Origin of the sequence: Flavobacterium melibiosi (assembly GCF_048158545.1) — a bacterium.
GTDB lineage: Bacteria > Bacteroidota > Bacteroidia > Flavobacteriales > Flavobacteriaceae > Flavobacterium > Flavobacterium melibiosi.
Genome location: NZ_JBLNKU010000017.1, coordinates 57672 through 111705 on the forward strand (window position 1 = coordinate 57672; position 54034 = coordinate 111705).

Genomic DNA, 54034 nt, shown 5'->3' on the forward strand with positions numbered 1-54034 from the left:
TGCTGGATGTAGACGGTGTTTTTACAGATGGAGGTGTCTATTATAATGAAGCGGGAGAAATGGCCAAAAAATTTGATATGCGGGATGGTATGGGATTAGAAATTTTAAGAGAAAATAATGTTGAAGTGATAACATTGACTTCTGAAAATTCTAAACTGGTAGCACAACGGATGCTAAAACTTCAAATTAAAGATGCTTTTTTTGGCGTTAAAGATAAATATTCTTTTTTAAAGCAATTTCTTGCCACTAAAAATAGTAGTTTTGGAGCCGTTGCTTATGTTGGGGATGATGTGAATGATTTGACAAATATGCTTAGTTCAGCTTGGTCTTTTGCTCCGGCAAATGCAACAGCAATAGTGAAATTAAACGCTGATTTTGTTCTTGGCAGTACCTCTGGAGCAGGAGCTATTAGAGAAGTTTGTGAAACGATAGTAAAGTATAATAAAAGATATGACTGAGTTTAAAAAACCTTATGTAATTGCTGAGATTGGCTGCAATCACAAAGGAGATATAGAAATTGCAAAAGAATTGATAAAGATTGCCAAGATATTTTGTAATGTTGATGCGGTTAAGTTTCAAAAAAGGAACAATACCGAATTATTGACCGAAGCGCAATACAATGCACCACATCCTAATGCCAGTAATTCGTATGGAGATACTTATGGTGCGCACAGGGAATTTTTAGAATTTGATGTAAACCAACATGCCGTACTTAAACAGTATTGTGAATCAATAGGGATTACCTATTCCACCTCAGTTTGGGACACGACTTCCGCCAAAGAAATAGCTTCGCTTCATCCGGAATTTATTAAAATACCGTCAGCCTGTAATAATAATTATGAAATGTTAGGCTGGTTGTGCGACCATTACCAAGGAGAAATTCATATTTCGACTGGGATGACCACTAAAGACGAAGCGGATACTTTAGTTCATTATTTTGTTGAAAAAGGCAGGAATAAAGACTTAGTGTTATACAATTGTACTTCAGGCTATCCGGTACCCTTTGAGGATGTATGTTTATTAGACATTAATTTGCTGAAGCAAAAATATGGTGACACCGTAAAACATATTGGTTTTTCCGGACATCATTTAGGAATAGCGGTAGATGTAGCCGCTTACACGTTGGGAGCTAACATTATTGAAAGACATTACACGATTGATCGCACTTGGAAAGGTACCGATCATGCTGCTTCCTTAGAACCTATGGGATTGCGAAAATTATCACGAGACTTAAACGCTGTTCATAGTGCTTTATCCTTTAAATCAATGGATATTTTGCCTATTGAACAAGTGCAAAGGGATAAGTTAAAGAATAAAAAAGTATAGATTTTTTTAGTCAACAAAGCGTAGCGAGATTACATCTGTATTTTGGCTAAAAGCTTTGTAGGAATAATAAAAAGGGGTGTAGGTTATGGTCATTTCGACGCAGGAGAAATCACACTTGTTGCTCTTGATTTTGTTGCTCTCGTTATGTGATTTCTCCTGCGTCGAAATGACAAAAAAAATAACTTTTGTGTTGTCATTTTTTCTCTTTCTTAATCACATTTTTTTCTTTTTTATTGTTATTACTCCTTTGTCGGAAGGACAATAAATAACTGTTGTTATTTTTATCGTTTTTGCATTATGGCTGTTACTCTCGTTATGTGATTCCTCCTATGTCGGAATGACAAAAAGGAGTGTCGGAATGACAAAAGAGAGTGCAGGCTGTGTCATTTTGACGCAGGAGAAATCACATTTGTTGCTCTTTTTTTCTCTTGTTGTGTAATTTGTTTTTTGTCGGAATGACAATAAATAACTGTTATTGTTTTTATCGTTTTTGTATTATGGCTGTTACTCTCGTTATATGATTCCTCCTATGTCGGAATGACAAAAAGTTAAATTAAATTTGTTTATTAGCTTTTACAAAATACTAAACAGTAAAACGTATGTATGAATTAAATGAGGGGTATCATACGTATTATGTTTATATTATTACGAACAAATACAGGTCTACTTACTATATAGGTATGACAAACAACTTAAAAATAAGATTAGAACAACATCATCAAAATATACTTACAGGGAATAAAACATTTGCTTCAAAATACAGTTTGGAATTTTTAATTTATTATGAAAAATTTACTTGAGTGCAACAAGCTATTGCTAGAGAAAAGGAGTTAAAAGGATGGAGAAGAGATAAAAAAACAAATTTAATTCGTTCGTTTAATTCAAATTTTGAGTTTTTGAATCATCGTTTTATGAAGTTGGAAGTGATTCCTCCTATGTCGGAATGACAAAAAGGAATGTGGGCTGTGTCATTTCGACGCAGGAGAAATCACATTTGTTGCTCTTTTTTTTCTCTTGTTGTGTAATTTGTTTTTTGTCGGAATGATAAGAAATAACTATTATTGTTTTTATCGTTTTTGCATTTTGGCTGTTACTCTCGTTATGTGATTCCTCCTATGTCGGAATGACAAAAGGGAGTGTCGGAATGATAAAAGAGAGTGCAGGCTGTGTCATTTCGACGCAGGAGAAATCACATTTGTTGCTGTTTTTTACTCTTGTTGTGTAATTTCTATTTTGTCTGAATGACAATAAATAACTATTGTTTGTTACTCTCGTTGTGTGATTTACTTCGTCTGTTCGCTAAAGCTCGAGTCTCCTTTGTCGGAATGACAAAAGAATAAGTCTTGTGTGATTTCTTCTTTATGCCATTTAAAACATAAGTAATCAGAGAATTAAATTTTCCCAAAAACAATCGCTATAATTTAGTTTAAACCTCTTTTTTTTCTCAATTTTGCTTTTGGAATAGAATAGGAATTCATTAAAAAATACTATCAGGCAGTCTCCTTTTAAAAATCTTCAAGAATGCGAAAATAGTTTGACCATTAATTTATGAGTAAAAAAATATTTGTTTTTTTTCCAGATGGCGTAGGTTTACGCAATTTTGCGTTTACACAATTTAAAGCCTTGGGAGAGCAAAAAGGACACCAAATTGTATATTGGAATAATACTGTTTTTTCTCTAAAAGAAGAGCTGGGTTATGATGAGGTTACAATTGAAAATCATAGTATCCATCCCTTAACCCCAATTTATTCCCGTATTCGAAAACACATCGAACTTAATGTTTCTCAAAATAAGTTTAATGATAAAGTGTACGCTACCTATAAATTTCCGTTTAGTTACAATGGGCTAAAGAATACCTTAATAACGTTTTATACCAAGTTGTTAATAGGGCTTAATTCTTCGGAAAAAGGGATTGTTCGCATCCGCAAACGAATTAATAGTTTAGAACGTTCTACTGAAAAATACCAGTATTGTAAGGCACAGTTACAAGAGCATCAACCGGATTTGGTGTTTTGTACCACACAACGGGCCACGCAATCTATAAGTGCTTTATTGGCAGCTAAAGATTTAGGAATTCCTACAGTGGCTTTTGTATATTCCTGGGACAATGTGCCTAAAGCTATGCAAGTGGTGGAAACGGATTACTATTTTGTTTGGAGTGATTTAATGAAATCAGAAGTTTTAAAATACTACTCTTTTGTAAAAGAATCCCAAGTTATCGTGACGGGGACGCCACAGTTTGAACCGCATTATGATAGCCGATTGTTGCAACAAAGAGACGTGTTTTTTGCCGAACATAATTTAGATACCGCTAAAAAATACATTTGCTATTCCGGTGATGATGAAACGACTTCACCTTTAGATCACTATTATTTAGAAGATTTGGCTCATGTGGTACGCAGTTTAAATACCAAAGGCAAAAACTTGGGGATTATTTACAGGAAATGCCCTGTTGATACTACTACCAGATATGATGCGGTTCTTGAAGCGAATACGGATATTATTACCGTTCTGGATCCTATCTGGAAACCCATGGGGAAACAATGGAATGAAATTTTGCCTACCAAAGAAGATTTTGCCCTATTGTACAATGTTTGTGCCCATTCAGAATTGGTAACCAATGTGTGTTCCTCAACAGTTTTTGATTTTGTGGCACACGATAAACCCTGTATTTATTTCAATTACGAGCAACCACAATTAAAAAAAGGGATTCGCGATATAGGACAGAATTACAAATACGTTCATTTTAGGAGTATGCCCAGTCAAGAGGCTGCTGTATTTTGTAGCGATAAAAAAGAGTTGGAACATTTGGTCAATGAAATCTTAGACGGAAAATTATCAAATGTTCCTGATGGGAAAAAATGGTATGAAATTGTGGCTGGTGCCAATCCAACACAGGCCTCAGCGAGTATTTGGTCTGCCATTGAAAATTGTATAAAAAAATAATATGTTTTTTAATTCTCTAACCTTTGCTGTTTTTTTACCCATAGTTTTTTTGCTCTATTGGTTTGTTTTTAATAAAACTAAAAGCACTCAAAATGCAGTACTCATTATCGCCAGTTATTATTTTTATTCCTGCTGGGATTGGCGTTTTTTATTCTTGTTAGTGTTCTCCACCTTTCTGGATTATTATACGGGCATTCGTATTGAAAAGGCTAAGACCGAATTCGGTCGAAAGTTTTGGTTTTGGCTGAGTATTGCGGTCAATTTGGGCTTTCTAGGCATATTCAAATATTACAATTTTTTTGCTGCTTCTTTTTCGGAATTGTTGAATGGGGTGGGATTACAAACAACACCTTTATTACTAAACGTTATTTTACCCGTGGGGATTTCGTTCTACACCTTTCACGGATTATCGTATGTAATCGATATTTATTTAAAAAGAATCAAAGCCGAATATAACTTCGTTGATTATTCCTTGTTTGTCAGTTATTTTCCATTGTTGGTCGCTGGTCCCATAGAGAGAGCCACGCACTTATTGCCACAAGTAAAAGTGAAACGCCACTTTGACTATGAAAAAGCCAAAGAAGGGGTATATCAATTCGTTTGGGGCTTGGTCAAAAAAGTGGTTATAGCAGATACCTGCGCTACGTATGCCAATGCCATTTTTGATAATTATGAATCTATGAATTCGCTATCATTGTTATTGGGAGCAGTTTATTTTGCCTTTCAGATATATGGAGACTTTTCCGGTTATTCAGATATGGCGCTGGGGATGTCTAAGTTGTTTGGAATCGATTTGCTGCGTAATTTTAATTATCCCTATTTCTCTCGTGATATCGCTGAGTTTTGGCGTCGATGGCACATTTCTTTATCGTCTTGGTTTCGGGATTATTTATACATTCCTTTGGGAGGCAGCAGTGGTGGTATGGCTATGAAAATTCGCAATACCTTTGTCATTTTTTTGGTTAGTGGTTTTTGGCATGGCGCTAATTGGACCTTTATTGCTTGGGGTTTTATTAACGCGTTGTATTTTTTACCGTTGTTGCTTTTAAAAAAGAATCGTTCCAATATGGAAACGGTGTCGTTGCAATGGGATTGGACATCGCTGAGAGTTTTTGGAAGCATGATCAGTACTTTTGGTTTGACCTGTCTGGCCTGGGTGTTTTTCAGGGCAAAATCGATAGGAGAAGCATTTGATTATATTGGACGTATTTTTTCCAATCAGAGCTTTCAATTGCAATACCTAGAAAACGAGCGATATAATCACGAGATCATTATTTTAGTCGTTGCTTTTATTTTGGTCGAATGGAATAGTCGAACACAAATTGAGCCGATTTCAGGAAGATTCAGTAGTTTGAAATTAGCGTTATGCATTGCTGCGATTGTGGCGCTGGGAACGTACTCCGATTACAAAGAATTTATTTATTTTCAGTTTTGATGAGAAATTTTCGTTTACCCCGACCCTAAAGGGAGCCGAAAATTTAGAGCGATCTTGAAATAGTATAACGTTCTCTTTCTTTTTTCCACCCTTTAGGGCGGGGAAAGAAAAAAGAAAATAGGGGGTTTAGTGTAAATTTTCGTTTTACCCCGACCCTAAAGGGAGCCGAAAATAGGGGGTTTAGTGTAAATTTTCGTTTTACCCCGACCCTAAAGGGAGCCGAAAATAGGGGGTTTAGTGTAAATTTTCGTTTACCCCTGCCCTAAAGGGAGCCGAAAATTTTAAAAAAAGTAATATTGTTTTTGAATTAAAACTATTTTATAAGTTTATGGATAAGAATCCGTTTCAACCAGATGATATGTGGAAAGGTGCATCTCCGCAGATTTTTTCAAATGCAAAAAAATTAAGAGAAAATCAAACAGCAGCTGAAGAAAAGCTGTGGTTAGCAGTAAAAAATAATCAGATAGAGGGATATAAATTTAGGAGACAACATCCTCTTAGTATTTATATTGCTGATTTTTATTGTCATGCCCTAAAGTTAGTAATTGAGGTTGATGGAGGATATCACCTGGACGAAGAGCAACGGCTTTTAGATGAAAAAAGAACAAGTAATATCGAATTTCAAGGATTAAAAGTGATTCGATTCACCAATGAGGAAATACTATTGCAATTGCCGGAAGTTATTGATAAAATCAAGGCGTTTATTAAGATAATGTCGTAAATTTTCATTTTCCCCGACCCCTAAAGGGAGCTGAAAATTTAGAACATTCTGGAATACGATGAGGGTGTTTTTTTTTCCTCCCTTTAGAGCTGGGGCAAGAAAAAGAAAATAGGGGGTGTTAAATTTTCGTTTTACCCCGACCCTAAAGGGAGCTGAAAATTTAGAATATTCTTTTGGTTGGGGTATAAATAATAATTAGAATGAATTCATAAATATAAAAGAGAAAAAATCAACAATGAAGCAGTTTTTAATTTTTACAATCAAAATACTTTTGATACTCTTTTTGCTGTTGGTGGTGTTGGATGTAGTGTATACTCGAGTATATTTACAATCCTCCAATAGAGGAAAAATAGACTATGTTTACAACTCAGGCGCTCAACAGTATGATGTGATCATATTGGGTTCTTCCAGAGCCAATAATCATTTTGTAGCTCCGATGTTTGAGGAAAAAGGATTGAAAGCTTTTAATTTTGGAATGAGTGGTTCTCATTTGTTCGAGGCTTCTTTAATGCTGAAATTAATGGTAGAGCGAAAATATAGTATAAAAAATCTAATTTTAGAGACGGATTTGAATTTATCCAATGAGCATCGATCCGAAGGGATTTCGTCAAAATTTATGCCGTATATCCATCATTCTAAAACTATAGCGGCGCATTTTTCTGAAGAGCAGGATTTTAATTCATTGTATTTTATTCCTTTTTATCGTTATATAGCCTTTGATTCACAAATAGGGTTTCGCGAGATGTTTTTTAATGCTATTCATAAAAAAACAGTTCATCTAGATAATCGGGGATACTATCCGTTAGGCAACAAAAAGGGGAATATGAAAAATGACATACGTGCTTTGATGCCACTTCAAAACAAGTATTATGAAGAAATAAAGGGAATATGCAAAGCCAATAATATCAATCTAATAGCTGTGATGACGCCGATGTGTACGAATACAAAAGGATTGAATTATTTTGAAAAAGTAAATCAAATTTATCCTGAAATTCACAATTATGAAAATGCGGTTGAAGGAGATCGATATTTCTCCTCCTGTGGGCATCTGAATGATACAGGAGCGAGGAAGTTTACCGCTGTAATAATGAGTCATTTTTTTAAAAAATAAATATGAAAATTGCATTTCTGACACCTGAATATCCACACCCCAAAACCGGAAGTTCCGGAGGTATTGGTACGAGCATCAAAAACCTAGCGATGGGATTATTGACAGAAGGCTGTTCCGTTCGTGTTTTGGTATATGGTCAAAAAGAAGAGGGTTTTTTTGATGATGATGGTATTTGTATCCAACAAATACGGAATGTGAAACTCAAAGGATTGTCGTGGTATCTTACCCGAAAAAAACTTCAGAAAATAATTGATGGTTTATATGAAAACAAAAAAATTGATTTGGTAGAAGCACCAGATTGGACGGGTATTACTTCTTTTATATCTCCAAAAAAATGCCCTATCGTGATTCGATTGAACGGTTCGGACACTTATTTTTGTCATTTGGATCAGCGTCCCGTAAAGCGGAATAATAAATTCCATGAAAAAAGAGCGCTGCAAAAAGCGGATGGTTTGCTTTCAGTAAGTCAGTTTACGGCTGATAGGACCAATCAACTTTTTGGATTAGGAAAAAAGTTCACAATAATTCCTAATTGCATTGATACTGATTTATTTGGGAAGAACGTTTATCCTGATAATTTAAGTTTTTCTGGCTCTCTATCCTCTGGAGAGGTCCCGGCAGCATTCGGGAGGAGAGAGGATACCATTTTATATTTTGGCAGTTTAATCCGGAAGAAAGGATTACTGGAATTGCCATACATTTTTAATGCGGTGATCAATAAATACCCTACCGCAAATCTTGTTCTGGTGGGAAGAGATGTTCCGGACATTATTTCAGGAAGTCCTTCAACTTGGCAGATGATGGAGGGACTGTTTACGGAACAGGCAAGAAAGAAAGTCCAATATTTGGGAAGTGTACCCTATCAGAATATAAAAAAGCAAATCAATGAAGCCACAGTTTGTGTCTTTCCATCCTTTGCGGAGGCCTTGCCTGTTTCCTGGATTGAAGCGATGGCGCTGCAAAAACCTATTGTAGCTTCCAATATCGGTTGGGCCACTGAAGTGGTGGATGACGGTATCAATGGGTTTTTGGTGCATCCCACCGATCATCCGGAATACGCCAATAAAATTATTGAGCTACTGGAAAATGTCAATTTGCAAAAAGAATTTGGTGTCGCAGCGAGAAAAAAGGTGACTGAAAAATTTAGTATGGCAATCGTTGCACAACAAAGTATGTTGTTTTACAAAACCTTAATATAATAAGTTTTGATTATTGTATACCATATAAATGATAAGATTACAGCCGTAGTGACTTCAGATAATCAAAAAATAGAATTTGATTATCAAGGAACTATTGCGGGTGGTTTACAGGAGCTCGCACAACAATTTCCAGACAGAAAAATACTTTGGTGTCATTCAGCGGTTAAAGAACAGTTGAATTTAGCGGCTATAAAAACGCTGTTTCACCATGATAAAATGATGCTCTCTTTTAATCCAAACACCAATGATTATTTTGGAAATAAAATAGGCTATGTGGAAGCGTCATTATTCATTAATGTCAACAAAAAAGTGTCGTATCCAACTTGGCAAATGAGCAGTGTTGTAGGGATTGTGCATGCATCTGTTTTGAATGCGATCAAGGATAAAACAGGTAGTGATGCTAATTTTGATTATTATTTAAATTCTCTGGCAAAATTGTGTATGCCTTTGGGTTTACTCTGCTATTCTGAACCTCTACTTTTAAAACAAGGAGAGTCCATAGCAAGTCCAAAAGCCAGTGTGTATTTGCTTTTTCGGTTTGTGAAGCAGCATTATAAAACCCAGTGGGTGTTTTTATTGTTATTAAATTTGGTTCTATTTGAAAGGAAATTTCCTGTACTGTCTTTTATCTATTGTTTTTTTTACAAAAATAGGAGTACTAGAAATATAAGTCTCGATGACATAAAAGCGGAATCTTCACTAAAAGTTATTGATAAAAGAACTTTAGATGTCATTATTCCGACCATTGGAAGGAAAGAACAGTTGTATGATGTGTTATTGGATTTAAAAACACAAACGTATTTGCCAAAAAATGTCATAATAATAGAGCAAAATCCTGCAGTAAATAGTGTTTCTGAGCTGGATTTTTTAACTTCGGAAAGTTGGCCATTTCCTATAAAGCATACTTTTACCCATCAGGCAGGTGCCTGTAATGCCAGAAATATAGGTTTAAATCAAATAACAAGCGAGTGGGTATTCTTGGCAGATGATGATATTAGAATTGGAGAAGACTTTATCGAAAAGGCACTTGAACATGTTGCAATATTAGGTGTAAAAGCAGTTTCGATTAGTTGTTTGCAAAAGGGAGAGAAGCTGACGTTTAATACTGTTTTTCAATGGGGAAGTTTCGGTTCGGGATGCAGTTTTGTTGCGACAGAAGCTTTAAATAATTGTAATTTTAATATGGGTTATGAATTTGGATTTGGAGAAGACAGTGATTTTGGGATGCAATTGCGAAATCAAGGGCATGATGTATTGTACTTACCCGAACCTGAAATTTTGCATTTGAAAGTACCTATAGGGGGTTTTAGGACAAAGCCCATATTAGAATGGCATAAAGAGGAGGTACAGCCAAAACCTTCTCCAACAGTCATGTTGTATCAAATCTTGCATAATACACAAGAACAACTTTTTGGCTATAAAACAACATTATTTATAAAATATTATAAATATCAAAAGGTTAAAAATCCATTTAGCTATTTTAAAATGTTTCAAAAACAATGGAATCAAAGTGTATTTTGGGCAAATGAATTAAAAAAGACATCATGAAATTTTCTCTAATTATATGCACCTATATGCGGCCGGAACCTTTGATTCAATTGTTGCAATCGGTTCGGAAGCAAACCGTATACCCTGATGCAATTTTAATTGTAGATGGTTCCACAAATGATGAAACGGGAATTGTTTTAAAACAAAATCAATTTGAAGGACTAAATTATTTTTTGGTGCCATCGGAACACCGTGGACTGACCAAACAGCGGAATTATGGTATTCAAAGAGTTGGAAACGATATGGATATTGTTTGTTTTCTCGACGACGATGTCATTTTGGAAACGGATTATTTTCAACAACTCCTTAAAACCTATCAAATTTACCCGAATGCTTTAGGAGTCGGGGGGTATATTATAAACGATACCAAATATGAATTTGTAGGGAATCAATACCAAGCCCCAATTAATGAATTTTATTTTGATGGCTGGAAGCGAAAAGACGGCAGCCGATTTATACTCAGAAAGAAATTAGGATTGGATAGTGATTGTCCTCCCGGTTTTTCGCCTTTATTTTCTCACGGAAGGAGTGTTGGTTTTTTGCCCCCCAATGGGAAAATTTATGAAGTTGAACAATTAATGGGCGGGGTCTCCTCTTTTAGAAAAAAAATATTTGATACGCTGCAATTCTCCACTTATTTTGAAGGCTATGGCTTATATGAAGATGCTGATTTTTCAATACGGGTCGCTGAAACAGGTAAATTATATATAAATACAACGGCGAAATTAAATCATTATCATGATGCCTCCGGAAGGCCTAACCAGTATGAATACGGTAAAATGGTGGTGCGTAATGGCTGGTATGTGTGGCGAACTAAGAATCCCAAACCCCAGTTTGATGCCCAATTAAAATGGCATTCCATCACGATACTTTTGACTATTATACGATACAGTAATACTTTCACGACTACTAAAAAAAAGGAATCCTTTACGGAAGCATTAGGTAGGACAGTAGGATGGTGGAGTTTATTATTGAATAAACCAAAGAATATATAAAAATATATTTTTGTATATTCGGATAATTGTGAATTTATAAAAAGGATGTTGATTTTGAAATGAAAGACTATATTTAAAGATGGATAAATACATAAAATGTAAAATTTGTGAAGGAGAAGTGAAATTAATAAACAAGAAATGCAATTTGATACAATGTAGAAATTGTGAATTTATTTTTTGTTCAACAATTTATTCACAAGCAGAATTTGTAACTGTTTATGACGAATTATATAATAAGGAGAATGCTGTTTACAGTAATCACTCTATTGTAGAGTATGAAATGCTTTTAAACAATAAAAGAATTAATGTTGGGTTTCACCGATCCAGACTCTTAAAAAAACATGTTTTAAATAGAAAATGTAAATCTGTCCTAGAAATAGGAAGTGGAATAGGTTTAATAGGTTGCTATATTCGTAAAAAAAATGATAGTATTAAATATACAGGTGTAGAAATTGATAAAGAATCATTTGATAAATCGCAATTTTTAAAACTAAATACAATACATGCTGATTTTACAGCGATAGATAAAATAGAAGAATCTTTTGATGTTATTATGTTATGGGAAGTAATAGAGCACTTACAGGATTTAAAATTATTTTTGGAGTTGGCTTATGAAAAAATAAATAATAATGGAAAAATTATTCTTTCTACTCCAAATTACAATAAGATTTATAATTATCCAAAAAGGAAAGAAAATTCTATATTTCAAGATAAACCGCCCATTCATTTGAATTTTTTTACAAAAGAAAATATCACCGCTATTTTTGAAATTAATAAGTTTGTAAAATGTAAGGCTACAGTAAAGAAATTTCCATATCTTGAAATTAAAAGTAAAAATTTTTATATTAATTTTTTTAAATCTTTTTTTTATCATTATCATGGTTCAACTATTTATTTTGAAGCAACAAAAGCATAAAATAGATATAAATCAAATTCATGAAAACAATTCTTATAGCACATAATTACAGCGAAGTCTCGTTTTCAGCAATGAGTTATCATTTGGCGCATCATTTGGCTACCTTAGGACATCAAGTTATTTTTGTGTCCCATCAACCCTATTTTTTTGAGGATCAAGTTGTAAAGAAAAAAAATGGTAAAATTAGTATTTGTTCCTGGCCTACAACGGAAAGACCGACTTTAATAAGAGATTTTACTTGGTATGTTTCCATCTATTTTAAGTATAAGCCGGATGTTGTTATTGGTCATTTTGTAGGAAGCAATATTTCAGTTAGTGTTTCAAAATTATTGTCTTTCGGGAAAATAAAAACATTTGAATATTATCACACCTTGACCAATCAGCTTTTGGCTGACGGAAAAAAGACTTCGATACAACAAAAGATGCTTTTTTTTAGAAAAAAAATATTTTACAATTTATTTTGTGATGTGATTATATGTCCATCAGCATTAGCAAAAAAAAATCTAGAAGATTTTTATTTAATTGATAAGGGATTGGTAATGCTCAATCCAATTAAAGATAGATTTAAAAATAAAATTGCTATTGATGAACATACAATCACTATTTCTTACCTTGGTCGATTAGATCCTTCAAAAGGTGTGACTGATTTAATTGTCGCTTTTTCAGCTTATAGAAATAAAGTCCGGAGTTCAAAAATTATTTTAAATATTGCCGGAACTGGAAGTCAAGAATTAGAAATAAAAGAAATGATAAAGGATAATTTGGCAATACGTTACCTTGGTGGATTGCCATATGATACTATTGATGACTATTTGAATAAGAGTCATTTTGTGATAATTCCATCAAAATTTGATAACCTCCCAACTGTTGGTTTAGAATCGATGATGAATCAGACTCCTTTGTTAATTTCTAATACAATTGGTTTGGCGACTTATTTAACTGATGGAAAGGAATGTTTTAAATTTGAGCCAAATATTGACTCAATGGTATCATTATTTGATAAAATTGAAAATAATTTCAATCTTTATGAACAAATGAGTTTTGATGCGAGAGCTACTTTTTTAGATAAGTTTGGTATAGACACCTATTGTAATGCCATTTCTAATTTGATACTATGAAATTTGCAATCATAACCCATGTACCTCATATCATTGAGCGTAATAACTACTTTGCTTATGCTCCCTATGTTAGCGAAATGAATATTTGGGCAAAGTATATGGAGGAATTGATTCTGGTGGCTCCAATAGTAACGTCTGAGAAAACTCCTGTAGATAAAGCTTATGAACATCAAAATATTAAATTTATAACTATTGAGAGCTTTGATATTCTGAGTTCAAAAGGTATTTTTAGTGCCGTTTTAAAAATACCAATAATAAGCTGGAAGATTTTTAAAGCGATGCAAAATGCGGATCACATTCACTTGCGTTGTCCGGGTAATATAGGATTGTTGGGATGTCTGCTTCAGATACTTTTCCCCAATATTCCCAAAACTGCTAAATATGCCGGCAATTGGGATCCCAAATCTAAACAGCCTTGGACTTATAAATTGCAACAATGGATACTAAGCAATACGTTCCTGACCCAAAATATGCAGGTATTGGTTTATGGAGATTGGAAAAATTCCAGTACAAATATTAAGTATTTTTTTACAGCGACTTATGCTGAAGATGATAAATTGCCTATACTACCGAAAGAGTTGAAAGGAAAAATTAATTTTGTTTTTGTGGGCGCTTTGGCAAAAGGGAAAAATCCATTATATGCGATTCAGTTAGTGGCATTTTTGGCTAAAAAGGGATATGATGTGCGCCTTAGTTTATATGGAGAAGGTACAGAACGTACTCAATTAGAGCACTATGTTCTAGCCAATCAATTAGAAGCGGTAATTGACTTACAAGGGAACCAATCTAAAGATACCGTTCAAAAAGCCTATCAAAACAGCCATTTTGTCGTCTTGCCCTCTCAAAGCGAAGGTTGGCCAAAAGCGATTACCGAAGGGATGTTTTGGGGGTGTGTTCCGCTGGGAACTCCCGTATCTTGTATTCCGTTCATGCTGGATTATGGAAAAAGAGGGGTTTTACTGGAGATGAAGTTGGAAAAGGATGTCGCAATGCTTGAATCGCTGTTGCAAAATCAGACAGATTTTGACAAAATGCGCGAAAACGCAGCGGACTGGTCCAGGAACTATACCTTGGAAGTTTTTGAACAGGAAATTGCAGGTCTATTAAAGCAAAAAAACAAAATGGAGCATAGATGAAAAAAAAGTACCTGTTGGGATTCGTCTTTTTTACTGTGGCACTGCTGGCTATAATCAATTATAGAACTCCTTTTTTGCAACAAGATGGAGGTGCTTGGTCTTTGGGTTATGGAGCCTCCGCCAGTTATCCAGAACGGATTGATGTGGCTAAAAATGCCATTTATTCAATCGAAACGCTAAAAGCCCAAAATGACAGTACCGTTTTTCTTGCCGATCCCTTTTTTGTGAAAGAAAAGAATCGTTTTTATCTGTTTTTTGAACATAAAAAAAACAAATCCAATGCCGATGTTGGTTTGCTTACTTCAGTTGACGGAAAAAAATACACGTATCGGGGAACTGTTTTAACCCAAAAATTCCATTTGTCTTACCCTCAGGTTTTTAAATATAAGAACGATTTTTATATGGTACCGGAGACCAAACAGGCCAATGCGGTGTTGTTGTACAAAGCCCATCGGTTTCCTTATGACTGGAGGATTTGTGATACGTTGATTGCTGATGTTCAACTGGTGGATCCTTCCATCTATCTGTCAGACTCCCTCAATATTATTGTTGCCACAGATTATGAAAAAAACATGTACCTCTACGAGGCGGACTCCCTGTTTGGGAAATGGAAATTGCATCAGAAACCAATTGCTTTAATAGGTACGGAAGCAAGAGCGGGTGGCCGTTTTTTTGCGGATAAAAAAGGATTGGTTTTGCCGGTGCAAAATTGTACCAAAGGATATGGGTATGGTTTATCTTTGTATCGTTTCTCCTTTAAGGACGGAAGGTACAGTACCAATAGAGAAGCTCCCCTTTTTTTAAGGGCAAATGAAAATATAGCAGCATTTAATGCGGGGATGCATCATTTAGATGTGCAGCGCATCGGTGTGAATCAGTACTATTATGTGTATGATGGGAATCGATTGGCGAGTACCGCCCAAACGCTGAATATTAGAGGACCGCTGAAATGGAGTTATTTGGATTTAAAAAATTGGATAATTAAAAAATGCGAATACTTCAATTAATAGATAGTTTAGAATCAGGAGGAGCGGAGCGTATGGCCGTCAATTATGCCAATGCTTTAGCCGGACAGGTTTCTTTTTCGGGACTAATCGCCACCCGAAAGGAAGGGGCTTTGGTGCAGCAATTAGATTCTGAGGTTTCCTATTTGTTTTTAAATAAAAGAAGTATCATTGATCTTAAAGCTCTTTTTAGGTTAAGAAATTATATAATACGGAACAAGGTAACAGTTGTTCACGCGCACAGCAGTTCTTTTTTTCTTGCTTTTTTATTGAAAGTAGTTTACCCTTCGATACAATTAATTTGGCACGATCATTATGGTGACAGTGAGTTTTTGAATAAAAGGCCACACGTCGTTTTAAAAATGGTATTGCCTTTTTTTCATGGGATTATTTCAGTCAATCAAAGATTGAAAGTTTGGACGGAGCAAAAATTAAATTTAAAGAACATCATTTATTTGCCTAATTTCCCTTCTGAAGAAACTATGATTTCCGAATCTACTGTTTTGAAAGGTATTGAAGGGAAGCGGATTGTGTGTTTGGCTAATTTAAGGGTTCAGAAAGATCATTTTTTATTGTTGGAGGTGGCCAAAAAAGTAAAAGTGTCCCATCCCGAATGGACTTTTCATTTGATCGGAAAAGATTTTAAGGATGATTATTCACAACAAATCAGGCATTTGCTACTTGCTTTCCGTTTGGAAAAAAATGTGTTTCTTTACGATACGCGACAGGATGTGAAGCATATTCTCAATCAGGCAACAATCGCTATACTCAGTTCACAATCTGAAGGCTTACCCGTTGCGCTTTTGGAATATGGCTGGCATAAAAAACCTGTTGTGGTTACTGCTGTCGGTGACATTCCTTCCTTGATTCAAAATGGTCAGAATGGTTTTGTTACCCCTGCTCATGATGACGGATTGTTTTATGATGCGCTTGTTGCATTAATGGCAAATCCAACCATACAAACGAATTTTGGGAATGCACTTTATAAAACCATTGTTGAAAATTATTCAGAAGCAGTGATACTAAAAAAATATTTAAATTGGCTACAAACTATTTAAAATGAAAAAAGAGGATCAATCCTATCTCTATTTAATCGGATTCCATGTTTTTATCGGGCTTTTGGCTTATGCACTGCCTTTTACTTCCAAAATTTACGGTTATTGTATTTATATCTTTTTGTTTTTCTACATTATTAAAAAGCAAAACAGGAATGATGAAGCGCTTATTGCTGCTGCTTATGTGGTAGGCAGTGAAGTTTTTTTGAGAATGACGGGCGGGAACCCTTCGTATGAAATTTCTAAGTATGGTGTGATACTTTTTCTTTTAACGGGTATGTATTTTAGTGGGTTTTCCAAAGGTGCCGTGCCGTACTGGTTGTATTTGTTACTGTTGGTTCCCGGCGTAGTGCTGTCCACTTTTGTATTGAATTTTGATACTAATATGAGAACTACTATAGCCTTTAATATTTCAGGTCCCGTCTGTTTAGGAATTGCCTCCCTGTATACTTTTAGACGAAAAATTGCCTTAGAGCAGGTGAATGTCATTTTGTTGAGTATGGGGTTGCCTATCATTTCTTGTATGGTCTACCTGACCTTGTATACGCCAAATATCCGAGATGTTATCACCAGTACCCAATCTAATTTTGAAGCTTCAGGGGGGTATGGTCCCAATCAGGTGGCCACTATTTTAGGCTTGGGTATGTTTATTTTTTTCTCCAGGATTATATTGGAATCCCGAAGCAAGTTTTTAGTAGTTGTCAATTTGATCATAGCGCTCAATATTACCTATCGTGGGATGCTTACTTTCTCCAGAGGGGGTATGATAACGGGATTTCTAATGATTGTATTGTTGTTGTTGTTCTTGTATTATAAGTCCAACTATAGCGGAAGAGTCAAACTGAATTATATTCTTATATTGATGGTGTTGGCCATGTTGGGTACCTGGGGGTATACTTCGTTCCAGACCGGGGGGATGATTGATAAACGCTATGCCAACCAAGATGCAAAAGGAAGGGCCAAAGAAAATAAATTTACGGGGCGGGAAGACATTGCACAGGATGAAATCAATATTTTTTTAGAAAATCCCATTTTTGGGGTAGGTGTAGCCAAAGGAGTGGAAGTACGACGATTAGAGAAAAGTGACGTTCCGATATCCCACGATGAAATCACCAGAATGCTTGCAGAACATGGTTCGCTAGGGGTTTTAGCCTTACTGATTTTATTTTTTACGCCACTGGTTTTGTATTTGGAGAACAAGTTTAATATGTTTTTACTGTGTTTTGTTACATTTTGGTTCTTAACAATCAATCATGCGGCCATGCGTACTGCGGCACCCGCCTTTGTGTATGCCTTATCGTTACTCAATGTACAGTTGGGAGGGGTTTCAAAAAAAAGGAGCTGAATTGACCTGAGGTGTACCATTGCGTTCGTTGGATTTTCGTTTTACCCCAACCCTAAAGGGAGCCGAGAATTTAGAGCAGCCTGGAATACGATAACGGTGTTTTCTTTTTCCTCCCTTTAGGGTTGGGGCAAGAAAAAGAAAATAAGAGGTGTAAATTTTCGTTTTACCCCAGCCCTAAAGGGAGCCGAAAATAGGGGTTTAGTGTAAATTTTCGTTTTTCCTAACCCTAAAGGGAGCCGAGAATTTAGAGCAGCCTGGAATACGATAACGGTGTTTTCTTTTTCCTCCCTTTAGGGTTGGGGCAAAAAAAAAGAAAATAAGGGGTGTGAATTTTCGTTTTACCCCAGCCCTAAAGGGAGCCGAAAATAGGGGTTTAGTGTAAATTTTCGTTTTACCCGACCCTAAAGGGAGCCGAAAATTTAGAGCAGCCTGGAATACGATAACGGTGTTTTCTTTTTCCTCCCTTTAGGGTTGGGACAAAAAAAAAGAAAATAAGGGGTGTGAATTTTCGTTTTACTCCAGTCCTATAGGGAGCCGAAAATAGGGGGTTTAGTGTGAGTTTTCGTTTCCCCCGACCCTAAAGGGAGCCGAGAATTTAGAGCAGCCTGGAATACGATAACGGTGTTTTCTTTTTCCTCCCTTTAGGGTTGGGGCAAGAAAAAGAAAATAAGAGGTGTAAATTTTCGTTTTACCCCAGCCCTAAAGGGAGCCGAAAATAGGGGTTTAGTGTAAATTTTCGTTTTCCCTAACCCTAAAGGGAGGCGAGAATTTAGACCTTTTATTTTTTATTAATCTTGCATCGTTTTTTCAGGACTAGACAGATTGATAAATATAATCAAGGAGCAAAAATAACAAACCAAATTATAAAGGAATCTGTCTCTATTTATAATGAACTTAGACCTCATTATTCTAATTATATGTTGACTCCGAATCAAATGCATTCTCAAAACATAATTAATATGAGAACCTATAAAGCAAAAAACAGTAGCAAAAACGTTTTTGCTACTGTTTAATATTTAATTTTATCTAATAATATGTATCGGTTTTTTAGGACGGGACATTATTATATCTTATTACTTCTTAACGCTGTATTTTGCAGTTCTGGAGTCTTTGATTACGCCTTTCCAGTTTAATCCGAAACCAAAATCATACACATTTCCGTTAGCATCTATATATGGAGTCATGTCGTGCGGAACGTCTTCCATTTGTTTTTCAACGGTAGCCATATTCAATGGCATTTGTAAAGGCAACAATCCGGAAGGTTCTGTTTTTCCAGAAACAATATCTAACAAAGCTTCTACCTGTACACCAAATTCTCCCACGATTGCATCGACTTCTTTTTCAAATTCCCCAAAGACCATCGGATTAGAAATATTCACAGACACCAATACTGGCTTTCCATTCATCGCTTTTTTAGTTTCCAGAATGGTATTTAAATCCGGGTACGAATTTGATTTTGACGTTTTATTCAAATACGAGCGGTTGGTAATCGTTGGGTCAATCACAGGATCTCCGGCTGCAATACTTTGCGCTCTGGCATCGACTGCGGTATAGTCTTTTAATTGTAAACTAATTGGCACATATCCATTTCCACCGGCTTCTCTGTCGGCTCTGCTGTATCCGCCACTGATAGGGCTTTTGATAAATACAATGGCAAAATCTGCTTTAGCAGGATCCTCCGTTACGGTATAATATTTTTTAATCAATTCTAAATTAACCGGATATTCAATTTTTTCAGGAGAGGGCTGACCAAAAAAGTTGATACCCGCCGGAGTAACTCTTTTTGGGATATAAACCGTCTTTCCTTTTTGAATCGGTAACGTCTTATTTTGATTTTTAATCATCACAACAGACTTTAATTGCGCGTCATATCCTGCTTTCATAAAATCAGGTTTTCCCACAATAGCTTTGGTCTCAATAGGATCTAAATAGGAGTTTTCGAATAATCCCACTCTGAATATATTCAAAAGCAAACGAACCGCTGATTGCTCAAAACGTTTGCGCATAAAGGTTTCACCGTGTTCTTTTATACCCATTTGGTACGCTTCCAGCACCGGATTAATGTCATTATTTCCGCCAAATTGATCGACTCCTGCCATCAAAACTTTATAATGTCTTTCGGCAACACTCAATTTTTCAACACCCCAAGATTTTCCTGAAAACACATCTGGCTTAGGTCCTTCATCTGCAGTAATCAACCAATCGGTACACACTACACCTTCATAACCAAACCTGTTTCTTAATAAATCAGTAATAATGTATTTACTGAATCCGTTACCAACATTCTCACCGTATTTTTTATCCTGATCATACGAAACCGTGTAATACGGCATCACTGCGGAGGCTTTTTTAGTAGCACCTTTTAATTGAAAAGCACCATCTGTAAAGGGTTTTAAATGGGTTTCGAAATTATTACCCGGATACACTGCAAATTTCCCGTACGCAAAATGACCATCGCGACCTCCTTCTTCCGGACCTCCACTTGGCCAGTGTTTGATCATGGCGTTGACACTTTGATTCCCCCATCCTTCATAAGCATTAATCGATTTTGGTGATGTTTGAAATCCATCTACATAAGCTCTTGCCATATCCGTCGCTAATTTTGGGTCTTCGCCAAAAGTACCCACAAAACGATTCCATCTTGGCTCTGTCGCTAAATCTATCTGTGGCGACAAAGCAGTTGTAATTCCGATGGCTCTGTATTCTTTAGCAGCAATAGTACCAAATTGTTCCGTAATAGCGGGATCAAAAGTAGCTGCTAAACCTAATTCCTCAGGCCATTGTGATATGGAGCCGCCTGATCCTGCATTGTATTCCGCATCTTTATTGGCTCCGTTTCTTGGGTCGGAACTGTTATTAGAAGGAATTCCAACTCCAATACCTTCAACCAATGCTTGTATATTATTATTCCACTGTGCTGCAACGATAGGACTTACAACCGAAGTCATTAGTACGTGACGTAAATTGTCTTTGGTTAAAAATGCAATTTGCTGATCGGATAAATCAGATGGTTTTGCACCACTTACAGAAAAAGGTTTTCCATTGTAAGTTCCCGTAAACATTCCTGCTTCCGGTGCCGGAACAGCTTGATGACGGCTGTACAACATTAATCCTGACATTTGCTCCACCGTCATTTTAGTAGCAAGGTCTTTGGCGCGTTCGGCTACCGGTTTTCTCCAATCTTCATAAATATCGAGCTTGCCGTTTTTGTTCAGGTCTTTAAAAGCCAAACCATCGACTTGTATAATTTTAACTCCTGATTTTGGCGAATAGCCTAACGTTTGTCCACCTTTATTTTGAACAATAGTATGTGATCCTTTTGAGGTTTCTGCCCATTTCTTTTGTGCATAGGTTTGCGTTCCTAAAATTAAAAGTAACGCAGGTAGTACAATTCCTTTTTTCATATTTTTGGGTTGGTTTTTAGATAGGTAAACAGCTAAATTGTATTCGCAGGCTAATCTGTCTTCTTGTTTTTAATTGGTAATACTTCGCCCAATTATTATTCAGATTTCTATATTAGCTTTACGAAAACGTTTTCAAATATATAAAATAATGCGTCACAACAACACAATGAGCTAAAAATATTTTAAAAAAATAGTTTCCGAATACGCTATAAATGCGTCATTTAACACTCTTTTGTGTCCTTAAAAAATAGTTGGCAAGGACAAAAACCTGGCATTACTGTCAAGCTTTTTCATTTTTTCTGTTTTTAGTAATTGATTTACAAGTTGTATCTAGCCCCTAGTGTCCAATTGAATTTACCGTTAGATATGGTCTTATTAGCAAATCCTCTAACATCAATTTTTTTATTTATTTTATAAGTAATGGTTTCGGAAATACCGTAGGTATTATCCAGATCAAGACCATAGAGTTGAGATACAAAACTAAAATCACCTTTGGTTATAGTTGTATTAAAAGCTAAAAAATTAGCTTCAAAATCATTGTTCTTACCTTTACCATGTAAATAAAAAGTGCCTATCGAAACGCTTTTGGATAACTCATAACTCGTGATTAATTCTTGGGCAAAGAAAGTATCAACGAGATAATCTTTACTAATTTGTAATGCTGGTAAATGGACTCCTATGTTTACTTTTAATTTTTTGTCAACTAATTTATATCGGGAGATAAAAACAACTCCTCTGGGAGTTAGATTACTTAATCGTATCGTAGACAATAAGTGAAACGAAAGTCGTTTACTGTCATTTGTTCCTGCGTTAATTATTAAATGAGGATCTTTAGAGGTAAAGGTCGGGATAAAAGAGAATCCACCGGTACTCGCCTCAAAATTGGCGTATTGAGCATGCAAAAATGTGCTAAAAAGAGATGTAATGATTACAAGTAAAGTTTTGTTCATAAAATAGAATTAGACGTATTTTTTTTCTAAATAAATTACAAATATATAACAATGTGTCAATTGCACACAAAGAAATAAAAAAAAATCATCAAATCTATTTGTTTTTTAATGAATTTGATTCCATTTGAATATAATTTAGTCCATTTTTTTATAAATCCCTGCATTTCAAATCGCGCACTGCAATAAACAGTCTTAACTTTTTGCTGTTGTAAATATTGAAAACTGTATTTGAGTAATTGACTGCCATATCCTTTACCTTGGTATGTTGGTAAAGAGGCAAATTTCTAAATTCTGCTCGATGATTGTCTTCCATAAAAAGTGAAATGCAAGAAATCCATTGTTGGTCTAAAAACAAACAAATGCATGCCTTGAGGATCCTTACAAAATCTAAATTTTTATTTGGCCAAAGTACTTTTTGGCGCAATAACAATACCTGTTCTATTGGGATTTCTTGTGCAATCATAGGAACTTAAATAATAGTAAATATGCTAAAAACAAAAGAGCCTGACATTTCGGTCAGGCTTATTAGGGTTCCTCTTCTTACTAGAAGTTGCAACTAGAATCCGATAATTAAATTTATACAAACAACAAAATCAAAGTCAACACAAGACCGGCAGCAGTGAAGTATAATCCTTTTTTGAATATTGAGGTTTTGGGCATGAACATCCAGAAAGAAGATACTACAAAAAATAAAAGCGACAGACCAAAAAAGACATTTAAAAAGAATAATGGATCTCCTGATTTTGATTTATGAAGATGAGTCATTTTTTCGATGGCAGCAGGGAGTTTTTTTGTTTTATAATCGGCTGCTCCTGTTTTTTTGTTATAGGTTCCTTCCTTAAAATAAACAATATCGCCTTCTTCTCGTTCCGCTTTAAAATTACGAATTTCTAACATTCGGCCTAAATCCTCTCCACTGGTATTTGGTTTAACCGTTTTAACTACTTGTTTTTCCTGTTTCAGAAAATCAGAATCTCTAAAAATTAATATGATTCCACTTAAAGCATAGACGGCCATAATTCCAGCAAGGAAAAAGCCTAAATAACGGTGAACAATACGCATTGTTTTACTAAGAGTTTGCTTTTTTGACATGTTTAAACAGGGTTTTAATTAAAAATTATTAATTGGTTTTATGGTTAATTACAAATAAAAATAGGTAATACAAATAAAAGAAGTGTACTATCATTCTATGAAGATTAGTCTATATGATAAAAAAAGAATAAAAAGGTTTAATCATGCTAGTGTTTTTTTAATACTCATTATGGTGTCTTTTACCAGGATATAAAAAAGTGCGTAATATAGTCAGACTTATAAAAGCGTAGTAGAGTCCTTAAAAAGTTGACTGAAAATTTAAAATCATAGACAATAAAAAAAGTTTCAAGAAATAAATCTTGAAACCTCTAATTTTATTATTATTTCTCTTGTATTGGCAACAGCCCAACCCCTCTTTAACATTTATACATCTATAGCATCATAAACCACTACTTTTTCCCATAAATGAGAACAGTTCTTTATAAAATCCTGATGAATTGGGTGGTCCTGATATATTTTTTGCCCGGCTTCATCATCAAAAAATATCAGCTCTGAAACATCCCAAGAGGTGTCTACAACTTCCCGTTTCTCCGTCGAAGCTATAACGCCACATGAATTTGACGAATCGTTCAACACCTTAAAATTTTTGCAAAATCAAAACTAAAAACAAAAATTCCTAGCTAACTATCTAACTTTTACAAAATGCAGACTATTTTAATTGTAACTTCTTCTTTGCCTCGAGGGCAATAGGGTCTGTGTCTAGGAGTTCCAGGGATTTGACCATTTCCATTGTATAGCTCTTATATCTCTTAAAATGTGGCGTTGTATATGGGCATTGTAAGCATCGTCATTAGCATATATCTCAAATACGGTGATGCTGGCAGGATTAGCTTTATCAGACACTGCATACAATGACAGTACTCCCGGCTCTACACGAACCGAAATTTCCATTTCTTCTTTCAGGATACTTTTATAGTTTTCCAGCTGAGCCGCATCAATTTCAAGTTTTGCAATACGTACGACCAGATTTTTATTTTGAGCAAATGCACTGCCGCTTAAAAGGGTTGTCATCATTATCATTGCTATAATTTGATAAAATATATCTTGATTCTTCATTGTTTATCATATTAGTGTTTATTTAGTTTCTTCACTAGAATGGGCGGATAGTCCCTTTTCCACCCATCTTTTCATACCGGCTTTCTTTATAAATTTTCAGATTACCAATACTAAGAATCCGTGTGCTTCACTTTACTTTTTGATCTTTTTAAGTGTAAATGCTTCTCCGGGAACAAGCACATAAATGCGTTGTGGATTAACCACCAGTTTTTTTAATTTTTCAGGATCACCATTGAAAGGTGCAAAATCAGGTGAATCCACTGATCCCCAATGATTCAGCAGTAGTGGCGTGTTTGGATACGCATTTGCAATTTTCACCGCACCTTCTAAAGTGAAATGCCATTCGCTATCTGAAAAATCAAACAGAATAGCATCTGGTGCAGGGAATTCAAGATGCTCCTTCATCAATCGAGAATCGCCTGGCGCCCAAATAGTACCATCAGGTGTTTCAATCCAAAATCCACATGCATCTTCATTTTTAAAGACGCGTTTACTCATGCCCGGATAAGCATTTTGGTACGCATGATCAGCGGGAGTCAGTTTAATCTTTAGATGCCCTACTTTAAACTGATCTCCAATAGTGTGACCAAATGATTTGAAACCTTCATTTTTCATCAGTGAATCAACATATATTGTAGAATGATATGCTTTTGTTACACGCAAAAGGTCGCGATTGGTAGGAATACTATAATGGTCATTATCGGCATGCGTAACCAATACAGCATCTAATCGAGGGACATCTTTTGGCGCTATGGGAAAATCTATCAAAATGGGCATATCAAAACCTTTCAACAGTGGATCAACCATCAAAATAGTACCGCGACTATTGATGAAAAAACCAGCCATACCCAGCCATCTTAAGGTGGTTTTATCAGATGCTTTAAAAGCCTCTGCACCAAAAGTTTGTGTTTTACCTGGTCGGGCTTGATATTTCTTCTCTTTCTTTTCTGTTGCCGTACTTTGTTTACCGTTTGTTGGCGATTGTGCCTGGACGATTAGTATTGAAACTAAAAAAGTAGCTACTGTAAAAATCCAATTTTTTGCTTTCATAATTCTTCTTGTTAATTAGTACTATTTTGAGTATCTGATATGCAAATTTCTTTCTATTTTTTATGATAAAATTATATAAATCACTGTATATCTTACCATTATTACTGATTAAAGATAAAAATAAAAAAGTAAAAAATATTTATATTAATTTTGAATGAATTGAATTTAAAAGTCATGAAAGAAATAGTAAAATTGGAAAGTATCGCACAATTTAATTCTGAGCGAGGACAAAAGACTTTACACCCCAAGGTAAGTGTTCTGAACCAATCACTGTCAAAACCTATAACAGCAACCCGTTTCGTTTCGGAACTTTATATCATTTTTTTTAAGGACTTAAAATGTGAGGAACTCAAATATGGGCGCACCCATTATGATTACCAAGAAGAAACATTGCTTTTCATTGCACCAGGTCAGGTTTTGGGATTTGAAAAGGATATTAAAATGATACAGCCAAATGGATGGGCATTAGCATTTCATCCTGATCTAATACGGGGAAGTTCACTTGCTAAACGCATCAAAGACTATGATTTTTTCTCCTATGATGTAAATGAAGCGTTGCATGTCTCTGAAAGAGAGAAACAAATTGTTTTGGAATGTTTTAACAAAATAAAACATGAATTAGAATACCCAATTGATAAACACAGTAAATCTATAATTGTGAGTAATATAGAATTATTCTTAAATTATTGTATTCGCTTTTATGACCGGCAGTTCATAACCAGAGAAAACATTCATAAAGATGCCTTAGTGAGGTTCGAAACTTTGTTGAACGACTATTTCCAATTGGATAAACCACAAACGCTAGGATTACCTTCTGTACGGCATTTTGCTGAAGAACTTCACTTGTCAGTAAACTATTTTGGAGATTTGGTGAAGAAAGAAACCGGAAAACCAGCTCAGGAATACATACAAGAAAAAGTGATAGCTCTCGCCAAAGAAAAACTTTTTGATATCAATAAATCAATTAGCGAGATTGCTTATGAAATGGGTTTCAAATACCCACAACATTTTACTAGATTATTTACACAACGGGTAGGTTATTCCCCTTATAAATACAGAACGATGAATTAAAAGCTACAATAGATCTATAGCATCAAAAAACACTCGAACTGGTGTTTTTAAATAATAAAAGTACTGTTTTAGAGAATTCTAGAAACAAAAAATCTAGTATATAGAAAGTGGTAACAAAAAGGAGTATTTGGAAAATGGTATTCCGTTAAACTGGTTTTTTAGTTATTTTTACACGATTCTAATCAACCTAAAATGAATAAATTTTCAGCTTTACTTATCGCATTGATTTTTCCCGTTTTTCTTTTTGGTCAAGTTAAAAACGATTCATTATTAAAAGAACTGGATAATACCGTCAATGAATATGGGTTGTATTTAAATAGAAAAGAGGCCGATATAAATAAACTCAAAGGACTTTTACACTATACTGCTACTGACCTGCAAAAATTCGATATTTATGGAAAACTGTATGTTCAGTATAAAGCATACCAGTCGGATTCTGCATTAATTTACGCTAGAAAGAGCGTATTCATTTCCCAGAAATTAAAAAATCCAGACAAAGTAAATGAAGCAAAATTAAACGTTGCCTCCATAATGGGAACTTTAGGAATGTATAAGGAATCCCTTGATATATTGGAAACAATAAACATCCATTTGACACCAAATCTAAAGGGAACGTATTATTGGACGAATGGGATTATCTATGGTTATTTGAATGATTATGGCACTTCCAGTCAAGAAAAAAAGGAATATGATGCGTTGACGAAAAAATACAGAGATTCGGCAATGCTTTATTTTTCGCCAAAATCCATACAATTCGGTATCGCCAAATCAGACCAATTTTTGGAGCATGGGCATCCGGATCAAGCGATTAAATTACTGAATGTATTCTTTTCAAAAACAGCAAAACAAGATCCGGACAGAGCTGTTATCGCGTATGTTATTTCGGAAGGATATCAATTGAAAAAGGATAAAGAACAGGAAGAGAAATGGTTGATTATCTCTGCAATATCGGATTTACAATTGGTAAAAAAAGAAAATATTTCTTTGCGTAAATTGGCTTTCATCTTATATGAACAAGGCGATATAGACCGTGCTTATACATACACCAAAAGATCACTAGAAGATGCTCTTTTTTGTAATGCTAAATTGAGAACCTACGAAATATCAAAAATGTTGCCCATTATAAATGAGGCATATGAAAATAAGAATGAAACCAATAGAAAGCAGCTAATCATTTTTTTAATATGTGCCAGTATTTTATCCTTGTTCTTATTAGTCGTTTTGATTCTGCTTTTTAAACAAATGAAAAAATTGGCGAATGCCCAAAAAGAAATAAGTCTAGCCAATACAAAACTGTCGGTATTGAACAAAGAATTAAATGAAATCAATGAAAAATTGAATCAAACGAATGCAACACTTGCCGAAGCGAGTTTATTGAAAGAAATTTATATTGGCCGCTACATGGATCAATGTTCGGATTATATTGCAAAACTGGAGGAATACAGACGAAAATTGAATGTAATGGCTACTGCGGGAAAAATGAATGAACTTGTAAAAGCAGTGAAGTCGAATACTCCTATTGAGAAAGAATTAAAAGAATTTTATACCAATTTTGACCAAACTTTTTTACAATTATTTCCCCGTTTTATTGATGAGTTTTCGAAATTGTTAGTAGACAAAGAGGTACTTCATTTGAAACAAGGGGAACTTTTAAACACAGAGTTAAGAATCTTTGCACTCATTCGGTTGGGGATTAAAGACAGTACAAAAATTGCAGAATTTTTAAGGTATTCGGTGTCGACGATTTACAATTATCGTTCCCAAATAAAAAACAAATCATTAGGACTCAGGGAAGAATTTGAATCCAAAGTCCTTTTAATTGGTTCATCGGGCAAAAACTAAAACCCTTTACCTCACTAATACTTGTTGAAAAGCAGTATTTATTGCGTTTTTATTTTATAAATCTGCCACTTTTTTTGTGTGGAAATTAATTTTAAACTATTGATTTACAGTTGATTATAAAAAATATAATTTACTTTTTTTTTACCTGTAAAATTTTAAGCAGGGAAAGAATCTACTTTTACTATTCGAAATTTTTTAAATATAAGGCAATACTCAAATGTGTTTAATAAATCGATTTCGTTCAAAAAACCATTAACTAAAAAAATTAAAATGAAAGTAGTATTATCAAAGGGAATGGCCATTGCATTGTTTTGCTTTGGATTAGTAACAAACCCATCTGCAGCGCAGGAAAAAAAACCGACAATTGAGCGCAAATGGTGGAAGGAAGCCGTTGTATATCAAATTTATCCAAGAAGTTTCAAAGACACTAATGGAGATGGAGTAGGAGATTTGAAAGGGATTATTCAAAAATTAGATTACATCAAAAGTTTAGGAATAGATGTGGTTTGGTTGAATCCAATTTATGGTTCGCCAAATGCGGATAACGGATACGATATTTCGGATTATCAATCTATCATGAAGGAATTTGGAACCATGGAAGATTTTGATGCATTATTGAAAGGAATGCATGAAAGAGGTTTGAAATTAGTAATGGATTTAGTTGTCAATCACAGTTCAGATGAGCATAAATGGTTTCAGGAAAGCAGAAAATCCCGAGACAATCCATACCGCGATTATTACCATTGGTGGCCAGCCGAAAAAGGAAAACCGGCTTTCCGCCCCGGTGCTTTTGAAGCAGATGGAAGCGGTTGGAGATATGACAAACAAACCGATTCTTATTATTTACATTACTTCAGCTATAAGCAACCTGATTTGAATTGGGAAAATCCAAAATTACGTCAGGAAATTTATAGTATGATGAATTGGTGGTTCCAAAAAGGGATTGATGGATTCCGTATGGACGTGATTCCATTTATCGCAAAAGACACTACTTTTCCGGTGATTACTCAAGCCGATTTAGATAAAAACTACCAAGGACGTTGGGATGTTTTTATGGCCAGCGGACCTCATTTGCACGATTATTTGAAAGAAATGAATAAAGAAGTCTTGAGTAAATATGATGTAATGGCATTAGCGGAAGGTGCCGGAATGACGCTGAAATCAGCTCACGATTTTGTGGATGCCGATAGAAAAGAACTGGATATGGGGTATCATTTTGAAGGGACCAACTTAGGATACATTCCGGGTTATTTCAAAAAAATGAATCCAAATTGGAGTTTAATTGATTTCAAAAAAATCTATTCTGACTGGGATGCTGTTTACGACCAAAAAGGATGGGGAACCATTTATTTAGGAAACCACGATCAACCTAGAATGACTTCTCGTTGGGGAAATGACGCACCAGAATTCAGAGCTGTTTCATCAAAAATGTTGACTACTTTTTTACTTTCGATGAAAGGAACGCCCTATTATTATAATGGAGATGAAATAGGAATGGTGAATGCCAAATTCAATAAAATTGAAGATTATAAAGACATTGAAACGATTGCAGAATATGAAAAAGTAAAAATTGCCGGGGGTGATTTAAAACAATTCATCGAAGATCAAAAAACTGGTGGGGCAAGAGACAACGGGAGAACTCCTTTTCAATGGGATAGTTCTAAAAATGGAGGTTTTTCAACAGCGGAACCTTGGTTAAAAGTAAATGATAATCACACGGTTTTGAACGCAGTGGCTCAAGAAAAAGACCCAAATTCAGTATTGAATTACTTTAGAAAAATGACCAAACTTCGTAAATCGAATCCCGTTTTAGTTTATGGGAAATACACTCTTTTAGACAAAGACAATCCTGATGTGTATGCTTACACCAGAGAATTAGAGGGTAAAAAAGTGTTGGTGTTATTAAATTTTTCTGCCAAAAATGCTATTGCAAATACTGGAATGAACTTAAAAAACGCAAAAGTGTTGATTAATAATTATGCAACGGTATCAAAAAAAGCAACACTAAGACCTTATGAGGCTCTAGTTTTAGAATTGAAATAAGCGATTATAATTTTTCTTATAATTTACTATATTGTCTAAGTTTTAAAAAAAGGACGATATAGTAAATTATTTTTTTAATGAAGGACTATTTTGTCTTTTTACTTTTATATGTATTAAATTATCTGCTAAATTTTGAGCAAACGCATTGGTATTAGGAAGTACTACAGCACCAAACAATATGCGCGATTTTTAAAATTATTTTCTGTTCATAGCATTAATTTTATAACAATACCTAGAATTGCTGCAACAGCAATAATGCAAGGTTCTTGAATTTTCTTAATATAAAGTAGGGCAAAAATTGTTGCAATAGCTATTAGCGTTGTTGGAATGTAGAATACTTCTAGATGCAATTACACCAACAGCACCAACTAATGAAAACAAATCTTGAAACCCCTATTTTAATAGTTTTTCACTAGAATTGGACAGTCCAACTCCTATACATCTATAGCATCATAAACAACCACTTTTTCCCATAAATGAGAACAGTTCTTTATAAAAGCCTGATGAAGTGGGTGGTCCTGGTATATTTTTTGCCCGGCCTCATCATCAAAAAACATGAGTTCTGAAACATTCCAAGAGGTGTCCACTACCTCACGCTTTTCTGTCGAAGCTAAAACGCCCACATGAATTTGGCGAATAGTTGGAATTGCCGCCAAAGTTTTCAAACCGGAAATCAATTGCTGTTTATCAGCTTCTGATTGGGGGTTCTTTAACCAAAAAAACACATGGTGCAACAAGGGTTTTTTCTTTGGACGCATTGCAAAGCCCATAATACCTGCAACTCCAAATAAAGCTGCAGAACCAATAAATCTTCTACGTATCATCAATTTATTTATTTTAATAGGTAAATATCGAAATTTAAAAAATAAAAAAAGACAAAATAACGCCTTTATTTGTTGGAACAGCTTCGCACAGAACAATTAATCCCCTAATAGAAGTTTTCTTTTAGGTATTTTTTTAAATATTTAATAAAATCTTACCTATAAAAAAAGGTTCCAAGAGACTATCTTGAAACCTTTTCGGGTGTTACTCCACTTCTTATTGTCTTATTTCATTGCAGGCATGCCTCCCTGGTTGTTTTGCTCTCCTTCTTTAAGGTCATCATTAGTAACTCCTTTCTTTTTGGCTCCAGTGAAATTCATTGAACCAAAATTATAACTGAATGTAACTCCAAAGGAACGGATTGGAAATTTAAAGGTACTGCTTTGGCTGAAGCCTTGTCCACTTGAATTCTGCTTAAATTCTAAATCTTTTTTAAATGGCGATACCATGTTAACTCCAAATGATGCTGTTTTGTTCCAAAATTGTTTTTTGACTCCAAACACCATTAAATTAAAAGCGGGACTCGTGCCTTGCAGTGTTTTCTTGGAAGAATTTTGGATTACAAAAGCTTCAGCTGAAATATCGTTTTTTAATTGAAGTGTCCCACTCACGAACGCAGAATATTGTATCGATGTGCCATTCGTGGATTGTTCCAGGTTGTATGCCCCGGTTGGATCTGGTTTGTACGTAAAGGCATTAAAGTTTCCACGTAGCGTTAAGATCTTAAATGGGTTTACGGAACCGAAGAAACTCATTCCAAAAGATTTATTGTTACCAATGTTTTGATAATTAGTGATTGTTCCTGTCTCGCCTGATAAAGGTGTTGCAATACCTTCGATCAGGTCTGATGTATATTTATAATACGCTGAAATATTCAGGCTGCGCTTTTGCGAAAATGTGGAATATCCAAATTCTACGGTTTGTGACACTTCAGGATCAAGGGTTGGATTTCCCTGCGTTTGTGCTTGAATATTTGATTTATTAATAAATGGGTTGAGGTACGTAAAGCTTGGTCTTGAAATACGTTTGCTGTATGTCAATTTTAAAGAAGATGATGCTGACAATGCTTTCTGTAATGTAAAACTTGGAATAAATGTTCCATAGTCAATTTTGAAAGGGCTTAAATCGGTTTGCAGCGCATTCGTAGGATCCCCTTTGATGGCTGTGTTTTCAAAACGCGCACCCGCCATTACAGTAAAACCTTTGGGTAAAGTGACCGTTCCTACTGTATAAAGCGACGCAACATCCTGGTCGTAATTGTATAAATTAGAACTGATAGGGTCAAAAACAAATGCATTTTGTGCATCAGGAACATAATTTTGAAAATCGCTCGAAATCTTTCTGATGATTGTTTTACCTCCGGCTTCCAGTTTAAATTTTTCAGTTACGGGCAAGGTGTAATCTAATTGAAGCGTGTATTCATCATTATTCCCGTCATTATTTGCTTTTTGATTAGTATAAAAACCAGAGTAGATATTTTGGTAATTTGTCTCAACTATATTGTGGCTCCATTGTGATGAAAAGGTAAGTTCATGTCCATCCTTTGCAAATTTATGGGCATAATTCAGGTTCCAGTCAAATCCTCCAAAAGAGTTTTTCGCGCTGCTTTGCCCCGAATAAACAGTACTGTTTGAAGGATTCATATAGTCTGTAAACTGGTTTTCATTCGTCCCGGTTCGTTCAAATCCTCCGTCATTATATCGGAAGGTGGTACTTAAACTGTTGAAAGTATTAAAATCATATCCTGCCGTTACAGAAGCTACTACGCCACTTCGTTGCACTTCATTAGTACCTTTGGTTGTTTGTAAACTGTTGGCCGTACTGTTGTTCAAAATTTGATTGGACTCGGAATCGGACTCTTGTGGCCAGCCGTTGTTGAATCCAACATTTGCCGAAAGGCTGAAACGGTTTTTATTATAATTAATATTGGCATTAAAGTTATTTTGTCTCGTGCCAATACCGCCACTTACGGAGCCACTCACTCCCGAAACACTTTTCTGTTTGGTGATAATGTTTATGATTCCGGCAGATCCTTCGGCATCGTATTTTGCAGATGGCGAAGTAACCACTTCGATATTTTTGATTTGGTCAGCCGGTATTGTTTTCAACACATCCGAAAGGTTTGCAGAAGTTGCTCCCGATGGTTTTCCGTTGATAAGCACACGCACATTTCCATCTCCACGAATGGATACGTTACCATCAATATCCACATTTACCATAGGAACTTTCTGCAATACGTCCGTGGCATTACCACCGCTTGCTGTCAAATCTTTTTCTACATTGTAAACAATTTTATCAATCTTATTCGTCACTTGTTGCGTTTTCCCGACCACTACAACTTCTTTCAATGTATTTGTTTCAGGACTTAGAATTACTTTCCCAATCTCAAGATCCAGTTTTGCATCCGTTGTAATTACGGATGTAATAGTTTTGTCATTGTAGCCAATAAATGAAATGGTAACGGTATAAGTACCCGCTTCAACTTCATCCAATTTGAAATTTCCGGTAGCATCGGTCAAAACGCCCGTCACAGGTTTAGTTGAGTTGAGTTTATAAAGGCTTACTGATGCATAATCTACGGGTGCCTTAGTTATCGAATCGATTACGGTACCAGAAATTTTTCCTTTTATACTATTCGTTCCGGTAAAAGTCTGAGATTTTACAGATAAAACAGCAAAAAGCAATACGGTTAGAAGGATAATTTTTTTCATTTTAAGATATTTTAAGTTCCAAATCCATTAGAATTATTTCAATAAATTCGTTTGGATTACGGTACAAAGCAACATCTTAACAGGAACATATGCCAACACATTCGACAGAGAGGCGGAGAACGTCGACGGAAGTTTAAGAATTCAAATTTTTTGTTTTACTGGATTTTGTTTGGAAATAATAAATAGGGTTCATTTAAGTTTAGCGTATACTATTTCGCAGCGCATTCACTTTAAAAAAATTAGTCTCTTTAAAAATCTGCGAAAATCCGCAAAATCTGCGTGAAAATATTAGCACGCAGATTTTGCGGATTTTCGCAGATTCTGAAGTGGATTATATATCCTTAATTTGCTTAAAATGACTGTTTCATAACATTTTCTGTAGAATCAAAATTTTAAGCCCAATCTTGGAAAAATTTCATAAAATTATCTTTGTATTGATCGGTGACAACAATGGTGATTTTGTCAATTTGGACGGAATTTTTTGTAGCAGATTTTATTTTATCCAATGACACAATAAAAGACCGGTGGATTCGCATAAATTTATTTGCAGGAAGCTTTTCTTCCAGTGATTTCATACTTGTCAGCGACAGCAGTGGTTTGTCTTCGCTGAGCCTGAATACTTTTACATAATCTTTCATGCTTTCTACATAAATGATATCATCGACTGCGATTCTAACCAGCTGATATTCAAATTTCAGATAAATATAAGCTACTTCAGTTTCGGGAATTGGCGGACTCAGTTTTTGTACTTCCTGTTCCGGGTTTCGGATGAGTTCGAAATAGCCCAGTGCCTTTGCAACTGATTTACTGAAATCAACAAAACTAAAAGGTTTAAGCAGGTAATCTAGCGCATCAACCTTGTAACCATCAAGCGCATACTGATCAAAAGCCGTTGTAAATATGATTCTTAAATTCCCTTTTACACGGTATTGTTCTACAATCTTTGCCAGTTCAATTCCATTTATGTCCGGCATTCGAATATCAAGAAAAATCAGATCAATATCCTGTTCATGGATTGCTTTTAATGCTTCTATGGCATTCGAAAACTGTCCCACTAATGATAAGGATGGCGTTTGTTCTATATAAGAAACTATAATCTGTAACGCCAGCGGTTCATCATCAACCGCGATACATTTTAATATCATGAGATTTGTAATTTTAAGATTACCGAGTATTCCATTTGAAGGGTGTCTTCATTAGTGACTAATTCGTATTTGCCGGGATAAATCAAATCGAGTCTTCGGCGGGTATTGATTAAACCAATTCCGTTGCTTTCTTCTTTACTTAGGGTTTGATTTTCAAATATAGAATTGCGGACCTCAATTTGTAGCAATCTTTCGGACTGCTGAATTCCGATATAAATATAGCTTGGATAAATACCGCTAATGCCATGTTTATAGGCATTTTCGATAAAAGGTAAAAATAGCATTGGCGCTACTTCAACATCTTTTACATTTGTAGGCTTTTCAAATATTACCTGTACTTTATCCGTTATTCTGAGTTCCATAAGTTTAAGATAATCTTCTACAAAACCTATTTCTTTACTAAGCGTTGTCATATTGTTTCTGGTATCATAAAGTACATAGCGCATCATGTGTGACAACGTATATATGGCTTCCCGTGCCGGTTGGTTTTCTGTACCCGCCAAAGCATAAATACTGTTCAGGATGTTGAAAAAAAAGTGAGGGTTGATTTGGGATTTCAGGAACGATAATTCCGAAGTGACTTTTTCTTTTTCAAGATTTTGTCGCACTTGGGTTTCCGCTTGCAGTTTTTTGGCAACGCTTATGACAGTGCTGGCGCCCACCATTAACAAGGTTATTATGATTTCGCTTAAATTTGAAATCAAAGCACCATGCATGTTGTCTTTTTTCGAAATTTTAAAATGCTGATTTAAAATGGCGTCAAGGTTTATGAGTGAGTTGAAAGTATCACTAATGTACAGAACCGATAGTGTGAGAATGCATATCGCAATAAAGAAAAAACCGTTCTTGCCTTGAAATAAAAGGGTAGGAATAATTATTTTATAGGTAAGATAAAACACTATAATCCATATAACATACATAAAGATTTGTTTTATCCAAAATTCTATTGGAAAGCTAATATTCATATATAGTGGCATACTTTGAACTATAAGCAGTCCAAAAAAGAGTAAAGCTTTTGAAAAAATCGAAATATCTTTAACTGAAAATGGTTTCATCATGTACAAATTAAAAATAAATATAAGGAATAAAAGATGTCCTAAAATGAAAATCTGCAGTTTCCTATAGAATGCCGACAGATAGCCCTAGTTCACCTAAGAAAACTATTTGCAGGCTTTACTATCGGACTTTAATCATTTTTAATTAAGTCAACCATTTTATAAGAAAATAAAAAAAGGGAATACTCCCAAAAAACATGGTGTATTCCCTAATCTCAATAGTTGTAAATTTAAAAACAGTGCTTCGTATAAGTTAATTATACCCGTCATTCTGAGTTAATTTAGCTTGCGTGTTGTTCTGAATTTCTTTACTAGGGACAGGATATAAATTGTTATGCAGTTGTACATTTTTACTGGAATAAGCTATTTAAAGAAGGTTTTAAGTGTTGTTATACAAGTCAAAAAGAAAGCTCTCAAGCTCGTATAATAGCGTTAAAATTAGAACAAGAATCAATCAAAATGGCTATCAGAAATAAAATGTACTCCGTTGAAAAATAGCTTTTTGTGGCAAAAAAAGATAGTTGAGAATATCACTAAAAGTGGGTATTGTATAAACAATCTAATATGAGTTTATTTACAGAGAAAACAATTTACTTTTATTATTTTTTCATTACGTTTAACTAAAACTCTTCCGATTATGAAAAATCTGTTAACTTTTTTATTATTAGCATTAGTATTGTCAAGTTGTAGTGATGAATCCTCTGAGGATTCTGGTGATTTTAAACCTGCAATTACGACTCTAAATTTAACTGCAAAAGTCCCCACTTCTTTGCAATCTAAGTCGCCAGTGACTTGGGAGCAGATTAGTACTATGGAAGCATATATGAATATGGGAGGAATGTTTATGAACCAGTCCAATACAAAAAAAACAGCTAAGTCATTAACAAGTAAGGTTTCTCTTTCAGCATCAAATTATACTTGGAGTGTTGGGGACTATGTTGTAGATTATTCTTATAAACTAGTAGGGGAGAAATATGAATATACTTATGTGATAACTTTAAAAGGGGATACTTACGCAACGATAAATGGATGGCAGAACACAAATGGTACAGCAGGTCATTGGACTTACGATATAAATTTATCAGTTGTTGGTGTACCATCCACTTCAAATTTTAATATTGACTTTGATTGGACTAAAAACAATGTAGGCAATTATAATTTTAATATGGTTTTTAATATGGGCGACTATGGCACCATGCGTTATGTGTCAAATATCAATAATGATTTGTCAGGGGATTTTAATTTTTACATTGACAATGAGCTTATTTATGGGAGCTTGTGGAATTCAAGCGGCAGCGGAAGATTTACGGATTATTTTACTGATCCGCCAACAATTACTACTTGGTAATTAAAAGAATTAAAAGAGGCTAAAGTTGTTAGCCTCTTTTTTTTGCAATTCTGTTAGGTTGGCATGAATTGTAGATCACCAAAATTGGCGAAGAACCACTTTCACTGGAATGGGGTGACCAGTTTAGACTGGAATACCCGCTGTCACATAGAATTTGCCTGTTTCTTTGGATTTGACCATTGCTGTAAACTCTTTTTAAAAAGCTTCCTCTCTAAGAAAAGAACCTATATAAATTAAAGGGACTTTAAATAATCGATACTTTTTTTCAATGCTATTTCAGGTGATTGTACCATATCTTGTTCAACGAAGAAATGCTCAACACCATTTTGCTTTGCAGCAGTAAGTATTGTAGGCAAATCTAGTACACCTTCACCAGATGAAGTCATGTATGGAAAAAGGCTAATCCATTGTGATGCATCGCCACCATCTCCTGCGAATCTTTTTGCTTCTTTCATATCTTTTATATGCACCATTTTATACCTGTCTTTGTGCTTTTTGAATAATTCAACGGGATCTGCTCCACCGGCTATTGTCCAATAAAGATCCATTTCAAAATAAACCAAGCTAGGGTCAGTTTGGTCAAAAATAATATCTAATGGCATAACGCCATTCACATTGTTTAAACCATAACCATGATTGTGATATGCAAAACGAATTCCTTCTTTCTTGGCTTCAGCACCAATAGAGTTGAATTTTTCTGCTACTCGTTTATAATCGTCCAAGGTTTTTCTTTCAGCATCCGGAATGGAAGGAAGTACCACATATTTTGCACCAATTAAATGAGCCACTTCAGCTAATGAGCCCATTTTGGTTGATAATGTGTCCAAATCGGTATGCATGGCAGGAATGCTAATGCCATTTGATTTTGCCGCTTTTAAAAATTCGGACGCAGTTTTGTTAAAGAAACCACTTCCTTTGAATCCTAGTTGGGGTGTAACAGCATTCCATGAAGCTTTTGCTTTTTCAGTACTGAATTCATAAGGTCCAAAACATTCCACTTCTTTGTATCCCATTTTAGCTAACATAGCAAAAGCACCATCAAAGTCATTCTCTAACATTTTTGGTATAGAGAATAAACCCAAGCCCACTTTATTGATTAATGGAGTTTTGGCAAACAGTTCATTTGCGTTTACTAAAGATGCTACAGAAAACAGGGCAGTGCTTTGAAGAAATTGACGTCGTTTCATAGTAAATAATTTAGGCCTCTAATTTATTCAATTATTTGGGAATAAAAATCATTTTATATAAAAGTGATGCCTTTTTTCGAAATTTTTCGAAATTAAAAAATCAGGAATCACTAATTTTTGAACATAAAAAAGCCAGACATTGCTGTCAGGCTTTTAAAGTTTCCCTTATTGACGAAAGATGCAGAACAAATCATTTCGTTTCAATAAAACTAAAGGGTTATGCTTACTGAAAATGGAAGAAACTTAGTTTTCTTTTATGAACGGAGCTATACTAGCCCAAGCGGCATTAAAATTCACAATAAAAGCAGGATGACCAGCATTAGGGATAATCGCTAACTGGTGATTGGGAATTAACAATGCGGCATTTAAAACATTTTGTACGGAGTTCCCCTCATCTCGGTCGCCTGCCATCACTAAAACCGGGCATTGGATAGAGCCTAATAATGCTGACCCTACAGTAAGTTGGTTGTAGCAATTGGAAACCTGTTTAAACACTTCTTCTAACCGATTCGGTTCTGGCATTAAAGCACGCTGTTGGGTCCAAAATTCCGCATCCAACCCCATCGCATGATTGAAGTTAAAATTAAAATCGCTTAATCCCGGATATAAAATACCCGCGCCTATGACGATCATTTTTTTTACTTTATCAGGATACATCGAGCCAAATTTATAAGCGGTAAATCCTCCATCACTAAATCCGAGAATCATTACTTTTTCTTTGGTTACTTCATTGATTACTGCCAGTACATCATTGGCTCTTTGTTCTAATGTCAAAGGTTCGACTCCGATTTCAGATTTTCCATGCCCACGTGTAGAAACAGCTATTACTTGGAAATCAACCGCTAGACTATCTATAATCCTTGCCATTTCTATCGTTGAACCAAACAACCCGCCATGCAATATTACAATGGGTTGTCCTTTACCATATACTTCATAATAAATTTTGGCATCTTTTGATTTTACATAATGCCCCGTTTGCGGATTATTTCCATAGGGAACTTTATAAATTACATTTGCAGGCTGCATAAATCCTCGGATGGGCTGTTGAGCCTGTAGCTGTATTGTAAATAAAATACATACCCAGAATAGGTTGAAAAAACGTACCATTTTTTATTAAAGTTAAAGTTTTTTTATAATTAGCGCTTTATAATTTTCAAATCCTTGAAATAACCAATCGTTGCTATATCCACCCATAAAGCGATAGTTCCTTTAGTGGTACTCCCTTTCATCTTATCAACAATGAAATTAGAATACTTTGCATCATTTACAAACAATTCTGCTCTTTGTCCTTTTACTTCGATTCTCAACGTTATCCATTCGTTAATATTAACTGGTGCTGATGTCTCGTACATCCCAGGGGAGAGTTTTCTTAATGTTTCAAACTTAAAATTTGGGTAAGCATAATATTGAACGGTATGATTTCTATAGGATTGATTGTCTGATCTTCCTACTTTTGGCCTTAAATAGATGTTCTCAAAAGCCTTATCGTTATCATTTATTCGGAAAGCAACTCCAATAAAACCTTGAGCAAATTGAAATGGTGAAGGATTCTGAATTTGGCTATACATTTTTACTTCAATCGTTCCATTTTCAAATTCTAAATCAGTAAGTTTTGCATAAGTGGGCTCATCAACAGTAGATTCCAATCTGTTCACATCAAAAGCAAGAGCATTAAGATCCCGTTCTATTTTCAACACTTTTTGACCTTGAAAACTAATAATTGACCCGGTAACATTTTTTAATTCAAATGTTTGCTTGCCCAATGTCAGTTTCTGTCCATAAGAAACTACACATAAGAGCAAAAACGGAATTGTAATTTTTAATAATTTTAGCATAATTGGTTTCTTTCAAGGAATTAATTAAAATAATCTTTCAGCCGGAGGAGTAGCGCCTACCAATCTCAAATAAACCGTTGTTTGAGCTCGATGATGGGTTTGATGTTCAAAACACTTGTTTAGCACTTGCGTTCTGCTCATTTCAAATTGTCCGAATAATTTAATAGGCTCTGAAAGTTTTGCATTGGGATATTTTTTAATGGCATTGATGGCAAAGTCATAGGCAGCCATTACTTTTCCGGTAACGCTTGCTTTGTTCTCATCACCGGTTTTTTCCAATTCCCCAAAACCGACTGGTGGTTTTTCATCCGTTGCCGAACCCACGAACCCATATATAGCATCACTTAAGTGTAAAACTTGACCTGAAAAAGAACGCATTTCTTTTGTTGGTTTGAAGGAATAGCCACTTTCAGGCATCGCATCCAAATATTCTTTAGTATACGTTTTAGCTCTTTCCCAGTCTTTAAGGATATCAGCTGTTGTTGTTTGTGCATTCAAATTTCCCATAGATAAAATGAATATCAGAAGTAATACAATTTTTTTCATGTTTCTTGTTTTTATAGTTTTTTACAAATTTACGACCATTAGTGTATATTTGTAACCAATAAATTAAATACCGGTAACCCGTAGGTTACTACAAATTGTATGAGATATATAGAAAACCCTTATGATTGTCCCGTAACAAGAGCCATGTCAATTTTTGGTGGAAAATGGAAACCTATAATATTAAATTGTATTGGTGAAAGTTCATTGCGGTTCGGGAAACTAAATCAATTAATGCCTGCTATTTCTAACAAGGTGCTCTCTAATGAATTGAAAGAATTAGAAACTTTAGGTTTAATTGAAAGAAAAGAGTTTAAAGAACGCTCCCAAAGAGTAGAATATACGTTATCCGATTCGGGGAAAAGTTTGATGCCTGTTTTACATGAAATTGCAAACTGGGGTAATTCAAACCAGGCAAAAAAGATTGTTACGGAAATGGTAAAGTAGAAAACCCCATCCATAATTGCGCTCAACAAATTCTTTAAAATTTTAATCCCTGAAAAATCAGGAATCGCTGATTTCTGTGCATAAAAAAAGCCCGACATTGTGAGATAGTTAAAAAACTTTTTTAGGTGCTGAATCAAAAGATTTTTTATAATTTGATTTCAAAAATTTCAAAAATATTTAGGAATAGAAATGCAATTAAATCCAGAATCTTCATTAGATAAAATAACTTTCAAGACACTTTAAACTTCAAGCTAATTTTATATTGAAAAACAAAATACCAAAAAAGAAATAGGTATTTTAGCAGATATTTCGCATTTGAGATTTAAAATCCTTAAGGCAGAAATTAACAAATAATAATTATTTAAAATGTCAGAAGACCAAAAGAAACAACTCGAACAACAGCTTTGGAATATTGCCAACACGTTGAGAGGAAAAATGAATGCAGATGAGTTTCGGGATTATATTTTAGGCTTTATATTCTATAAATATTTGGCTGAAAAAATGGAAATTTATGCCAATAACATTTTAAAGCAAGACAAAATACAATTTAGGGACATACAAGAAAATACCGAAGAAGGACAACAATATATCGAAGCCATTAAGGAAGCGTCTCTTGAAAAACTGGGCTATTTCTTGAAACCTTCTGAGTTATTCAGCGAAGTTGCCAAACGAGGGAATAGCGACAGTAATACATTTATTCTCGAAGATTTACAAAAAATACTGACCAATATTCAGTTGAGTACGATGGGTACACAAAGTGAAGAGGATTTTGAAGACCTTTTCTCGGATATGGATTTGAACAGTAACAATCTTGGAAGAACAGCCGAAGCAAGAAATACTATTATTGCAAAAGTATTGATGCATCTTGACCAAATTGATTTCAAGTTAGAGAATACCGAATTAGATGTATTGGGTGATGCTTACGAATATTTGATTGGACAATTTGCCAGTGGAGCAGGAAAAAAAGCGGGCGAATTTTACACGCCTCAAGAAGTGTCTAAAATATTAGCCAAAATTGTTACCACCGGAAAAAACAAACTAAAATCAGTTTATGATCCCACTTGTGGCTCGGGTTCCTTATTGCTTCGTGTAGCAAAAGAAGTAGAAGATGTAAACAACTTTTACGGGCAGGAAATGAACCGTACCACTTATAACCTTGCCCGAATGAACATGATTTTGCACGGGGTGCATTTTCTAAAATTCGACATAAAGCAAGAGGATACATTGGAGCATCCGCAACATAAAGGTTTAGAATTTGAAGCCATCGTTGCCAATCCTCCTTTTTCGGCACAATGGAGTGCCAATCCCCTATTCACATCCGACGACCGTTTTAGCCAATATGGAAGATTGGCACCAAGTAGTAAAGCCGATTTTGCTTTTGTACAACACATGATTTATCATTTGGCAGAAAATGGCATTATGGCAATTGTTTTACCACACGGCGTTTTGTTTCGTGGAGGAGCTGAATTGCATATCCGAAAATATCTGATTGAACAGAAAAATTATTTAGACGCTGTGATTGGTTTGCCAGCCAATATTTTTTACGGCACCAGTATTCCAACTTGTATTTTGGTATTCAAAAAATGCAGGGAAACTCCCGAAGATGTTTTGTTTATAGATGCCAGCAAAGGATTTGAAAAAGTGAAGACTCAAAATATGCTGCGTGATGAGCATATTGATAAAATTGTGGAAACCTATCGTGACAGAACGGTTATTGAAAAATACAGTCACAAAGCCACTTTACAAGAAATTGCCAATAACGATTATAACCTCAATATCCCTCGCTATGTGGACACGTTCGAAGAACAGGAGGAAATTGATATTCAAGCTGTAATGAGTGGAATAAAAGAATTAGAAGCCAAACGAGCCGATTTAGACATTCAAATTGAAGTGTATTTTAAAGAATTAGGATTGGTAGTTTAATTTTTTTAAAATAAATTTAAGGATAGTTTATCGTCTTCCTGACGTCAGGAAGATGATATCGAAAAGAACTACCCTAATTTAAATAAAAAGCAGATGGCAAAAGATAAAAAAGCAACTATTAACGTACAAGGAACTGAAATTGTAATTATTTCTCAAAATGAGAATGATTTTATTTCATTAACCAATATGGCGAATAAATTTGGAGGGGATGACTTGATTTATAGTTGGATGCGCAATAGAAATACGTTAGAATTTTTAGGTATTTGGGAACAACTACATAACCCTATTTTTAAAGGTGGCGAATTCGAGACCTTTAAAAAAGAAGCAGGTTTAAATTCCTTTCATTTAACACCAAAAAAATGGATAGAAGCCACCAATGCAATAGGCATTCAATCAAAAGCAGGGAGATATGGTGGTGGAACTTATGCACATAAAGATTTGGCTTTTGAGTTTGGCTCTTGGTTAAGTCCTGAATTCAAGTTGTATTTGATAAAAGAATTTCAACGATTAAAAGACGATGAAAACAGCCGATTATCATTAGAATGGAATTTAACAAGAACCCTTTCCAAAATAAACTACCGCATACACACCGATGCTATCAAAGAACACATCGTACCACAAAGTATTACAAAAGAACAAGCCAGTTTTATATATGCCAATGAAGCCGATGCATTAAACGTAGCACTATTTGGTAAAACAGCAAAGCAATGGCGTGATGAAAACCCTAAACAGGAAGGTAATATAAGAGATTATGCCTCAATCGAGCAATTGCTGGTATTAGCCAATATAGAAAGTATGAATGCTGAATTTATACGAATGGAATTGCCGCAAAACGAGCGATTAATCAAACTGAACCAAATAGCCATTACACAATTGAAATCGCTAATGGGAAACCAAAACATCAAGAAGCTAAAATAAGTAAAAACCATTTTCCTGACGTCAAGAAAATGGTGCAAAGATTTCATCAAATCCTTAATGATTACCAATTAAGAAATAGAATAGTTAATATGCAAGAAAAATATAAAAGTATGAGCAATGTTCCAAATTTGAGATTTCCTGAATTTAAGGGAGAGTGGGAAGTGAAGAAATTGGGGGAGGTTGCAGAAATAAATCCTTCTAATAAATCCTTACCCATAAAATTTATTTACATTGATTTAGAAAGTGTTGTAAATGGAGAACTTATAAAAGAGAATGAAATATTACAATCAGAAGCCCCTAGTAGGGCTCAAAGAATTTTAAAAGAAGATGATGTTTTATTTCAGATGGTAAGACCATATCAAATGAATAATCTTTTTTTTAATAAAAATGGAAATTATGTTGCTTCAACAGGATATGCCCAAATTAGGACAATGCAAAACTCGATATTTGTTTTTCAATATTTACACTATCAAAAATTTGTAGATAAAGTTATTGAAAGGTGTACAGGGACAAGTTATCCAGCAATTAACTCAACTGACTTATCAAATATTCGAATATCTTTTCCGACGCTTCCTGAACAACAAAAAATCGCAAATTTTCTATCACTAATTGATGAACAAATTCAAACCCAAAACAAAATAATTGAGAATCTGAAAACCTTAATTAAGGGAACAAGCGAAAAGCTATTTACGCAAAAATTAAGGTTTAAAGATGATAATGGGAGTGATTTTCTGGATTGGGAAGTGAAGAAGTTGGGAGAGATAGCTAATAGAATAACAAATAAGAACAAAGAAAACAATCTAAATGTCTTAACAATATCTGCTCAATTTGGGTTAATAAGCCAATTAGAGTTTTTTAATAAATCCGTTTCAGCAAAGGATGTTACAGGTTATTATCTTCTAAATAAAAATGACTTTGCCTATAATAAAAGTTATTCTAATGGTTATCCTATGGGAGCAATAAAGCGACTTTCAAGATATAAGAAAGGGGTAGTTTCTACATTGTACATTTGCTTTCGTTTTAATGATTCTATAAACTTTAAATTTATGGCGCACTATTTTGAAACAGGATTTCAAAATAGCGAAATAGAAAAAGTAGCGCAGGAAGGCGCAAGGAATCATGGACTTTTAAATATTGGTGTTTCTGACTTCTTTAATATCAATTTAAATTTACCTTCATTGCCTGAACAAAATCAAATTGCCAATTTTCTATCTCAAATAGATGAAAAAATCGAGACTGAAAAGAAACTATTAGTGCAATATGAAGATCAAAAAAAGTACTTCTTACAGAATCTTTTTATATAAATAGATTTGATAGTAAATATTTTTTCTGACTTTCTAATTGTTTCAATATCCTTCTTTCTATTTCAGTTTTTTTAGCAATAGAAGAAAGAGAATTGGCAATTTGATTTTGTTCTTCGAGGCAGGGAATTAAAATTGAATAACTTATTATTTGAGGAATAGTCAATTGTGGAACTCCTGTACTTTCAATCGCAAAATTCATATTATTGATAGCTTCTTCTAAAAATTTAGGATTAATGTCGTTATTGGGATTGACTACAATTAATCTAACGATTGCATTAAAATTACTCTTTCTTGTTTTTGCATAACCCAAATTTCCACGACCACTGACTGTCACACAATTTGGTGGAAATTGAAATGAATTTGCATATCCAAACAAACCCTCACCTGCTCCATTAGCATAAATAGGATATTGATAACCGGTTTTTTTTTCTTTTTTATAATCTAATTTTCCTAAATCACCGCCTGCATAGAATTTTCCAATCTCTCCTAATTTCATTATCTTCCAATCAGGAAAATGACTTCCATCATCATCTTTAAACCTTAATTGTAGAGAAAATATCTTTTTACTAATTGCATTCTTTAATAACTTCAACTCTCCAATTATTTTGTTTTGGGATAAAATTTTTTCTTCTAGCAAAGAAAGAAGAGCAGTTATTTTTTGTTGCTCCAGAAACGTAGGAAAAGAAAGCTCTACATTAGAAATTCTCCCTACATTAATACTTAATACTTTTGATCCTTGTGCTTCTTTTTGTATTTGTAACCTAACACTATCTGACTTAAATAAATATCCTTTGAATCCTTTTTGAAAATAATTTGCCTTTGGTCTTGCCAAAAGTGTATGCAATCCTGAAAGTAATTTTTCATTATTTAAATTTAGAATTTCAATACTTTTTCCAACATCATTCAAATCTTCTGAAGCATCTGCAAAAATAATATCTCCTTCTTTACAATAAAAATCTTCTGAAATTCTATTTATTGAAATTCCCTCATTAATATATGGTACTATTTCCTTTGTGATATCAAATAAGGTTTGAAACTTGGTATGAATATCTCCATAATGGATATTTTTTACAGTTCCATTTTCATAATTTAAATTATCTCTCGAAAAAGAATTCGTTACTTTAAACTCTGCAACCTCCCACAACTTCTTCACTTCCCACTCTCCCTTAAATTCAGGAAATCTCAAATTTGGAACATAAAGCACTTAGAGATTTCAAATCCTATATTTCTTTCCTTTGAGAGTATTATAAATTTTAAAATTAAATTATGAACGAACAAAAGAAAATTTCAGCAGTCATTACCCTATGGAAAACAGACAAAAAGCAGTATGTGAAAAAATCAAGTTTTTCGGCTTATGTGCTTTTAATTGAAAATCATTTATTGCCTATGTTTGGAGACAAGCACACTATTGAAGAAGCCGAAGTTCAGGCATTTGTGTTTCAAAAAATAGAACAGGGATTGAGTCATAAAACCATCAAAGATATTTTGATTGTACTGAAAATGGTACTCAAATTCGGAGCTAAAAACAAATGGCTCGAATACCAAGCTTTCGATATACAATTCCCAACAGAACGAGAGAAACACGATATAGAAGTCTTGAGTAGAACCAATCAAAAAAAGGTAATGAACTACATCCAAGAGCATTTTACCTTCCGGAATTTAGGGATTTTCATTTGCTTGAGTGCTGGAATACGAATTGGGGAAGTTTGTGCCCTGACTTGGGAAAACATAGATACCGACAGAGGAATTATCAGCGTAAAAAGAACCATACAACGAATTTATGTTATTGAAGAGAACATTCGCAAGACCGAAGTTATTTTGGACACGCCCAAAACCAAGAATTCCATTCGAGACATTCCGATGAGCAGGGATTTATTGAGAATGCTGAAACCCATCAAGAAAATTGTAAATAATTCTTTTTTTGTATTGACCAATGACGAAAAACCAACGGAACCAAGAACCTACAGAAGCTATTATAAAAACTTAATGCGGGAATTGAATATGCCTGAACTCAAGTTTCACGGTCTTCGCCACAGTTTTGCCACAAGATGTATTGAAAGTAAATGTGATTATAAAACCGTCAGCGTTTTACTGGGACATTCTAATATCAGTACGACTTTAAACCTGTATGTGCATCCTAATTTAGAACAAAAGAAAAAGGCAATTGACCAAATGTTTAGAGCGTTGCGGTAATTGTTTTATGGTAAATTAACTAATCTAATCTGCGTAAATCTGCCAAATCTGCGTGAAAATTGCACGCAGATTTGGCAGATTTACGCAGATTTTTTAAAAATTCACTAAGAAATGCAACTTGTCGTGCACCCAGTTGTGAGTTAGGAGCAATATGTTAGTTTCATTTTTTGTAAGTTTGTAAGAACTATAGTATTCAAACTACTATTGACATAACTTATAATTCACAGCTATTTTGTCCAAACAATCCGAACAAGTTTTAGAAGAGCAACTCATTGAACAATTACAAAAATTAGGGTATCAATATAAGGCTATAGCCGATGAAAAATCGTTGTTAGCCAACCTGAAAACGCAATTGGAAAAACACAACCGCATTCAATTCAGCGATTCCGAATTTGAAAAAGTGCTCAATATCCTCAACAAAGGTTCGGTGTTTGAAAAAGCCAAAATCTTGCGTCAGAAACAGCATATTGTAAGAGATAATGGCGACAATCTTTATTTTGAGTTTATCCAAAGTGAGCATTGGTGTCAAAATCAATTTCAGGTTACCCAACAAGTAACAATGAAAGGTGCTTACGAAAATCGTTATGATGTTACCTTGCTCATCAATGGTTTGCCATTGGTACAAATAGAACTCAAACGCCGAGGTCTGGAGATGAAGGAAGCTTTTAACCAAATCAATCGCTATCAAAAACATAGTTTTGGTGCCGGACAAGGTTTGTTCCATTTTATACAACTATTTATTATCAGCAACGGTGTGAATACGAAATATTTTAGCAATTTTGGTTCATCTGAACAACAATATTTACAAACATTTCATTGGACAGATGAAAACAATAAACCACTCAATAATATTTTAACCGAATTTGCCGATACATTTTTAGAACCTTGCCACATAAGCAAAATGATCTGTAAGTATATAGTATTGAACGAAACCGAAAAGAAATTAATGGTATTGCGTCCGTACCAATATTTTGCAGTAGAAAACATCATCAAAAAGGTAACAGAAAACACCATTTTGAATGGCTATGATATCGAGAAAAACGGCTATATCTGGCACACAACTGGTTCTGGAAAAACATTAACCAGTTTTAAAGCCAGTCAGATTTTATCCACTATTCCAGCGATTCAAAAAGTAGTTTTTGTCGTTGACAGAAAAGATTTGGATTATCAAACCAATCAGGAATACGATAAATTCAGCAAAGGTTGTGTTAGTTCTGCGGAAAATACTGATGACCTTATTCGTAAATTCAATGACCCGAATGTAAAAATTATTGTAACCACCATTCAAAAACTGAACAATGCCATTTCAGGTAAAAATCTTTCCAAAATGAAAAACATTCAGCACCAACGAATGGTTTTTATTTTTGATGAATGCCACCGTTCGCAGTTTGGAGATACACATAAAAACATAGTGAGCTATTTTACCAAAATTCAACTTTTTGGATTTACAGGTACACCAATTTTAGCAGAAAATGCCAATGGCGAGAAAACAACCACAAGTTTGTTTGGCAAATGTTTGCACAAATACGTAATTACCGATGCCATTCGGGATGAAAATGTACTGCGTTTTTCGGTAGAATATATCAAAACCTTTAAGCAGAAAGAACATATTGTAGATTTAAAAATAGAACAAATCAACGAAGCTGAAGTATTTGAAGCACCCGAACGCAAAAATTCAATTGTTGATTATATCTTGCAGCATCATAATCAAAAGACACAAAACAAAAACTTTTGTGCAATGATGTGTGTGCAAGACATTGATGCTGTAATTCAATATTACGAAATTTTTAAAGCCAAAAAACAGCGAGGCGAACACGATTTAAAAATAATTACCATTTTTAGTTTTGCGCAAAACGAAGAGGAGATGGAGTTCAATATAGAAGATTCGCAATTGGATATCGCTGCCGAACCCCAAACTCAATATGGAGACAAGCCCAAGCCGCATCGCCGTGAAATATTAGACAATTATATAGTCGATTTTAACACTACATTCGGTACAGCCCATAGCACTAAAGACAGCCAGAGTTTTTATAATTATTACAATGATGTAGCCAAAAAGGCAAAACAAAAAGAAGCCGATATATTATTAGTTGCCAATATGTTTTTGACTGGTTTTGACAGCAAATTTGTAAATACTTTGTATGTCGATAAAAACCTGCAATACCACGGTTTGATTCAAGCATTCAGTCGTACCAATCGTACTTACGACAAAAACAAAACACAAGGAAACATTGTATGTTTTCGCAATTTAAAGGATAAAACCGATGAAGCGATAACACTCTTCAGTAACAAAGAAGCCATCGATGAAATTATTGTAGAGCCTTATGAGCAATATGTGGCGAAATTCAATGCGGCTACACAAAAAATGCTGGAATTAGCACCTCAAGTACGTGCTGTAGATGATTTATATACCGAGGAAGACAAAATGCAGTTTATTGTAGCCTTTAGAAATATGATGCGATTGTATAAAAAAATGGGACATTACACTGAATTCACTTGGGATGATTTGGATATTGACGAACAACTTTTTGCCGATTATAGTGGTAAATATCAAGATTTAAAACAGCAAATATCCATTCAAACCGATAAGGAAAAAACATCCATCCTAAACGATATCGATTTTGAATTGGAATTGATACAAAGAGACACGATCAATGTAACTTACATCATTCAATTATTGATAAAATTAAAGTCTAGAAACAATGCGGCAGACAAGGAAAATATTGAAAAAGAAGTCTCTAATTTATTAAACAGCCAAGTTACATTAAGAAGCAAGCGTGACTTGATAGAGAAATTCATTCAGGAAAATTTACATATAATTGACGATACAGATACCATTCCAGATGAGTTTGAAAAATTTTGGAACGAAGAACAAATAAAAGCATTCAAAGCCTTGGTCAACGAAGAAAACCTTTCGGAAGCAAAAACAGAAAAGCTATTGGAGAATTACCTTTTTGCCGAGAGAGAACCATTGCGAGATGAAATCCTAGAATTGATAGAAGGCGAGAAACCATCTGTTTTACATCGCAAAAAAACTGGAGACCGGATTTTGAGTAAGATTATAAGCTTTGTGGATACTTTTGTTAATGGAGTAACAGGAAATTAAAATCATAGAATATAAAAGTTCCTTTTACAAAGAAATCGTAAATACTTGGCGTTAAAATCAAGGCTTAATTGATTTCCAAAATATTAAAAGGGTAAATCTTCATTTTTAATTTCAATTGCTTTATTTTTAGATATTGCATTATTTATTATATCTAAAATCTCATTTGAAAGGTCTAAAATGTTAGATTCAATTTCAGCTTTTAATTTAACTTCTTTAGGATTTCCAGAGCTAGTCACAGCAGAAATTTCTGTATATCCCCTTAATTCGAATCGTCTAATTGCTGCGCTGTAATTTCTAGAAAGAGTGTTGTTTAATTCATTAATTTCCTCCCATTCTTTGATAATACGAAGTTCACCTTCTTCTTGCCAGCCAGTCATTAATTTGATTTTACTAGTTTCTAGGATGTAATTCAATAATATTAATTCATCATCTTTTAGTTTGCCAGCAACAATTTCATTCACAAATTTTGAATAAATCCCATTTTCTGCTATAAATGTTTTTTTAACTAAAACGGGATTTGTAATAGCTACATCATTTTTAACTTCAATTATTTCGAATATTTCTTCTTTCGGTTTAGTTTCAAAAATTATTTCTTCAATATTAGTTTTTATGTTTTGATTCTCTAATTTTTTTTCACTTACAAATGAATCTATTTCCTTCAAATATTTTTTTAATTTTTGATTGATAATAACTGATTTTTTAGAAATATTGAAATGTTTTCCTAATTGTTCGATGAATGATAATAATCTTTCTTCATCATTAATATGGAAGCCAATTTCTCGGGGATCTAACGCCCCGTTTTGAAATTCTTTACTTCTAATATCAAAATTTGGTGTAAAAATGACTGCATGCTCATTTTCAATTATCCAAGCAGCTCCCATCTCATTTAAGCAAGCAATACTTGAATAATATTCTTTTGAGAGTAAATATATAACAAATGGTTTTTCGCTTATTTGAGATTTTAACCAATTAAAGATATTTTGACCTATTGGAATTCCGTATGCTACATTACTTGTAAATATAATTTCATCTTCATCTATACCTATTCCTCTAAATAATTCAACCAATGAATTGCCATATTCTTTGTTTGCAGAAGCGTGAGATATAAATATTTTCATTATTTTATTTTATTAAGTTCTGTTTTATAAAATAGCCACTAACTTTTTATATTTATGTAATTTTATTAAACAAAGCCATCTGTATTCTGCCAGATTGGTTTAATAAGCTATCATTTTGATTCAAACAAATATAGGTAAAAATTGTAGAGGAGAAAGTTGAGGTATTTAGTAAAAACAAAAAAGACCTTACATTGCTGGAAAGTTTTTTTAAAACATTAGTTCTATCAGTTTTCTTTGTTATAGAAATCTATGAAATACATTTTACTTTGTATTAAGAACAAAAATCAATAGGATTAAACAAGTTATTACCTAGACCAAAAGGGATTAATTTAAAATATTGTAATCTTCCTATAATAATTGCAGGATGCGTTTTGAATTTTTTAGCATATTCAACAACATCATTTTCTGTTAAAATAGGGTTATTGGTTATTTCATTTTCTTGTTCTTTATTTAATAGCAAATCTGCCGAAAAGGTATCAGCTTCATTTTCATAAATTTGGTTTTCTCCATCATATTCAATATTTTCAATTGAAATATATTTTTTACCGTGGAGCAAAATATGCCCAATTTCGTGAAAAAAGGTAAACCAAAAGATATCATTTCTTCTGTAACGACCACTTAATTGTACTAAAGGAACATCATTTAACCATCTTGTAGAACCATGAATTGGTGCTTTTGGTAAACAAGGTGTGTGAACCACTTTTACTCCTGCACAATTGCATAACTCTTGTATCTGACTAAAAAAATCAGTTGGTTGCGATGCCATAATTGCTTTTAATTTTGGCAAATTTTCAGTTAATTTCTTTTTGTCAAATTCTGGAATAGTAAAAGCATCCGCTTGAATTTCTCCTTGTCTTAACCAAGCTGCAATAGCTCCAGCGTTTTCATTTTCTTTTAATGAAATTCTAAAATTGACTAATAATTTTTGATTATGATAAAAATCGTAATACCCTTTAGTATTAGAAACTTCAAAATATTCAAATAAATTAATAACCTTTTCTTCTTTTTTTGTGGTTGGTTCAACCCAACCCAATGAAGCCATTTTAGCATAAGGAAAAGTTTTTGACCATTCTATACCTTCTTCTATTGTTTTTTGATATTCAATTCGTGCTAAATATTCATCATAAGTTCTTTGTCTGTTAATCCAAAAATGAGAAGGAATTTTTAATACTTGTTCAAATAAAATTCCCATTTCAGGCGTAATGCTACTTTTTCCATTCAAAACATCTGAAATTGTTTTTTCAGGTTTTCCAGTTCTCACTGCAAATTCTTTTGCTCCCATTTCTTTTTCAGTTAGAATTTCTGATAAAGTTGTTCCGGGATGTGAAACTGTTTGAGGATAATATTGGGTAATTGTTGCCATTTGTTTTTTTGTTAGTGATAATCTTCAATTTCAATTATTTCAACTCCTTTTATCTCTATCCAGAGATATTGACCGTCCTCATTGGTAGGGATTGGGTCTTCGTGAGGCTCAAAAATTAATCTATAAGGATGGACTAAATTACAAGCCCATTGTCCTTTTCTGTTCCCAACTAATTCATGGTAATTGCCAGGTAAATTTCTAACATCTTCTAAAGTTTGTGCTGCTGTTAAATCATCAAGTCGCTGTTTGAAGAGTCCAGCTTCTCGTTTTCCAAGTTTATTTTCTGCTAATCGGTCGTCATTAGCAAACTTTCTTAATTTGTTATCATCAAACGTAATTTTCATGCAAATATATATTTTTTTGTTAACAGAAAGTGTTAATAAAAATTATTTTTTTGTTAATGCTTATTTTGTAAATACTTTTAAAAGTAAATTACAAATCTCTTTTATAGGATTAATCTTAAAACAAATATATGTAAAAATTGTAGAGGAGAAAGTTGAGGTATTTAGTAAAAACAAAAAAGACCTTACATCACTGGAGGCCACTGAAAAAGTCTTTTTTGAGAATTAATTTTTAATAAAAAGGGGCAGAAATCTTTGATTTCTGCTCCTTTTTTCTTATTTTTAACTGTAATTATATGGCTTTTTAGATGT

45 protein-coding genes and 1 pseudogene (1 of these 46 running past the window's edge) are annotated in these 54034 nt (G+C 34.2%); 26 read left to right on the forward strand and 20 right to left on the reverse strand.

Annotated features, from left to right (window positions below; genetic code table 11):
• The 16 genes from ACM55F_RS17235 to ACM55F_RS17310 form a co-directional block, all read left to right on the forward strand.
• Nucleotides 1-458, forward strand: partial view of a cytidylyltransferase domain-containing protein gene (locus tag ACM55F_RS17235; RefSeq protein WP_416855059.1) — the 3' portion only. It extends 703 nt beyond the left edge of the window; the window shows 458 of its 1161 coding nt (coding positions 704-1161); the start codon falls outside the window, past its left edge; its stop codon occupies nucleotides 456-458.
• Nucleotides 451-1326 carry an N-acetylneuraminate synthase family protein gene (locus ACM55F_RS17240; RefSeq protein WP_416855060.1) on the forward strand — a complete coding sequence of 292 codons (876 nt, stop codon included), beginning with the start codon at nucleotides 451-453 and terminating at the stop codon, nucleotides 1324-1326. The genes ACM55F_RS17235 and ACM55F_RS17240 overlap by 8 nt, the downstream gene beginning before the upstream one ends.
• A 599-nt stretch (nucleotides 1327-1925) precedes the next feature.
• Nucleotides 1926-2126: a GIY-YIG nuclease family protein gene (locus ACM55F_RS17245; RefSeq protein ID WP_416855061.1), complete on the forward strand. Its 201-nt coding sequence runs from the start codon at nucleotides 1926-1928 to the stop codon at nucleotides 2124-2126.
• A gap of 748 nt (nucleotides 2127-2874) precedes the next feature.
• Nucleotides 2875-4272 carry a glycosyltransferase family protein gene (locus tag ACM55F_RS17250; protein ID WP_416855062.1) on the forward strand — a complete coding sequence of 466 codons (1398 nt, stop codon included), beginning with the start codon at nucleotides 2875-2877 and terminating at the stop codon, nucleotides 4270-4272.
• A 1-nt stretch (nucleotide 4273) separates the two neighbouring features.
• Nucleotides 4274-5707 carry an MBOAT family O-acyltransferase gene (locus ACM55F_RS17255; protein WP_416855063.1) on the forward strand — a complete coding sequence of 478 codons (1434 nt, stop codon included), beginning with the start codon at nucleotides 4274-4276 and terminating at the stop codon, nucleotides 5705-5707.
• A 328-nt stretch (nucleotides 5708-6035) separates the two neighbouring features.
• Nucleotides 6036-6428: an endonuclease domain-containing protein gene (locus ACM55F_RS17260; protein ID WP_416855064.1), complete on the forward strand. Its 393-nt coding sequence runs from the start codon at nucleotides 6036-6038 to the stop codon at nucleotides 6426-6428.
• A gap of 235 nt (nucleotides 6429-6663) precedes the next feature.
• Nucleotides 6664-7539 (forward strand): hypothetical protein, encoded by an 876-nt coding sequence (locus ACM55F_RS17265; RefSeq protein WP_416855065.1) that lies wholly within the window; start codon nucleotides 6664-6666, stop codon nucleotides 7537-7539.
• A gap of 2 nt (nucleotides 7540-7541) precedes the next feature.
• Nucleotides 7542-8738: a glycosyltransferase family 4 protein gene (locus tag ACM55F_RS17270; RefSeq protein ID WP_416855066.1), complete on the forward strand. Its 1197-nt coding sequence runs from the start codon at nucleotides 7542-7544 to the stop codon at nucleotides 8736-8738.
• A 6-nt stretch (nucleotides 8739-8744) separates the two neighbouring features.
• Complete coding sequence (locus ACM55F_RS17275; protein ID WP_416855067.1) at nucleotides 8745-10286, forward strand: glycosyltransferase family 2 protein; 1542 nt, start codon at nucleotides 8745-8747, stop codon at nucleotides 10284-10286.
• Nucleotides 10283-11281 carry a glycosyltransferase family 2 protein gene (locus tag ACM55F_RS17280; protein WP_416855068.1) on the forward strand — a complete coding sequence of 333 codons (999 nt, stop codon included), beginning with the start codon at nucleotides 10283-10285 and terminating at the stop codon, nucleotides 11279-11281. Before ACM55F_RS17275 ends, ACM55F_RS17280 begins: the two co-directional genes overlap by 4 nt.
• A 79-nt stretch (nucleotides 11282-11360) precedes the next feature.
• On the forward strand, nucleotides 11361-12197 hold the full coding sequence (locus ACM55F_RS17285; protein ID WP_416855069.1) for a class I SAM-dependent methyltransferase: 837 nt from the start codon (nucleotides 11361-11363) through the stop codon (nucleotides 12195-12197).
• A 20-nt stretch (nucleotides 12198-12217) separates the two neighbouring features.
• The gene (locus tag ACM55F_RS17290; RefSeq protein WP_416855070.1) at nucleotides 12218-13315 is read left to right on the forward strand and encodes a glycosyltransferase family 4 protein; all 1098 of its coding nucleotides are present in this window, start codon (nucleotides 12218-12220) and stop codon (nucleotides 13313-13315) included.
• Nucleotides 13312-14451 (forward strand): glycosyltransferase family 4 protein, encoded by a 1140-nt coding sequence (locus ACM55F_RS17295; RefSeq protein WP_416855071.1) that lies wholly within the window; start codon nucleotides 13312-13314, stop codon nucleotides 14449-14451. Before ACM55F_RS17290 ends, ACM55F_RS17295 begins: the two co-directional genes overlap by 4 nt.
• Nucleotides 14448-15458 carry a glucosamine inositolphosphorylceramide transferase family protein gene (locus tag ACM55F_RS17300; RefSeq protein ID WP_416855072.1) on the forward strand — a complete coding sequence of 337 codons (1011 nt, stop codon included), beginning with the start codon at nucleotides 14448-14450 and terminating at the stop codon, nucleotides 15456-15458. The genes ACM55F_RS17295 and ACM55F_RS17300 overlap by 4 nt, the downstream gene beginning before the upstream one ends.
• On the forward strand, nucleotides 15440-16513 hold the full coding sequence (locus tag ACM55F_RS17305) for a glycosyltransferase family 4 protein (protein WP_416855073.1): 1074 nt from the start codon (nucleotides 15440-15442) through the stop codon (nucleotides 16511-16513). The genes ACM55F_RS17300 and ACM55F_RS17305 overlap by 19 nt, the downstream gene beginning before the upstream one ends.
• 1 nt (nucleotide 16514) lies before the next feature.
• Nucleotides 16515-17855, forward strand: coding sequence for an O-antigen ligase family protein (locus ACM55F_RS17310; protein ID WP_416855074.1), 1341 nt, complete (start codon nucleotides 16515-16517; stop codon nucleotides 17853-17855).
• Nucleotides 17856-18928: 1073 nt separating this feature from the next.
• Here the strand turns inward: ACM55F_RS17310 and ACM55F_RS17315 are convergent.
• From ACM55F_RS17315 to ACM55F_RS17350, 8 genes and pseudogenes are all read right to left on the reverse strand, one after another.
• A complete protein-coding gene (locus tag ACM55F_RS17315; protein ID WP_416855075.1) occupies nucleotides 18929-21259 on the reverse strand; it encodes a glycoside hydrolase family 3 protein in 2331 nt (776 codons plus the stop codon).
• Nucleotides 21260-21576: 317 nt separating this feature from the next.
• The gene (locus tag ACM55F_RS17320; protein ID WP_416855076.1) at nucleotides 21577-22209 is read right to left on the reverse strand and encodes a hypothetical protein; all 633 of its coding nucleotides are present in this window, start codon (nucleotides 22207-22209) and stop codon (nucleotides 21577-21579) included.
• A 56-nt stretch (nucleotides 22210-22265) separates the two neighbouring features.
• Nucleotides 22266-22436 (reverse strand): annotated as a pseudogene (locus tag ACM55F_RS17325) (hypothetical protein); the annotation flags it as partial.
• On the reverse strand, nucleotides 22358-22672 hold the full coding sequence (locus tag ACM55F_RS17330; protein WP_416855077.1) for a hypothetical protein: 315 nt from the start codon (nucleotides 22670-22672) through the stop codon (nucleotides 22358-22360). The pseudogene ACM55F_RS17325 and the gene ACM55F_RS17330, both read right to left, overlap by 79 nt.
• Nucleotides 22673-22785: 113 nt before the next feature.
• Nucleotides 22786-23301, reverse strand: coding sequence for a hypothetical protein (locus ACM55F_RS17335; RefSeq protein WP_416855078.1), 516 nt, complete (start codon nucleotides 23299-23301; stop codon nucleotides 22786-22788).
• 363 nt (nucleotides 23302-23664) lie between these two features.
• On the reverse strand, nucleotides 23665-23874 hold the full coding sequence (locus tag ACM55F_RS17340) for a Dabb family protein (RefSeq protein WP_416855079.1): 210 nt from the start codon (nucleotides 23872-23874) through the stop codon (nucleotides 23665-23667).
• Nucleotides 23875-24000: 126 nt separating this feature from the next.
• Complete coding sequence (locus ACM55F_RS17345; RefSeq protein WP_416855080.1) at nucleotides 24001-24357, reverse strand: putative quinol monooxygenase; 357 nt, start codon at nucleotides 24355-24357, stop codon at nucleotides 24001-24003.
• Nucleotides 24358-24489: 132 nt separating this feature from the next.
• Nucleotides 24490-25407 (reverse strand): MBL fold metallo-hydrolase, encoded by a 918-nt coding sequence (locus ACM55F_RS17350; RefSeq protein WP_416855081.1) that lies wholly within the window; start codon nucleotides 25405-25407, stop codon nucleotides 24490-24492.
• A 174-nt stretch (nucleotides 25408-25581) separates the two neighbouring features.
• Here ACM55F_RS17350 and ACM55F_RS17355 point away from each other — a divergent pair, with 174 nt between their 5' ends.
• From ACM55F_RS17355 to ACM55F_RS17365, 3 genes are all read left to right on the forward strand, one after another.
• Nucleotides 25582-26478 (forward strand): helix-turn-helix domain-containing protein, encoded by an 897-nt coding sequence (locus ACM55F_RS17355; RefSeq protein ID WP_416855082.1) that lies wholly within the window; start codon nucleotides 25582-25584, stop codon nucleotides 26476-26478.
• A gap of 192 nt (nucleotides 26479-26670) precedes the next feature.
• The gene (locus tag ACM55F_RS17360) at nucleotides 26671-28320 is read left to right on the forward strand and encodes a DUF6377 domain-containing protein (RefSeq protein ID WP_416855083.1); all 1650 of its coding nucleotides are present in this window, start codon (nucleotides 26671-26673) and stop codon (nucleotides 28318-28320) included.
• A gap of 270 nt (nucleotides 28321-28590) precedes the next feature.
• Nucleotides 28591-30363, forward strand: a complete 1773-nt coding sequence (locus tag ACM55F_RS17365) for a glycoside hydrolase family 13 protein (protein WP_416855084.1) — start codon at nucleotides 28591-28593, stop codon at nucleotides 30361-30363.
• A gap of 434 nt (nucleotides 30364-30797) precedes the next feature.
• Here ACM55F_RS17365 and ACM55F_RS17370 read toward each other — a convergent pair whose 3' ends face one another.
• The 4 genes from ACM55F_RS17370 to ACM55F_RS17385 all read right to left on the reverse strand — a co-directional run bounded on the left by ACM55F_RS17370 (nucleotide 30798) and on the right by ACM55F_RS17385 (nucleotide 35961).
• The gene (locus ACM55F_RS17370; RefSeq protein WP_314895871.1) at nucleotides 30798-31187 is read right to left on the reverse strand and encodes a Dabb family protein; all 390 of its coding nucleotides are present in this window, start codon (nucleotides 31185-31187) and stop codon (nucleotides 30798-30800) included.
• A 222-nt stretch (nucleotides 31188-31409) separates the two neighbouring features.
• On the reverse strand, nucleotides 31410-33896 hold the full coding sequence (locus ACM55F_RS17375; RefSeq protein ID WP_416855085.1) for a TonB-dependent receptor: 2487 nt from the start codon (nucleotides 33894-33896) through the stop codon (nucleotides 31410-31412).
• 392 nt (nucleotides 33897-34288) lie between these two features.
• Complete coding sequence (locus ACM55F_RS17380; RefSeq protein ID WP_416855086.1) at nucleotides 34289-35041, reverse strand: LytR/AlgR family response regulator transcription factor; 753 nt, start codon at nucleotides 35039-35041, stop codon at nucleotides 34289-34291.
• On the reverse strand, nucleotides 35038-35961 hold the full coding sequence (locus tag ACM55F_RS17385; protein WP_416855087.1) for a sensor histidine kinase: 924 nt from the start codon (nucleotides 35959-35961) through the stop codon (nucleotides 35038-35040). The genes ACM55F_RS17380 and ACM55F_RS17385 overlap by 4 nt, the downstream gene beginning before the upstream one ends.
• Before the next feature lie 772 nt (nucleotides 35962-36733).
• Between ACM55F_RS17385 and ACM55F_RS17390 the strand changes: the two genes are divergently transcribed.
• The gene (locus ACM55F_RS17390; protein WP_416855088.1) at nucleotides 36734-37444 is read left to right on the forward strand and encodes a hypothetical protein; all 711 of its coding nucleotides are present in this window, start codon (nucleotides 36734-36736) and stop codon (nucleotides 37442-37444) included.
• 233 nt (nucleotides 37445-37677) lie between these two features.
• Here the strand turns inward: ACM55F_RS17390 and ACM55F_RS17395 are convergent, their stop codons facing one another.
• The 4 genes from ACM55F_RS17395 to ACM55F_RS17410 all read right to left on the reverse strand — a co-directional run bounded on the left by ACM55F_RS17395 (nucleotide 37678) and on the right by ACM55F_RS17410 (nucleotide 41012).
• Nucleotides 37678-38631, reverse strand: coding sequence for a sugar phosphate isomerase/epimerase family protein (locus tag ACM55F_RS17395; protein WP_416855089.1), 954 nt, complete (start codon nucleotides 38629-38631; stop codon nucleotides 37678-37680).
• A 243-nt stretch (nucleotides 38632-38874) separates the two neighbouring features.
• A complete protein-coding gene (locus ACM55F_RS17400; protein WP_416855090.1) occupies nucleotides 38875-39738 on the reverse strand; it encodes an alpha/beta fold hydrolase in 864 nt (287 codons plus the stop codon).
• Between the two features lie 29 nt (nucleotides 39739-39767).
• Nucleotides 39768-40466 carry a 3-keto-alpha-glucoside-1,2-lyase-like domain-containing protein gene (locus ACM55F_RS17405; RefSeq protein WP_416855091.1) on the reverse strand — a complete coding sequence of 233 codons (699 nt, stop codon included), beginning with the start codon at nucleotides 40464-40466 and terminating at the stop codon, nucleotides 39768-39770.
• A gap of 24 nt (nucleotides 40467-40490) precedes the next feature.
• The gene (locus ACM55F_RS17410) at nucleotides 40491-41012 is read right to left on the reverse strand and encodes a DinB family protein (RefSeq protein ID WP_416855092.1); all 522 of its coding nucleotides are present in this window, start codon (nucleotides 41010-41012) and stop codon (nucleotides 40491-40493) included.
• A gap of 99 nt (nucleotides 41013-41111) precedes the next feature.
• Between ACM55F_RS17410 and ACM55F_RS17415 the strand changes: the two genes are divergently transcribed.
• The 4 genes from ACM55F_RS17415 (at nucleotide 41112) to ACM55F_RS17430 (ending at nucleotide 45601) form a co-directional block, all read left to right on the forward strand.
• Entirely contained in the window at nucleotides 41112-41456 is a 345-nt protein-coding gene (locus ACM55F_RS17415) for a winged helix-turn-helix transcriptional regulator (protein ID WP_416855093.1), read from the forward strand.
• 366 nt (nucleotides 41457-41822) lie between these two features.
• Entirely contained in the window at nucleotides 41823-43379 is a 1557-nt protein-coding gene (locus ACM55F_RS17420) for a type I restriction-modification system subunit M (protein WP_416855094.1), read from the forward strand.
• Between the two features lie 93 nt (nucleotides 43380-43472).
• On the forward strand, nucleotides 43473-44297 hold the full coding sequence (locus tag ACM55F_RS17425; RefSeq protein ID WP_416855095.1) for a KilA-N domain-containing protein: 825 nt from the start codon (nucleotides 43473-43475) through the stop codon (nucleotides 44295-44297).
• Between the two features lie 89 nt (nucleotides 44298-44386).
• Nucleotides 44387-45601, forward strand: coding sequence for a restriction endonuclease subunit S (locus ACM55F_RS17430; RefSeq protein ID WP_416855096.1), 1215 nt, complete (start codon nucleotides 44387-44389; stop codon nucleotides 45599-45601).
• On the opposite strand, the gene ACM55F_RS17435 is transcribed toward ACM55F_RS17430, so the two are convergent.
• Nucleotides 45594-46787, reverse strand: a complete 1194-nt coding sequence (locus tag ACM55F_RS17435; RefSeq protein ID WP_416855097.1) for a restriction endonuclease subunit S — start codon at nucleotides 46785-46787, stop codon at nucleotides 45594-45596. The two genes, ACM55F_RS17430 and ACM55F_RS17435, sit on opposite strands and share 8 nt — an antisense overlap.
• A gap of 80 nt (nucleotides 46788-46867) precedes the next feature.
• On the opposite strand from ACM55F_RS17435, the gene ACM55F_RS17440 reads away from it, so the two are divergent.
• Both ACM55F_RS17440 and ACM55F_RS17445 read left to right on the forward strand, forming a co-directional pair.
• On the forward strand, nucleotides 46868-47794 hold the full coding sequence (locus tag ACM55F_RS17440; RefSeq protein WP_416855098.1) for a tyrosine-type recombinase/integrase: 927 nt from the start codon (nucleotides 46868-46870) through the stop codon (nucleotides 47792-47794).
• Between the two features lie 232 nt (nucleotides 47795-48026).
• Complete coding sequence (locus tag ACM55F_RS17445) at nucleotides 48027-50900, forward strand: type I restriction endonuclease subunit R (protein ID WP_416855099.1); 2874 nt, start codon at nucleotides 48027-48029, stop codon at nucleotides 50898-50900.
• An 83-nt stretch (nucleotides 50901-50983) separates the two neighbouring features.
• Here the strand turns inward: ACM55F_RS17445 and ACM55F_RS17450 are convergent, their stop codons facing one another.
• The 3 genes from ACM55F_RS17450 to ACM55F_RS17460 all read right to left on the reverse strand — a co-directional run bounded on the left by ACM55F_RS17450 (nucleotide 50984) and on the right by ACM55F_RS17460 (nucleotide 53725).
• Nucleotides 50984-52018 carry a toll/interleukin-1 receptor domain-containing protein gene (locus ACM55F_RS17450; RefSeq protein ID WP_416855100.1) on the reverse strand — a complete coding sequence of 345 codons (1035 nt, stop codon included), beginning with the start codon at nucleotides 52016-52018 and terminating at the stop codon, nucleotides 50984-50986.
• Between the two features lie 271 nt (nucleotides 52019-52289).
• Complete coding sequence (locus ACM55F_RS17455) at nucleotides 52290-53381, reverse strand: ImmA/IrrE family metallo-endopeptidase (RefSeq protein WP_416855101.1); 1092 nt, start codon at nucleotides 53379-53381, stop codon at nucleotides 52290-52292.
• 11 nt (nucleotides 53382-53392) lie between these two features.
• Nucleotides 53393-53725, reverse strand: coding sequence for a type II toxin-antitoxin system RelE/ParE family toxin (locus ACM55F_RS17460; RefSeq protein ID WP_416855102.1), 333 nt, complete (start codon nucleotides 53723-53725; stop codon nucleotides 53393-53395).
• Between the last annotated feature and the right edge of the window lie 309 nt (nucleotides 53726-54034).

Coding starts and splice junctions, on each gene's coding strand:
- ACM55F_RS17330 (WP_416855077.1), bottom strand. CDS start 22,672: ATGATTGCACAAGAAATCCCAATAGAACAGGTATTGTTATTGCGCCAA.
- ACM55F_RS17365 (WP_416855084.1), top strand. CDS start 28,591: ATGAAAGTAGTATTATCAAAGGGAATGGCCATTGCATTGTTTTGCTTT.
- ACM55F_RS17350 (WP_416855081.1), bottom strand. CDS start 25,407: ATGAAAGCAAAAAATTGGATTTTTACAGTAGCTACTTTTTTAGTTTCA.
- ACM55F_RS17240 (WP_416855060.1), top strand. CDS start 451: ATGACTGAGTTTAAAAAACCTTATGTAATTGCTGAGATTGGCTGCAAT.
- ACM55F_RS17315 (WP_416855075.1), bottom strand. CDS start 21,259: ATGAAAAAAGGAATTGTACTACCTGCGTTACTTTTAATTTTAGGAACG.
- ACM55F_RS17430 (WP_416855096.1), top strand. CDS start 44,387: ATGCAAGAAAAATATAAAAGTATGAGCAATGTTCCAAATTTGAGATTT.
- ACM55F_RS17345 (WP_416855080.1), bottom strand. CDS start 24,357: ATGAAGAATCAAGATATATTTTATCAAATTATAGCAATGATAATGATG.
- ACM55F_RS17320 (WP_416855076.1), bottom strand. CDS start 22,209: ATGAACAAAACTTTACTTGTAATCATTACATCTCTTTTTAGCACATTT.
- ACM55F_RS17290 (WP_416855070.1), top strand. CDS start 12,218: ATGAAAACAATTCTTATAGCACATAATTACAGCGAAGTCTCGTTTTCA.
- ACM55F_RS17425 (WP_416855095.1), top strand. CDS start 43,473: ATGGCAAAAGATAAAAAAGCAACTATTAACGTACAAGGAACTGAAATT.
- ACM55F_RS17270 (WP_416855066.1), top strand. CDS start 7,542: ATGAAAATTGCATTTCTGACACCTGAATATCCACACCCCAAAACCGGA.
- ACM55F_RS17255 (WP_416855063.1), top strand. CDS start 4,274: ATGTTTTTTAATTCTCTAACCTTTGCTGTTTTTTTACCCATAGTTTTT.
- ACM55F_RS17415 (WP_416855093.1), top strand. CDS start 41,112: ATGAGATATATAGAAAACCCTTATGATTGTCCCGTAACAAGAGCCATG.
- ACM55F_RS17310 (WP_416855074.1), top strand. CDS start 16,515: ATGAAAAAAGAGGATCAATCCTATCTCTATTTAATCGGATTCCATGTT.
- ACM55F_RS17360 (WP_416855083.1), top strand. CDS start 26,671: ATGAATAAATTTTCAGCTTTACTTATCGCATTGATTTTTCCCGTTTTT.
- ACM55F_RS17300 (WP_416855072.1), top strand. CDS start 14,448: ATGAAAAAAAAGTACCTGTTGGGATTCGTCTTTTTTACTGTGGCACTG.
- ACM55F_RS17440 (WP_416855098.1), top strand. CDS start 46,868: ATGAACGAACAAAAGAAAATTTCAGCAGTCATTACCCTATGGAAAACA.
- ACM55F_RS17395 (WP_416855089.1), bottom strand. CDS start 38,631: ATGAAACGACGTCAATTTCTTCAAAGCACTGCCCTGTTTTCTGTAGCA.
- ACM55F_RS17370 (WP_314895871.1), bottom strand. CDS start 31,187: ATGATACGTAGAAGATTTATTGGTTCTGCAGCTTTATTTGGAGTTGCA.
- ACM55F_RS17410 (WP_416855092.1), bottom strand. CDS start 41,012: ATGAAAAAAATTGTATTACTTCTGATATTCATTTTATCTATGGGAAAT.
- ACM55F_RS17450 (WP_416855100.1), bottom strand. CDS start 52,018: ATGAAAATATTTATATCTCACGCTTCTGCAAACAAAGAATATGGCAAT.
- ACM55F_RS17305 (WP_416855073.1), top strand. CDS start 15,440: ATGCGAATACTTCAATTAATAGATAGTTTAGAATCAGGAGGAGCGGAG.
- ACM55F_RS17420 (WP_416855094.1), top strand. CDS start 41,823: ATGTCAGAAGACCAAAAGAAACAACTCGAACAACAGCTTTGGAATATT.
- ACM55F_RS17375 (WP_416855085.1), bottom strand. CDS start 33,896: ATGAAAAAAATTATCCTTCTAACCGTATTGCTTTTTGCTGTTTTATCT.
- ACM55F_RS17460 (WP_416855102.1), bottom strand. CDS start 53,725: ATGAAAATTACGTTTGATGATAACAAATTAAGAAAGTTTGCTAATGAC.
- ACM55F_RS17390 (WP_416855088.1), top strand. CDS start 36,734: ATGAAAAATCTGTTAACTTTTTTATTATTAGCATTAGTATTGTCAAGT.
- ACM55F_RS17250 (WP_416855062.1), top strand. CDS start 2,875: ATGAGTAAAAAAATATTTGTTTTTTTTCCAGATGGCGTAGGTTTACGC.
- ACM55F_RS17280 (WP_416855068.1), top strand. CDS start 10,283: ATGAAATTTTCTCTAATTATATGCACCTATATGCGGCCGGAACCTTTG.
- ACM55F_RS17400 (WP_416855090.1), bottom strand. CDS start 39,738: ATGGTACGTTTTTTCAACCTATTCTGGGTATGTATTTTATTTACAATA.
- ACM55F_RS17295 (WP_416855071.1), top strand. CDS start 13,312: ATGAAATTTGCAATCATAACCCATGTACCTCATATCATTGAGCGTAAT.
- ACM55F_RS17260 (WP_416855064.1), top strand. CDS start 6,036: ATGGATAAGAATCCGTTTCAACCAGATGATATGTGGAAAGGTGCATCT.
- ACM55F_RS17245 (WP_416855061.1), top strand. CDS start 1,926: ATGTATGAATTAAATGAGGGGTATCATACGTATTATGTTTATATTATT.
- ACM55F_RS17380 (WP_416855086.1), bottom strand. CDS start 35,041: ATGATATTAAAATGTATCGCGGTTGATGATGAACCGCTGGCGTTACAG.
- ACM55F_RS17335 (WP_416855078.1), bottom strand. CDS start 23,301: ATGTCAAAAAAGCAAACTCTTAGTAAAACAATGCGTATTGTTCACCGT.
- ACM55F_RS17385 (WP_416855087.1), bottom strand. CDS start 35,961: ATGTATGTTATATGGATTATAGTGTTTTATCTTACCTATAAAATAATT.
- ACM55F_RS17455 (WP_416855101.1), bottom strand. CDS start 53,381: ATGGCAACAATTACCCAATATTATCCTCAAACAGTTTCACATCCCGGA.
- ACM55F_RS17355 (WP_416855082.1), top strand. CDS start 25,582: ATGAAAGAAATAGTAAAATTGGAAAGTATCGCACAATTTAATTCTGAG.
- ACM55F_RS17285 (WP_416855069.1), top strand. CDS start 11,361: ATGGATAAATACATAAAATGTAAAATTTGTGAAGGAGAAGTGAAATTA.
- ACM55F_RS17405 (WP_416855091.1), bottom strand. CDS start 40,466: ATGCTAAAATTATTAAAAATTACAATTCCGTTTTTGCTCTTATGTGTA.
- ACM55F_RS17265 (WP_416855065.1), top strand. CDS start 6,664: ATGAAGCAGTTTTTAATTTTTACAATCAAAATACTTTTGATACTCTTT.